The 55,866-nt window shown below is 69.4% G+C and carries 54 protein-coding genes and 1 pseudogene (2 of these 55 running past the window's edge); 27 read left to right on the top strand and 28 right to left on the bottom strand.

The annotated features are described in order from the left end of the window. On the bottom strand, window positions 1-492 hold the start of the coding sequence (locus tag EJC51_RS46020; RefSeq protein WP_126276565.1) for a thiolase family protein. It extends 714 nt beyond the left edge of the window; the window shows 492 of its 1,206 coding nt (coding positions 1-492); it begins with the start codon at window positions 490-492; its stop codon lies off the left edge, out of view. A 71-nt stretch (window positions 493-563) separates the two neighbouring features. Between EJC51_RS46020 and EJC51_RS46015 the strand changes: the two genes are divergently transcribed. Then, window positions 564-1,445: a LysR substrate-binding domain-containing protein gene (locus tag EJC51_RS46015; protein WP_126276564.1), complete on the top strand. Its 882-nt coding sequence runs from the start codon at window positions 564-566 to the stop codon at window positions 1,443-1,445. A 63-nt stretch (window positions 1,446-1,508) separates the two neighbouring features. Here EJC51_RS46015 and EJC51_RS46010 read toward each other — a convergent pair whose 3' ends face one another. Next, window positions 1,509-1,931, bottom strand: a complete 423-nt coding sequence (locus tag EJC51_RS46010; RefSeq protein WP_126276563.1) for a GlcG/HbpS family heme-binding protein — start codon at window positions 1,929-1,931, stop codon at window positions 1,509-1,511. A 128-nt stretch (window positions 1,932-2,059) separates the two neighbouring features. Then, entirely contained in the window at window positions 2,060-2,701 is a 642-nt protein-coding gene (locus EJC51_RS46005) for a TetR/AcrR family transcriptional regulator (RefSeq protein ID WP_126276562.1), read from the bottom strand. A 219-nt stretch (window positions 2,702-2,920) separates the two neighbouring features. On the opposite strand from EJC51_RS46005, the gene EJC51_RS46000 reads away from it, so the two are divergent. The 8 genes from EJC51_RS46000 (at window position 2,921) to EJC51_RS45965 (ending at window position 10,073) form a co-directional block, all read left to right on the top strand. Continuing rightward, window positions 2,921-4,213 (top strand): Rieske 2Fe-2S domain-containing protein, encoded by a 1,293-nt coding sequence (locus EJC51_RS46000; protein WP_126276561.1) that lies wholly within the window; start codon window positions 2,921-2,923, stop codon window positions 4,211-4,213. 9 nt (window positions 4,214-4,222) lie between these two features. After that, the gene (locus EJC51_RS45995; RefSeq protein WP_126276560.1) at window positions 4,223-5,188 is read left to right on the top strand and encodes a PDR/VanB family oxidoreductase; all 966 of its coding nucleotides are present in this window, start codon (window positions 4,223-4,225) and stop codon (window positions 5,186-5,188) included. Next, window positions 5,185-5,589: a nuclear transport factor 2 family protein gene (locus EJC51_RS45990; protein ID WP_126276559.1), complete on the top strand. Its 405-nt coding sequence runs from the start codon at window positions 5,185-5,187 to the stop codon at window positions 5,587-5,589. The genes EJC51_RS45995 and EJC51_RS45990 overlap by 4 nt, the downstream gene beginning before the upstream one ends. Window positions 5,590-5,732: 143 nt before the next feature. Further along, entirely contained in the window at window positions 5,733-7,223 is a 1,491-nt protein-coding gene (locus EJC51_RS45985; RefSeq protein ID WP_126276558.1) for an aldehyde dehydrogenase, read from the top strand. Beyond that, window positions 7,223-7,414 carry a hypothetical protein gene (locus EJC51_RS45980; protein WP_126276557.1) on the top strand — a complete coding sequence of 64 codons (192 nt, stop codon included), beginning with the start codon at window positions 7,223-7,225 and terminating at the stop codon, window positions 7,412-7,414. Before EJC51_RS45985 ends, EJC51_RS45980 begins: the two co-directional genes overlap by 1 nt. 45 nt (window positions 7,415-7,459) lie before the next feature. Beyond that, on the top strand, window positions 7,460-8,056 hold the full coding sequence (locus EJC51_RS45975) for a nuclear transport factor 2 family protein (RefSeq protein WP_126276556.1): 597 nt from the start codon (window positions 7,460-7,462) through the stop codon (window positions 8,054-8,056). Next, complete coding sequence (locus EJC51_RS45970) at window positions 8,056-9,123, top strand: maleylacetate reductase (protein WP_126276555.1); 1,068 nt, start codon at window positions 8,056-8,058, stop codon at window positions 9,121-9,123. Before EJC51_RS45975 ends, EJC51_RS45970 begins: the two co-directional genes overlap by 1 nt. Before the next feature lie 11 nt (window positions 9,124-9,134). Next, on the top strand, window positions 9,135-10,073 hold the full coding sequence (locus tag EJC51_RS45965) for a dioxygenase family protein (protein ID WP_208870794.1): 939 nt from the start codon (window positions 9,135-9,137) through the stop codon (window positions 10,071-10,073). 44 nt (window positions 10,074-10,117) lie between these two features. On the opposite strand, the gene EJC51_RS45960 is transcribed toward EJC51_RS45965, so the two are convergent. Beyond that, window positions 10,118-10,792, bottom strand: a complete 675-nt coding sequence (locus tag EJC51_RS45960) for a TetR/AcrR family transcriptional regulator (protein WP_244363271.1) — start codon at window positions 10,790-10,792, stop codon at window positions 10,118-10,120. Between the two features lie 318 nt (window positions 10,793-11,110). On the opposite strand from EJC51_RS45960, the gene EJC51_RS45955 reads away from it, so the two are divergent. Continuing rightward, window positions 11,111-12,190, top strand: a complete 1,080-nt coding sequence (locus EJC51_RS45955) for a lipocalin family protein (protein WP_126276553.1) — start codon at window positions 11,111-11,113, stop codon at window positions 12,188-12,190. A 130-nt stretch (window positions 12,191-12,320) separates the two neighbouring features. Here EJC51_RS45955 and EJC51_RS45950 read toward each other — a convergent pair whose 3' ends face one another. The 5 genes from EJC51_RS45950 to EJC51_RS45930 all read right to left on the bottom strand — a co-directional run bounded on the left by EJC51_RS45950 (window position 12,321) and on the right by EJC51_RS45930 (window position 17,912). Continuing rightward, a complete protein-coding gene (locus EJC51_RS45950) occupies window positions 12,321-12,869 on the bottom strand; it encodes a VOC family protein (RefSeq protein WP_126276552.1) in 549 nt (182 codons plus the stop codon). Window positions 12,870-12,883: 14 nt separating this feature from the next. Further along, the gene (locus EJC51_RS45945) at window positions 12,884-13,702 is read right to left on the bottom strand and encodes an SDR family NAD(P)-dependent oxidoreductase (RefSeq protein ID WP_126276551.1); all 819 of its coding nucleotides are present in this window, start codon (window positions 13,700-13,702) and stop codon (window positions 12,884-12,886) included. Window positions 13,703-13,733: 31 nt separating this feature from the next. Beyond that, window positions 13,734-15,431, bottom strand: coding sequence for a thiamine pyrophosphate-binding protein (locus EJC51_RS45940; protein WP_126276550.1), 1,698 nt, complete (start codon window positions 15,429-15,431; stop codon window positions 13,734-13,736). A gap of 196 nt (window positions 15,432-15,627) precedes the next feature. Then, window positions 15,628-16,728 (bottom strand): NAD(P)-dependent alcohol dehydrogenase, encoded by a 1,101-nt coding sequence (locus tag EJC51_RS45935; protein ID WP_126276549.1) that lies wholly within the window; start codon window positions 16,726-16,728, stop codon window positions 15,628-15,630. Beyond that, window positions 16,725-17,912 (bottom strand): FAD-dependent monooxygenase, encoded by a 1,188-nt coding sequence (locus tag EJC51_RS45930; protein WP_126276548.1) that lies wholly within the window; start codon window positions 17,910-17,912, stop codon window positions 16,725-16,727. The genes EJC51_RS45935 and EJC51_RS45930 overlap by 4 nt, the downstream gene beginning before the upstream one ends. 147 nt (window positions 17,913-18,059) lie before the next feature. Between EJC51_RS45930 and EJC51_RS45925 the strand changes: the two genes are divergently transcribed. Next, window positions 18,060-18,839, top strand: coding sequence for an IclR family transcriptional regulator (locus EJC51_RS45925; protein WP_126276547.1), 780 nt, complete (start codon window positions 18,060-18,062; stop codon window positions 18,837-18,839). Between the two features lie 28 nt (window positions 18,840-18,867). Here the strand turns inward: EJC51_RS45925 and EJC51_RS45920 are convergent, their stop codons facing one another. Both EJC51_RS45920 and EJC51_RS45915 read right to left on the bottom strand, forming a co-directional pair. Then, window positions 18,868-19,287, bottom strand: coding sequence for a nuclear transport factor 2 family protein (locus tag EJC51_RS45920; RefSeq protein WP_126276546.1), 420 nt, complete (start codon window positions 19,285-19,287; stop codon window positions 18,868-18,870). A gap of 155 nt (window positions 19,288-19,442) precedes the next feature. Beyond that, window positions 19,443-21,152, bottom strand: coding sequence for an MFS transporter (locus EJC51_RS45915; protein WP_126276545.1), 1,710 nt, complete (start codon window positions 21,150-21,152; stop codon window positions 19,443-19,445). Between the two features lie 482 nt (window positions 21,153-21,634). On the opposite strand from EJC51_RS45915, the gene EJC51_RS45910 reads away from it, so the two are divergent. Next, window positions 21,635-22,213, top strand: coding sequence for a TetR/AcrR family transcriptional regulator (locus EJC51_RS45910; RefSeq protein WP_165951056.1), 579 nt, complete (start codon window positions 21,635-21,637; stop codon window positions 22,211-22,213). Window positions 22,214-22,236: 23 nt separating this feature from the next. Here the strand turns inward: EJC51_RS45910 and EJC51_RS45905 are convergent, their stop codons facing one another. The 5 genes from EJC51_RS45905 to EJC51_RS45885 all read right to left on the bottom strand — a co-directional run bounded on the left by EJC51_RS45905 (window position 22,237) and on the right by EJC51_RS45885 (window position 26,793). Then, window positions 22,237-22,668: a cupin domain-containing protein gene (locus tag EJC51_RS45905; RefSeq protein ID WP_126276543.1), complete on the bottom strand. Its 432-nt coding sequence runs from the start codon at window positions 22,666-22,668 to the stop codon at window positions 22,237-22,239. Window positions 22,669-22,773: 105 nt separating this feature from the next. Beyond that, complete coding sequence (locus EJC51_RS45900) at window positions 22,774-23,520, bottom strand: SDR family NAD(P)-dependent oxidoreductase (RefSeq protein ID WP_126276542.1); 747 nt, start codon at window positions 23,518-23,520, stop codon at window positions 22,774-22,776. Window positions 23,521-23,623: 103 nt separating this feature from the next. Continuing rightward, complete coding sequence (locus tag EJC51_RS45895; protein WP_126276541.1) at window positions 23,624-25,948, bottom strand: CoA transferase; 2,325 nt, start codon at window positions 25,946-25,948, stop codon at window positions 23,624-23,626. A 39-nt stretch (window positions 25,949-25,987) separates the two neighbouring features. Further along, window positions 25,988-26,203, bottom strand: coding sequence for a ferredoxin (locus EJC51_RS45890; RefSeq protein WP_126276540.1), 216 nt, complete (start codon window positions 26,201-26,203; stop codon window positions 25,988-25,990). 158 nt (window positions 26,204-26,361) lie between these two features. Continuing rightward, window positions 26,362-26,793: a MarR family winged helix-turn-helix transcriptional regulator gene (locus EJC51_RS45885; protein ID WP_126276539.1), complete on the bottom strand. Its 432-nt coding sequence runs from the start codon at window positions 26,791-26,793 to the stop codon at window positions 26,362-26,364. Between the two features lie 142 nt (window positions 26,794-26,935). Here EJC51_RS45885 and EJC51_RS45880 point away from each other — a divergent pair, with 142 nt between their 5' ends. Both EJC51_RS45880 and EJC51_RS45875 read left to right on the top strand, forming a co-directional pair. Beyond that, the gene (locus EJC51_RS45880) at window positions 26,936-29,203 is read left to right on the top strand and encodes an LLM class flavin-dependent oxidoreductase (protein ID WP_126276538.1); all 2,268 of its coding nucleotides are present in this window, start codon (window positions 26,936-26,938) and stop codon (window positions 29,201-29,203) included. 11 nt (window positions 29,204-29,214) lie between these two features. Then, complete coding sequence (locus tag EJC51_RS45875; RefSeq protein ID WP_126276537.1) at window positions 29,215-30,069, top strand: Cof-type HAD-IIB family hydrolase; 855 nt, start codon at window positions 29,215-29,217, stop codon at window positions 30,067-30,069. Between the two features lie 9 nt (window positions 30,070-30,078). Here the strand turns inward: EJC51_RS45875 and EJC51_RS49330 are convergent, their stop codons facing one another. Continuing rightward, entirely contained in the window at window positions 30,079-30,579 is a 501-nt protein-coding gene (locus EJC51_RS49330; protein ID WP_126276536.1) for an HtaA domain-containing protein, read from the bottom strand. Next, on the bottom strand, window positions 30,497-31,741 hold the full coding sequence (locus EJC51_RS45865; protein ID WP_244363267.1) for an NAD(P)/FAD-dependent oxidoreductase: 1,245 nt from the start codon (window positions 31,739-31,741) through the stop codon (window positions 30,497-30,499). The genes EJC51_RS49330 and EJC51_RS45865 overlap by 83 nt, the downstream gene beginning before the upstream one ends. Window positions 31,742-31,920: 179 nt before the next feature. Between EJC51_RS45865 and EJC51_RS45860 the strand changes: the two genes are divergently transcribed. Then, the gene (locus EJC51_RS45860; protein ID WP_126276534.1) at window positions 31,921-33,195 is read left to right on the top strand and encodes a cytochrome P450; all 1,275 of its coding nucleotides are present in this window, start codon (window positions 31,921-31,923) and stop codon (window positions 33,193-33,195) included. A 189-nt stretch (window positions 33,196-33,384) separates the two neighbouring features. Here the strand turns inward: EJC51_RS45860 and EJC51_RS45855 are convergent, their stop codons facing one another. Further along, entirely contained in the window at window positions 33,385-33,756 is a 372-nt protein-coding gene (locus EJC51_RS45855) for a DoxX family protein (protein WP_126276533.1), read from the bottom strand. Between the two features lie 364 nt (window positions 33,757-34,120). Between EJC51_RS45855 and EJC51_RS45850 the strand changes: the two are divergent. Further along, window positions 34,121-34,348 (top strand): annotated as a pseudogene (locus tag EJC51_RS45850) (transketolase-like TK C-terminal-containing protein); the annotation flags it as partial. 211 nt (window positions 34,349-34,559) lie between these two features. On the opposite strand, the gene EJC51_RS45845 reads toward EJC51_RS45850, so the two are convergent. The 5 genes from EJC51_RS45845 to EJC51_RS45825 all read right to left on the bottom strand — a co-directional run bounded on the left by EJC51_RS45845 (window position 34,560) and on the right by EJC51_RS45825 (window position 39,989). Further along, window positions 34,560-35,465, bottom strand: a complete 906-nt coding sequence (locus EJC51_RS45845) for an SDR family NAD(P)-dependent oxidoreductase (protein WP_126276532.1) — start codon at window positions 35,463-35,465, stop codon at window positions 34,560-34,562. 105 nt (window positions 35,466-35,570) lie between these two features. Continuing rightward, window positions 35,571-36,980, bottom strand: a complete 1,410-nt coding sequence (locus tag EJC51_RS45840) for an aldehyde dehydrogenase family protein (RefSeq protein ID WP_244363265.1) — start codon at window positions 36,978-36,980, stop codon at window positions 35,571-35,573. Window positions 36,981-37,072: 92 nt separating this feature from the next. Continuing rightward, on the bottom strand, window positions 37,073-38,176 hold the full coding sequence (locus EJC51_RS45835) for an NAD(P)-dependent alcohol dehydrogenase (protein ID WP_126276531.1): 1,104 nt from the start codon (window positions 38,174-38,176) through the stop codon (window positions 37,073-37,075). 52 nt (window positions 38,177-38,228) lie between these two features. Then, a complete protein-coding gene (locus EJC51_RS45830; RefSeq protein ID WP_126276530.1) occupies window positions 38,229-39,086 on the bottom strand; it encodes a MaoC/PaaZ C-terminal domain-containing protein in 858 nt (285 codons plus the stop codon). Window positions 39,087-39,089: 3 nt separating this feature from the next. Next, window positions 39,090-39,989 (bottom strand): SDR family NAD(P)-dependent oxidoreductase, encoded by a 900-nt coding sequence (locus EJC51_RS45825; RefSeq protein ID WP_126276529.1) that lies wholly within the window; start codon window positions 39,987-39,989, stop codon window positions 39,090-39,092. A gap of 229 nt (window positions 39,990-40,218) precedes the next feature. Between EJC51_RS45825 and EJC51_RS45820 the strand changes: the two genes are divergently transcribed. Both EJC51_RS45820 and EJC51_RS45815 read left to right on the top strand, forming a co-directional pair. Next, complete coding sequence (locus EJC51_RS45820) at window positions 40,219-40,635, top strand: Zn-ribbon domain-containing OB-fold protein (RefSeq protein WP_126276528.1); 417 nt, start codon at window positions 40,219-40,221, stop codon at window positions 40,633-40,635. After that, a complete protein-coding gene (locus EJC51_RS45815) occupies window positions 40,632-41,774 on the top strand; it encodes a thiolase C-terminal domain-containing protein (RefSeq protein WP_126276527.1) in 1,143 nt (380 codons plus the stop codon). Before EJC51_RS45820 ends, EJC51_RS45815 begins: the two co-directional genes overlap by 4 nt. A 146-nt stretch (window positions 41,775-41,920) precedes the next feature. Here EJC51_RS45815 and EJC51_RS45810 read toward each other — a convergent pair whose 3' ends face one another. After that, window positions 41,921-43,336, bottom strand: a complete 1,416-nt coding sequence (locus EJC51_RS45810; protein ID WP_165951057.1) for a DHA2 family efflux MFS transporter permease subunit — start codon at window positions 43,334-43,336, stop codon at window positions 41,921-41,923. Between the two features lie 258 nt (window positions 43,337-43,594). Between EJC51_RS45810 and EJC51_RS45805 the strand changes: the two genes are divergently transcribed. Further along, window positions 43,595-44,200 (top strand): TetR/AcrR family transcriptional regulator, encoded by a 606-nt coding sequence (locus EJC51_RS45805; RefSeq protein ID WP_126276525.1) that lies wholly within the window; start codon window positions 43,595-43,597, stop codon window positions 44,198-44,200. A 23-nt stretch (window positions 44,201-44,223) separates the two neighbouring features. Here the strand turns inward: EJC51_RS45805 and EJC51_RS45800 are convergent, their stop codons facing one another. Further along, window positions 44,224-44,793, bottom strand: a complete 570-nt coding sequence (locus EJC51_RS45800; RefSeq protein ID WP_126276524.1) for a TetR family transcriptional regulator — start codon at window positions 44,791-44,793, stop codon at window positions 44,224-44,226. A gap of 135 nt (window positions 44,794-44,928) precedes the next feature. Here EJC51_RS45800 and EJC51_RS45795 point away from each other — a divergent pair, with 135 nt between their 5' ends. The 6 genes from EJC51_RS45795 to EJC51_RS45770 all read left to right on the top strand — a co-directional run bounded on the left by EJC51_RS45795 (window position 44,929) and on the right by EJC51_RS45770 (window position 51,733). Next, a complete protein-coding gene (locus tag EJC51_RS45795; protein ID WP_126276523.1) occupies window positions 44,929-46,194 on the top strand; it encodes an MFS transporter in 1,266 nt (421 codons plus the stop codon). A gap of 87 nt (window positions 46,195-46,281) precedes the next feature. Continuing rightward, window positions 46,282-46,674, top strand: a complete 393-nt coding sequence (locus EJC51_RS45790) for a nuclear transport factor 2 family protein (protein WP_126276522.1) — start codon at window positions 46,282-46,284, stop codon at window positions 46,672-46,674. A gap of 49 nt (window positions 46,675-46,723) precedes the next feature. Then, entirely contained in the window at window positions 46,724-47,488 is a 765-nt protein-coding gene (locus EJC51_RS45785; protein ID WP_126276521.1) for an SDR family NAD(P)-dependent oxidoreductase, read from the top strand. A 98-nt stretch (window positions 47,489-47,586) separates the two neighbouring features. Continuing rightward, window positions 47,587-48,684, top strand: a complete 1,098-nt coding sequence (locus EJC51_RS45780; protein WP_126276520.1) for a substrate-binding domain-containing protein — start codon at window positions 47,587-47,589, stop codon at window positions 48,682-48,684. 155 nt (window positions 48,685-48,839) lie between these two features. After that, window positions 48,840-49,859, top strand: a complete 1,020-nt coding sequence (locus EJC51_RS45775) for a hydroxyacid dehydrogenase (protein ID WP_126276519.1) — start codon at window positions 48,840-48,842, stop codon at window positions 49,857-49,859. Continuing rightward, on the top strand, window positions 49,856-51,733 hold the full coding sequence (locus EJC51_RS45770) for a DUF2264 domain-containing protein (RefSeq protein ID WP_126276518.1): 1,878 nt from the start codon (window positions 49,856-49,858) through the stop codon (window positions 51,731-51,733). Before EJC51_RS45775 ends, EJC51_RS45770 begins: the two co-directional genes overlap by 4 nt. A gap of 30 nt (window positions 51,734-51,763) precedes the next feature. On the opposite strand, the gene EJC51_RS45765 is transcribed toward EJC51_RS45770, so the two are convergent. Then, window positions 51,764-52,681 carry a helix-turn-helix transcriptional regulator gene (locus tag EJC51_RS45765; RefSeq protein WP_126276517.1) on the bottom strand — a complete coding sequence of 306 codons (918 nt, stop codon included), beginning with the start codon at window positions 52,679-52,681 and terminating at the stop codon, window positions 51,764-51,766. Between the two features lie 288 nt (window positions 52,682-52,969). On the opposite strand from EJC51_RS45765, the gene EJC51_RS45760 reads away from it, so the two are divergent. Beyond that, complete coding sequence (locus tag EJC51_RS45760) at window positions 52,970-53,824, top strand: oxidoreductase (RefSeq protein ID WP_126276516.1); 855 nt, start codon at window positions 52,970-52,972, stop codon at window positions 53,822-53,824. Window positions 53,825-54,623: 799 nt separating this feature from the next. Next, entirely contained in the window at window positions 54,624-55,427 is an 804-nt protein-coding gene (locus EJC51_RS45755; protein ID WP_126276515.1) for an SDR family NAD(P)-dependent oxidoreductase, read from the top strand. A gap of 332 nt (window positions 55,428-55,759) precedes the next feature. On the opposite strand, the gene EJC51_RS45750 is transcribed toward EJC51_RS45755, so the two are convergent. Further along, window positions 55,760-55,866: the end of a carbohydrate ABC transporter permease gene (locus tag EJC51_RS45750; protein ID WP_166682980.1), read on the bottom strand. The gene runs 805 nt beyond the window's last position; the window shows 107 of its 912 coding nt (coding positions 806-912); its start codon lies beyond the right edge, outside the window; its stop codon occupies window positions 55,760-55,762.

Below are 55,866 nucleotides of genomic sequence, written 5' to 3'. Positions count from 1 at the left end.
CTCGCCGAGGCTGACCGTCCACTCCTTCGGCATCCGCGGGTTGACCAGCCGCCAGCCGAGCGTGGTCGAGACCCCGGTGACATCGCCGACCGGGAACGGCTTCGCCGACTTCGGCAGCACCCACGGCGCACGCGTCATGGACTCCACGCCGCCGGTCAGCACCACCTCGGCGTCGCCGGACTCGATGGTGCGGCTCGCCGTCATCGCCGCGTCGAGGCTGGAGCCGCACAGCCGGTTGACCGTGGTGCCGGGCACGCTCACCGGGAGCCCGGCGAGCAGCGCGGCCATGCGGCCGACGTTGCGGTTCTCCTCGCCGGCGCCGTTGGCGTTGCCCCACACCACGTCGTCGATCGCGGCGGGGTCGAGGCCCGGCACCCGGGCGAGCGTCGAGGTGATCGCGGCGGCGGCGAGGTCGTCGGGGCGCACCCCGGCCAGCGCGCCGTTGAAGCGGCCGAACGGCGTGCGCGTCGCGGCGTAGAGGAAAGCACTCATGCCAACGACGCTAGTCCCAGGTGGCGATATTCTGAAGTACGTATATCCGAGGCGATTGATATGGACAGCATATGGATCTGCGACACCTCAAGTACTTCGTCGCGGTGGCCGAGGAGCGTCACTTCGGCCGTGCCGCCGAGCGACTGCACATGGCCCAGCCGCCGCTCTCGCAGCAGATCCGCCAGCTGGAGACCGAGCTCGGCGTCGAACTGCTGCACCGCACCACCCGCCGCGTCGACCTCACCGAGGCCGGCCAGGCCTACCTGGAGCGGGCACGCGCCATCCTCGCCGACGTCGACGAGGCCGCCCAGCACGCACGCCGGGTCGCCGCCGGGTCAGTGGGCCACCTCGCTATCGGATGCGTGGGCTCGGCGACGTACAGCCTGCTGCCCGCGCTCTCCCGACGGCTCACCGAAGAACTCCCCGGCGTCGACTTCTCCTTCCGCGGCGAAATGCTCGCCCCCGACCAGGTCGAGGCACTGCGCACCGGCGCGATCGACATCGCGCTGCTGCGCCCGCCGGCCGCCGACCTGTCCCTCACCGTGCACACCCTGCGCCGCGACCGGCTCGTGGTCGCCGTACCGGTCGGGCACCGGCTCGCCGGGCGCAAGCGGCTGCGCGTCGCGGACCTCGCCGGCGCCGACCTGATCGTGCACTCCGCCGACCGCCGGTCGGTGATGTACGACGTCGTCCTGGGCCTGCTGCGCGACGCCGGCGTCGAACCCCACATCCGCCACGAGGTCGGCGAGACCTCGACGCTGATCACGCTCGTGGCCGGCGGGCTAGGCGTTGCCGTCGTACCCGAACCGGTGACAGCGCTGGCACTCGACGGCGTCGCCTACCTGCCACTGGTCGGGGCCGACGCACGCGTGGAACTGGCCGTCACCCACCGCGCCGACCGCGCCGAGCCGCACCTGGCGCGCACCGTGGGGATCATCCGGGCGGTGATCTGAGAGCCGGGGACCGCGGTACTCCGGTGACACCCCCGGTTACCCCTGACTCAGCAGGAAAAGGGCCTACGCGACGATCTTCGCGACGGAGTCACGAGCCTGGTTCGCGATCCGATCGTCCGTGGTGTCGTCCGCTCCGCCCACCCCGATGGCGCCGATGACCTCCCCGTCGGCCGTCACGATCGGCACGCCGCCGGCGACCGGCAGAAGGTTGGCGTCGACCAAGTGGGGAGGCGCCACCTGCATCTGCGGGGACGCGGCGAAGGCCGCGAACTTGGCGGTCGGGACACCGCTCACGGCTGAGGTGTACGCCTTGCGCCGCGCGGTCTCCACGCCGAGAAGGCCGACACCGTCGTCGCTGAGCAGAACCTTGGTGACGCCGCTTCGGTTGACCACGACAGCGCACACCTTGTGCCCCTCGGCCCTTCCTGCTTCCAGAGCGGCGAGTGCGGCGCCGTGTGCGATCTCGTAGCTGAGCGGCTCTCGCATGGAGCGGTTCCTTCCCTCGTCGAGCAAACGGTCAACCGGCCGTCTTCCGTGGGTCGGGCCGGTACGCCGCCGCCAGATGTGAACGTGAAGATAGAATCACATTCACATCGGGAGATCTACCGCCGGACTCACCGCGACGACGTGCCCAGCAGGTACAGACAGACGGCGTCGACCAGTTCGTCGGTGAGCTGACGCCACGTCAGCGGCCGCTCGGACTCGAAGCGTTCACCGTGCAGCACACGGTTCATGCAAGCCGCGTACACCAGGCGGAAGGCGACATCCAGGCGCAGCTCGGGCTCCGGCGCGCCGATCATCGGCACGACCGGCTCCAGGAACCTCCGGAAAACCTGGCCGGCATCGATGCTGGCCTCGGACCCCACTTGAGCCACTCCGGGATCCGTCATGCTCGCGGTGATGAAGACACGCATCAGACGCGTGTGCGCCTCGAACGTCTCGGTGAGCCCGGCGACCGCCGAGGCGACCAGGGTGGCCGGATCGGTGCGCAACGGAGCGAAGCGGCGAATGATGTCGGCGCGGAACTCGTCGATCATGGCGTGCTGCAGGCCCGCGACCAGACGGTCCTTGCCTCCGAAACGCCGATAGACACTGCCCACGGAGACGCCCGCCCGATCGGCGACGGCCGCGATGGTGAGCGCTTCGATGCCGCCCTCCTCGAGAAGGGCCGTGCCCGCTTCCAGAATCCGCTGCTGGGTCCGCCGACTGCGCGCCTGCTGTGGCTGCGGCAGATCGAGCGCCGGTTCGGTAGTCACCCGCCCACCGTATACGGAGCCGACATCCGCTCCGGAAACTCCGCACCCCCTGCGGCCAGGACGGCACCGGAACTGCCTCTTGACGCCCCAGAAGGGAAATGCGAATGTGAATCTACTTATCAGTTTGAGGGTCGCACGGGACGACACCCTCGCGGGCCCCCAGGAAAAGCCCTGCACGGGCCACCGCCCATGCCCCCGAGCCGCACGGGAGACAGCACGATGACCACCACTTCAGAGATCGACACCGGCACGGCCTACGGCCGCCCGAAGCCCTCGTACAACGCCCGCCTGCGCGAAGTGGGACCCGGTACGCCCATGGGCGAGGCGCTGCGCCGCTACTGGCACCCCATCGCCAGCTCGGAGACGCTCGTCGCCGGCGCCCTGCCGCAGAAAACCCGCGTACTGGGCGAGGACCTGATCGTCTTCCGGGACGGACAGGGCAACCCCGGCGTCGTGATCGAGCGCTGCACCCACCGTGGCGCCAGCCTCTTCTACGGCCGGGTCGAGGACGACGGCATCCGCTGCTGCTACCACGGCTGGAAGTTCGACGTCCAGGGCCACTGCATCGAGCAGGCCTGCGAACCGGCTCTCGGGCGCCGACGCGACGCCGCCCGGCAGCCCTGGTATCCCGTCGCGGAGCGCTACGGCCTGGTCTTCGTGTACATGGGCCCGCCCGAGCTCAAGCCCGAACTCCCCCGCTACGACGCGCTGGAGGATCCCGCGGAGGACGAGAGGTACTTCGCCAGCTGGCCGGTCCCCCACGCCGCGGTCCTCGGCATGCCGGCGGACTTCAGCTGGCTCAACATCTACGAGAACTCCGCCGACCCGACGCACGTCACCTGGCTGCACTCCACGCACAGCGGCTACCAGATGCTGGGCACCGGCACCTTCGGCTACCCCGAGAACTTCTTCGACCCGGCCACCATCGCCGACCGCCTGACGTACGAGCGCACTGACCACGGCGTGAAGTACACCCAGCGGTTCGAGATGGAGGGTGAGGACGGCGAGGTCACCGAGTACGGCTTCGCGGTCGAGCAGCATCTGCCCAACGTCTTCGGCCTGCCGGACTTCGTGAAGGTCACCCCCGACGCGCGGCCGGACCAGTTGCTGTGGGTCGTGCCCTCCGACGACACCAGCCACCGCCTCTTCTTCTCGATCCGCACGAACGACCCCGAGCGCATGGTCCGCTTCGTCATCGGCATCACGCAGAACGGCAAGCAGAACCACGAGCTCACCGACGAGGAGCGTCAGAAGTTCCCCGGTGACACGGAGGCCCAGGGCTCGCAGGGAGCGATCACCCTGGACTCCGAGGAGACCCTCGCCACCGGAGACCGCGGCGTCGTCATGCTGCGTCGCATGCTTCTGACGATGGCCGACGACGTCGAGGCCGGGCGGGACCCGATCAACATCATCCGTGACGCGTCGGAGGTCCACCACACCCAGTCCGGCCTGTTCACCATCGGCAAACGCCCGGCGGACGGCGCCGGCACCAACGCCACGGCCGGAATCTGAGCGAGCGCCATGAGCAACGAGTGGCTCGACACCATCGTGATCGCCCGTCGCGACGCGACGGCGCGGATCGTGGTGCTCGACCTGATCAGCCCCGACGGGGCCGAGCTCCCGGAGTTCGCCGCCGGCGCCCATGTCGACGTACTCCTGGACGGTGACGGCGCCGCCGGACTGGTCCGCCAGTATTCGCTGTGCGGGCCGCCGCACGACCGCACCCGGTACCAGCTGGCCGTGCTGGCCGAGACGGCGTCGCGCGGCGGCTCACTCGGGATGCACCGGCTCCGCGCGGGTGACGGGCTGCGGATCTCGCGTCCGCGCAACAGGTTCGGAGTCTCGGACCGGGCCCGTCGCCATCTGTTGGTGGCGGGCGGTATCGGTGTCACTCCCCTGCTGGCCATGGCGCACGCGCTCCAGGTCACGGGCGCCGAGTACGAGTTGCACTACTGCGCCCGCAGCCGCGCGGACGCGGCGTTCCTCGACGAGTTGGAGCGCAACCCCCACGTACGGCTGCACTTCGACGACGGCCCGGACGACCAGCGGTTCAGGGTAAGCGACCTCGGCCCGGCCTCCCCCGACACGGCGGTCTACGTGTGCGGGCCCGGAGGCTTCATGGACTTCGTGATCTCCTCCGCTCAAGGAGCGGGATGGCCCGCCGAAGCGATCCACAAGGAGCGCTTCGCGCCCGTGCAGGACGCCGCCGCGCACACGGAGGGCGGCGCGTTCACGGTGCGGCTCGCCAAGTCCGGTGGCGAGTACGAGATCAAGGAGGGCGAGAGCGTCCTCGACGTCCTGCTCGCCAAGGGCATCGATGCCCCCTACTCCTGCCAGCAGGGGATCTGCGGCGAGTGCATCGTGCGCGTCCTCGCGGGAGAGCCCGACCACCGCGACGACATCCTGACCGACCGTGAACGCGCCGACGGCCTGTTCACCACGTGCTCGTCACGAGCACACTCACCGATTCTGGAGCTGGACCTATGACGACCGTATCCACCGCAACCACCACGGCAGTTCAGGCGATCGAGCAGGCGGAGGCCGCCTGGCTCGTGGCACTCACCGAAGGCGAGAAGGCCATGACCGCCCTCATGCTCGACGACAGCCGGGCGGTCCACGGCCCCGTGGGGAAGATCGACGATGGCAGGACCTTCGCCCACTTCACCTGGACTCGCCGCCGCCACGTCTTCGCCAAGGCCGAGGAGCTCAGCATCACCGTGCGCGGCAATACCGCGATCACGACGTGTCTGCAGGAGATGCACATCGTCTTCGACGAGAACCTCCCGCCGTTTCCGGTGCAGGAGGCCGTGACACGTGTGTGGGAGGAGACCGCCGAGGGCTGGCGCCTGGCACACATGCACCAGGCCAAGCGCATGCCGCCGGTCTGACACCTCGGACGGAAGGCGGCCCTGTCCTCACGCCGCTGTTCGATGAACGGACAAGAGGGTTCAGGACAGGCCGTCGGCCGAAGAGAGTTCGACATGCAGGGTTCGTGCGGCAGTGAGCCGCTGTCGTGGAGATGAGGCAACACATGTCAGCCACTGAGATCGAGGCACTCACATCCGGCGCGGTCCGGACCAGCGACCTCCTCATCGCGGGCGAGCGCGTCGCGGCCAGGGACGGCCGCTACTACGAGACGACCGAGGCCCTGACCGGCGAACCGATCGCGCGGGTCGCCGCGGCCTCCGTCGAGGACGTCAACCTCGCGGTGGACGCCGCGGCCGGCGCCCTTGCTGAGTGGTCGGGTCTTCCGCCCGCCGCACGGCGGTCGGTCCTGGAGCGGGCGGCCGCCCTGCTCGGCGAGCGCACCGAGGACATCGTCGCCACCATGAGCCGCGAGATGGGCGCGACCCTGCCCTGGTGCGGCTTCAACGTGCACGTCGCCAAGGGCATGCTCGTCGAGGCGGCGGCCCAGGCCTACGCGGCCGTCGGCGAGGTGATCCCGTCGGACGTGCCCGGTCTCACCGCCCTCGGAGTACGTCAGCCGGTCGGTGTCGTCGTCGGCATCGCACCGTGGAACGCCCCGCTGATCCTCGGCGTGCGCGCCATCGTGTGGCCGCTGGTGTGGGGCAACACCGTGGTGCTGAAGTCCTCCGAACAGACGCCGCTCACGCAGGCCGCCATCGTCCAGGTACTGCACGACGCCGGCGTACCCGCCGGGGCGGTCAACCTCATCAGCAACGCGCCCCAGGACGGTCCGGCCGTCGTCGAGGCGCTGATCGCCCACCCCGCCGTGACCCGCGTGAACTTCACCGGATCCAGCAGGGTCGGCCGCGTCATCGGCGAACTCGGCGGTCGCCACCTGACCCGAGTGGTCCTCGAACTCGGCGGCAAGGCGCCCTTCCTGGTGCTTCCCGACGCGGACCTGGAGGAAGCCGCCGCCGCGGCCAGCTTCGGCGCCTTCATGAACCAGGGCGAGATCTGCATGTCCACCGAGCGGGTCATCGTCGACCGGACCGTGGCCGACGAGCTGTCCACCCGGCTGGCCGAGCGTGCCGCCAAGCTGGTCGTCGGCCCCCCGAGCGACCCCGGCTCACAGATCGGCCCGTTGGTCCACACCGCGGCCCGGGACCACGTCATCGCGCTGATCGAGGACGCCCGTGACAAGGGTGCGCAGATCCTGACCGGTGGCACGGCAGACGGCCTGTTCGTGAAGCCCACCGTGCTGCGCGGTGTCACGTCGGACATGCGCATCTACCGCGAGGAGTCCTTCGGCCCGGTCGTCTCCATCATCGAGGTGGACTCCACCGACGAAGCCGTCACGGTCGCCAACGACACCGAGTACGGCCTCTCCGCCGCCGTCTTCGGCAAGGACGCAGCCGCTGCGCTCGACGTGGCCCGCCGGATCAAGTCCGGTATCTGCCACATCAACGGCGCCACCGTGCACGACGAGCCCCAGATGCCCTTCGGTGGCGTCGGCGCCAGCGGCTGGGGTCGCTTCGGCTCCCGGGCCGCGCTGGAGGAGTTCACGGAGCTGCGCTGGATCACCATCCAGTCCGGATCCCGCCACTACCCCATCTGATGATACGACAAGGCCACGGGGCGCACGTCACTCGGCGTGCGCCCCGCCCGCGGCCACTGCTCTCCCGGCTGTGGTTCCTTGCCGCGGCGTTCAGCCCGGCGCTGGGAGCGGCATGGCTGGCGGACGCCCGGGAGACGGAAGCCTCCCAACAGCTCGACCGGGAACTGGAGGAGTTCTTCCGGTCTCTCTGACGAGACCCCTGTACTGGGATCTCCGCCCCCTCCAAGGAGTCAGCAATGTCGCAGAGCGACAAGGATCGCCACGAGATCCGGCAGCTCGTCGAGAACTGGGCGCTGTGGCGCGACGCCGGGGACTGGGACCGCTTCGCCACGGTCTGGCATCCGCGCGACGGCTGGATGAGCGCCACCTGGTTCCAGGGCAGCGCCACCGACTTCATCAAAGCCAGCCGTGAGGGCTTCGAGAACGGAGTCAGCATCCTCCACTTCCTGGGCGGCCACACCGCGGACATCAGCGGCGACCGAGCCATCGCTCAAACCAAGATGACCATCAACCAGCGCGCGAGCATCGACGACGTGGAGGTCGACGTCGTCTGCACCGGCCGCTTCTACGACTTCCTCTCCCGCCATAAGGGGCACTGGACCCTCGTGCGCAGGCAGCCGATCTACGAGAAGGACCGGCTCGACGTCGTCGGCCCCGCTGCCTCACTGACGCTGGACCCCGACCTCCTGAACCGGTTCCCGACCGGTTACCGGCACCTGGCCTACCTGCAGACGAAGGCGGGTTTCACGGTGAAGGACGGTCTCCCCGGCCTCACCGGCACAGCAGTCGAGCAGCTCTATTCGGAAGGCAAGCAGTGGCTGACGGAAGCCTGATGCGGTTCACCCACGAGACTCTTCCCCAGCGGGTGGTGTTCGCGGCGGGGGGATCACCTGCCGCCGTGGCGACGGAGGTCGGGGCACTCGGCGGTACCAAGGTCATGCTGATCGCGTCGGACCGCGAGAAGGAACTGGCCGACCCGATCGCCAAGGAGATCCCCGCCGTACTGCGTCACGAGGAGGTCGTGATGCACGTACCGGTCGAGGTCGCGGAGCGAGCCCGTCGGGCCGCGACCGACGCGGGCGCGGACATCCTGGTCAGCGTCGGGGGCGGTTCGACCACGGGCCTGGCCAAGGCGGTGGCGATGACCACCGGGCTGCCGATCGTCGCGGTACCCACCACCTACGCGGGCTCCGAGGCGACCAACGTGTGGGGCCTGACCGAAGGCGAGACCAAGACCACAGGTGTGGACGACAAGGTGCTGCCCGCCTCGGTGGTGTACGACGCCGCCCTGCTGACCACACTGCCCGGCGGGATGACCGTGGCCAGCGGTCTCAACGCGATGGCCCACTGCGTGGACTCGATGTGGGGGCCGCGCGCCGACCCGATCGACCGGGCGCTGGCACAGGAGGGCATCCACGCCCTGGCGGCCGGCCTGCCCACGGTCGCGGTGGACTCGACGAGCGTCCAGGGCATCGAGCAGACGTTGTACGGCGCCTACCTCGCCGCCGTCGCGTTCGCCTCGGCCGGCTCCGGGATGCACCACAAGATCTGCCACGTCCTCGGCGGCATGTTCAACCTCCCCCACGCCCAGACCCACGCGGTCGTGCTGCCCTACGTGCTGGCCTTCAACGCCCCGCACGCCCCGGAGGCGGAGGCTCGGATCGCCCAGGCCCTGGGCACTGACTGCGGCACCCGCACGGCGAGCGCCGGGCTCGCCGCCCTGCGCAAGGTGCTGGGCGCGCCGCGGGCACTGCGCGACTACGGCATGCCCGAGGACGGCATCGCCAAGGCGCTGGGGCCGATCATGAAGGCGGTCCCTGCCAACAACCCCACACCCGTCACTGAAGAGAATCTGACCGCGCTGCTGAAGGCGGCGTGGGCCGGCGAACCGATCAGCTGAAAGAGGCCGCCATGGCTACCTACGTCAACCCCGACTCGGCCCGGACCGACGACGCCGGCACGATCCACCGCGAGGTGTCGCCGGAGCAACAGGCAGTCGAGCAGCGGCTGGTGGACAATGTCATCGCCTCCTTCGACGCCTGCGACAACGCGCGGCTCAAGGAACTCATGGTCGGTCTGGTCAAGCACCTGCACTCCTTCATCCGTGAGGTCCGGCTGACCGAGGAGGAGTGGGGGACGGCGATCGACTTCCTCACCAGGACCGGCCACATCACCGACGACGTCCGACAGGAGTTCATCCTGCTGTCCGACACCCTCGGCGCCAGCATGCAGACGATCAACGTCAACAACCAGGCCTACAAGGGCGCCACGGAAGCGACCGTCTTCGGACCGTTCTTCGTCGAGGACGCCCCACGGATCGACCTCGACGAGGACATGGCCTTCGGCGCTCCCGGCGAGCCTTGCTGGGTCGAAGGCACCGTCACCGACACCGACGGCCGCCCGCTCGCCGGCGCGCGAATCGAGGTCTGGGAGGCCGACGAGGACGGGCTCTACGACGTCCAGTACGACGCCGGCAAGCGCGCTGGCCGGGCGCACCTGTTCTCCGCGGCCGACGGCGGCTACCGCTTCTGGGGCCTCACCCCGACCCCGTACCCGATCCCCGATGACGGACCGGTCGGCAAGATGCTCGACGCGGTCGGCCGCTCACCGCTGCGCGCCGCCCATCTGCACTTCATGGTGTCCCACGAGGGGGCGCGCACGCTGGTGACGCACATCTTCCCCGAGGGCGATCCGATCGGCCGCAAGGACACCGTCTTCGGCGTGAAGGACTCACTGATCAAAAGGTTCGAGCAGCAGCCCGCCGGCACACCCACACCCGACGGCCGCGACATCGACGGCACATGGAGCAGGGTCCGCTTCGACATCGTCCTCGCCCCTACGGGCGTATGACAGGAACTGCCTCTCCGACCGGGGAGGCAGTTCCTGGCGCCGTTTCACACTGACGACCGGCGCTTCGCGTCGCCCGGGGCCAGCAGGCCGTCCACCACCAGTCCGGCCAGGGCCTCCGCCCTGGCGAGACGTTCCGCCAGCGACAGGTGCTCGGGGCGGCCCAGGCGCCGGGCGAAAGGCTCCTGCACCAGTCCGGCCACGGGAGCGATGATGGCGAAGAACAGGACGTCCATCGGGACCCGTGCCATGCGCCCGGACGCCATCAGCCTCTCGATGCTGGGCACGACGAGGGCCAGCGTCGGTTCGATGTATCGCTGGTAAAGGTAGTCCAGCCGCTCGGTGTCCCGCGCGGATTCATCCGCCATCAGCAAGGCCAGGTGCGGTTCGCCGATGTTGACGCGGTAGAACTCCCTGACGAACTGCCGGACCACGTCCTCGTCGCCGCTCCCGGGCGCGGCGGGTGCCATGCGCGTGAGCTGTGACCCGAGCGCGGCGTCCACCACGGCACGCCAGAAGGCGGCCTTGGACCCGTAGCGGTCGTTGATGAAGGTGTGACTGACCCCGAGACGACGCGCGAGCTCCCGCGCCGACGCCCGGTCGTAGCCCAGCTCCGAGAACGCTTCCAGGCCCCGCAGCAGGACGTCCCGCTCCCCGGGTATCGCGGCGGAATCCCCGCTGGGGCGCCCCGGGCGTCGAGTGGTGCTCGACCTGCCTCCCACGCTTCCTCCTCAGTCGGCCGTACGGGCGCGCGGCCGGTCTGACCAGCGTAGCCGCCCGGATCGGCACCTCTGAGCACGGTTGACACTTGCGCTACAGCAGATAAACTGACAGCTGTCGGATATCGCTGGAGCCGTCCATACGGCACACCCCTGGACAGTCGCCCGCACCATCGGGCGGCCACCCACCGACCACCCCCTCCCCCCCTCCGCACGACAGGTTTCCTCCCACGTCTGATCACATTCATCGATAGTACGAAACAGTTTCGTTCACAAAGAGGTTCTGTGCATCCGAGCGGAACCTGCGCGCAAGGAGCCATCATGCGTAAGACCACCGCCGGCGCGGCCGCCATCGCCTCCGCGCTCATCGCCTCACTCACCGTCGCCTCAGGAGGACCGGCCACTGCGACGACCGCAGCCGACTCGGCCGCGGCGCACCACACCGCCTCTACGAAGGGGCTGACCCAGACCAGCCTCCCGGTCCTCATCGACCCCGCCGCAGACCTCAGCTACCACCCCGACCAGTCCAACGAGTCCTGGTACGTGACAGCGCACGTGACCGCCGGAGGCCACCGGTACGGGTTCCTGGCCCACTACCTGAACTCCAGCTTCGGCGAGCAGGGAGGCGCCATCTCCAGGGTGTCGATCGTCAACGAGGACACCGGCTGGTACACGAAGTCGGAGATCCCCCTGCCTGCGGGGACGGGCCTTTCCGACAAGCAGGGCGTGGACATCCGCACCGACAACATCACCTGGACCGGCGACGCCAAGGAGATGAGGCTGCGCGCCAAGGTCCCCGAGGGGACCATCGACGTCACGCTGCGCCCCCACGGAAGCACCCTCTACAACATGGGAACGGGATACTTCCCCATGTTCGGCGACGCGAAGTACTCGAACTACGAGTACGCCCTGCCCACCGTGGACACCTCCGGGACCCTGACCCTGGGCGGCCACACGGAGAAGGTCCGCGGGCAGTCCTGGGTGGACCGCCAGTGGGGGCCGCTCCCCGACCTCGCCACGGGTCGCGCCTCCTGGTCCTGGATGAACCTCAACCTGTCCAACGGCGACAAGGTCAGCATCTGGAACCAGCAGTACGACGGCAAGAAGAACAACTTCGCGACCATCCTGAAGCCCGACGGCACCCAGACCCTCACCGAGGCGACCCTCACGCCCGACCAGTCCACCCTCTGGACCAGCCCGACCACCGGCAAGAGCTACCCCACCCGCTGGAAGGTCACCATCCCCGGCGAGGACGCCAAGCTGAACGTCACCGTCTACGCCAAGGACCAGGAACTGACGGTCCCCTCACCTAGCTACGAAGGCAGCGCCGCCGTCACCGGCACCTACGACCACCGCCCGGTCACCGGCAACACCTATATCGAACTCACCAACGGACAGTAGCCCTCCAGGGCCACTCAACCACGGCGAACGCTGTGGACGACCCCGGTCGTCCACAGCGTTCGCCTCGGCTTCGCGGAAAGGCGCATCGCGTCGCGAACACAAGACCGGTGGCGGGCACGGCTTCATGCGGTCAGGCCGGGAGCAACTCCGTGAAGTCGCGCACAGGGCGCGAGCCGTCCCAGTCGACCGATGCCCGCCAGACAGCTGTGAACATCTGCCGCGTGATCTCGTTGTCCTGGACCAGCTCGATCATCCCCGGGGCGTCGCCGCCGCCGTCCAGGAAGAAGACATCGCCCCCCGGGGCCAGATCGTGGAACCGCACCACTGCCCCGCTCGCCTCGCGGCGTTCGACCTCTGCCTTGACGTTCGGCACGATTTTGGCGACGTGGTGGAAGCCGTAGCCATGGCGTTCGTAGGTGTCCTTGTAGATGGAAGGCTCGTCGTCGAGGGTCTGGACGAGCTCGATCATCATGTGCCCCGAGAAAGCGAGCGCGAGGGTGAACTCGGCCTTCCCGGGCTCACCACGGTAGGTGGACCCCGCGCCGCCGATCCTCTGGTTTACGAACCAGGGGCCGACGCCGAGTCGGTCGGTCCACCAGCGCATTGCGGCGGTGAGGTCGGGGACCGCGTACGCGAACTGGACGACGGCGTCGGTCGGCTGCCCGAAGGGAAACTCCACGGCGGTCGTCCTCTCTAGGCCTGCGGGCGGATGAAGCTGGTAAGGCCGCCGTCCACCACGAGGGTCGTACCGGTGATGTAAGCGGCTTCGGACGAGGCCAGGAAGAGCACGGCCTCGGCGAGTTCCTCCGGTTCCCCTTCCCGGAGCATGGGAGTGCTGAGCCTGATCCGCTCTCGGAAGGCGTCCGCTCCCCCGGGCGCCAGGCCCGTCGTACGGGAGGCGATGTCGGTGTTCATGCCGGCCGGAATGACGATGTTGACGCGGATACCGTCGGCGACGACCTCGGCGGCGAGAATGCGCGTCAGGTGCTCCAGCGCGGCCTTGCTGGCTCCGTAGGCGGCGGTTCCCGCGCTGGCCCTTCGGCCGGCCGCCGAGCCGCAGAAAACGACGGCCCCGCCTGGTGCGAGCAGGGGCCTGAGGCCCTGCATGAGGAAGAACGAGCCCTTGACATTGGTGTCGAACACCCTGTCCCAGGTGGCTTCGTCCATGTCGTCGAGGCGCTTCATGCCGGCGTGCCCCGCGTTGATGTAGGCGGCGTCCACGTGGTCGACCTCCGCGGCGACCTCACTCAGCGCGGCCTTGATGCCGGCCACCGAGGAGAGGTCGGCCGCGACAGTGATCGTGCCGTCACCGATGAGGTCGCTCGCGACCTTCAGCTGGTCCGGGTCCCGCGCGATGATGACCAGGCGCGCGCCCTCACGCGCGAAGGCCTGTGCGGCCGCCAGGCCCAGCCCTCTGCTGCCGCCGGTGACGAGGCAGGTCTTCCCGAGGAAGCGCTGCCGCCGGTCCCCGACGGCCGGGTCGGGACGTCCCGCGTCGCTCGTGTCGTTCATGACGCTCCTTCTGGTCGCTCCGAAAGGTGGCTCAAGCCTCGATCTCGACGCCGCCGAACGGAGCTCCGCCGTTCAGGACGCGCTCCTCCGGAGGGATGGGTGCAAGACTCACGCGTACGTCGATGCAGGTCGGTCGGCGGGCCGCGAGGGCCGCCTCGATCGCGGGTCCCAGCTGGTCCAGCTCGGTGACGTCGACGCCGTCCGCGCCGAGGGCTCGCGCCACGCCGCTGTAGGAGCCGTTCTCCAGGCGGTTGTTGGTGACGCGGTCCTGTCCGAAGATGAACTGCTGGGTGTGCAGGGTGGCGCCCCAGGCCCGGTTGTTCAGCACGATCACGACCACCGGGAGTCCCGCCCGGACCAGGGAGTCGAACTCGGCGAGGCTGTAGCCGACCGCGCCGTCGCCGGTGACGAGGATCGTCGCCTTGTCGGGATGCGCGTACTGCGCTCCCAGCGCCACACCGAAGTTGCTCCCCATCGCACTGAGGTAGCCATGTCCGAGGTAGTGGGCCAGCGGCGCCAGCGCGATCGTCTCGGAGAGCCACAGCTCGGTCAGGGCGCCGTCGACGACGACGGTGGCCTGCTCGGGGACGCTCTCGGCGATCGTACGGACCGCGAGGTACGGGTGGATCGCGGCGTCCTCGTGCTGCACGGTCTCGTCGGCGAGCGCGGACCGCCGGGTGGCGGAGATGTCCCGCAGGGCCGTGAGCCAGTCCTCGCGTCCCGAAGGCACGCCACTGTCGCCCAGCCGCTCGTTCAGCAGGCCGATCGTGCCGACCGGGTCGGCCTGGACGCCGAGTTCGACATCCTGCAGACGGCCCAGCTCACGGCCGTCGGGGTCGATCTGGAAGATCCGCGCGCTCTTCGGGAGCAGTCGTCCGGTGCCGAACTGGGTGGCCATTCCGAAGCGCAGCCCGAGCATCAGGACCAGGTCGGGACGCTCGTCCTCGGGGGCGGTGGCCAGTGTCTGGAGGAGGCCGACGTGCTGTGCGGAGCCGGCGATCGCCCCGAGGCCTTCCCAGTCGGAGAAGAGGGGCACTCCGGTACGGGCGGCGAACTCGTGCAGGTGCGTCCGTGCCTCGGTGGTGACGAAGGACTTGCCGACCAGCGCGACCGGGCGCCGGGCGGTACTGAGCGCCTCGATGATGCGGTCGACGGCACCGGCGGGGGAGACACCGGTGCCGTCGACCTCGACGCGGTGGTCGTCGACATTGTCGACGTCCACCGACTGGCGCAGGACGTCCCAGGGAATGTCCAGGAGCACCGGGCCCTTGGGTTCCGACTGCGCGATGCGGATCGCCTGGGCGACCAGACGCGGGATCAGCTCGGCTCGAGTGACGCGGTGCGCGAACTTGGTCACCGGGGCCGCCATGGCGACCTGGTCGAACCCGGCCTGCTGGTCATTGGCCTGGTCCATCTCCAGCGGGACCGAGCCCGCGATGTAGAGGACGGGGGTCCGGTCCAGGTAGGCGTTGGCGACCGAGGTCAGGACGTTGGTGAAGCCGCCCCCTGCCGTGACGACGGCGACGCCCAGTTCCCCGGTGACCCGTGCGTATCCCTCGGCCGCGTGACCGGCGTTCATCTCGTGCCGTACGTCGACGACCCGCAGCTTGGCGTCCAGGGCGTCCTGGAGGATGCCGTCGATGTGCGCTCCGGGCAGGCCGAAGGCCACGTCGACCCCGGCTCGCCACAGCGTTCTGACGACGAGCCCACTACCGGTTGCGGTTGCCATGCGATGGTCCGCCTCTCTGGACGTACTCGGGGTTTCGACAAGGGGCGCTGAGGCCGGGCCGCGTCTCCAGCCGCCCGTGCCGCAGTCTGGGTGGCGTGGTGGGGGACGACAATGGCTGTGTTCGTTGGACGGCCAATGTCTTGATCGGCATCGCCCGGTCGTGACCCCGCCGACCGGGCTGTTCGCGGAAGCGATGTCAGGTTTCCGGCATCCTGAGTACGGCCTTGATCACCCGCCCGGAGCCGGTCTCCGTCCACGCTCGGGCGAAGTCGCTGAACGGGAACTCCTCGATCATCCGGTCGAAGGGGAACCGACCAGCCCGCCAGTACTCGACGAGCTGGGGGATCAGCACGTGGGGGTTGGCCGAGCCCCCGATGATCCCTTGGAGCTTGCGGCCCCCGGCGAGGAGAAAGCCGGTGTCCGGGACCCATTCACTCGCGGGTGCCACCACGTAGCCGAGGGTGCCTTCGACAGCGAGGCAGCTCGTCGCGGTCGCGTAGACGGACGGTGCGTCCGCGGTGACGTACGCGAAATCGAAGCCGTCGGGGTCGATGTCTCGCAGCGACTGTTCGGCTCCGGCGCCGCCCAGCACGGTGTCGGTGGCGCCCAGCTCCCGGGCGAGGTCGAGCCGGGGCCGGTTGATGTCGACGGCGACGATGTGCCGGGCACCTGCGAGACGGGCCGCCATGATGGCCGCGAGTCCCACGCCTCCGGTGCCGAACACCGCGATCGACTGTCCGGGGCGGAGCCGGAACGACTCCAGGACCGAGCCCGCCCCCGTGATGACACCGCAGCCGAGCGGTCCCATCAGGTGCAGCGGGGCGTCCTTCGGAAGGAGGACCGCGCTGCGTGCGGGCGCCAGTGCGTACGTCGCGAAGGAGGACTGCCCGAAGAACATCGCCGCGATCCGGTCACTGTCCTGGGCGATCGGCGAGCTGCCGTCGAGTCGTGCGCCGCCGAAGGCCACCCGCATCGCCTCCCGGCAGTAGGTGGGCCGCGCGTCGAGACAGCGGGGACACACACCGCAGGAGTTGCCTGAGAGCACCACGTGGTCACCGGGCGCGAGGCGGGTCACCCCGGCACCGACCGCCTCCACCACGCCAGCACCCTCGTGCCCGAGGACGATGGGGCGCGGAACGGGGACCCCACGTCCGTTGTGCGCATTGATGTCGGTGTGGCAGATGCCGGTCGCCACGATGCGGACCAGGACCTCGTCCGGCCTCGGTTCATCCAGGTCGACCTGCTCAAGGCCGGGGACGGTCCGGCTCTCGCGTGACACCGCCGCAGTGATCTTCATGAGACGGCGACCTCCGGGTCGTACTCGTAGATCCAGCCGTTCTCTTTGAGCGGGTCGGCCTGCGAGTACTGAAGGTCGCGGGCCTGCTGCTCGGGGCCGTCCGGCAGGTGGTTGATGTGTGACCTTCCGTGCGAGACCTCCTGGAGGCGGGCCGTGCGGCGGCGACGCAGTTCCTCGTAGCGGGCCAGCGCCGCGATCGGGTTGTCCCGGTCTGCCGCGAGGCACAGGGACAGGACGGCGCCGTCCTCGATCGCTTGGGCCGCGCCCTGAGCGAAGAACGGGAACATCGGGTGGGCCGCGTCGCCCAGCAGAGTCGCGTTGCCGCGGTTCCACCGGTCGAGGGGCTCACGGTCGAGCAGTGCCCAGCGCCCCGGCGTCTCGGCCGACTTGATCAGCTCCACCAGGCGGGGATCCCAGCCGGCGAACTCGTCGAGCAGTTCCTGGACCGTCGCGGTGGCCGTCCAGGACTCCACGCTGTCGGCGCCGGCCGGCGCGAAGGCGACGAGGTTGACGTAGTCCTCTCCGGAGACCGGGTAGTGCACGAGGTGGTGGTCGGGGCCGATCCAGAGGGTCTGGGCTCGCCGCTTGGCGAAGTCGGGTGCCTTGTGCGCCGGTACAAGGGCCCGGAAGGCGCAGATGCCCGACTCCCGCGCCTGAGTCGGGCCGACGATGGCGCCGCGCACGCGGGAGTGGACCCCGTCGGCGCCGATGAGGATGTCCGGGCGGACCGTCTCGCCGTCCTCGAACCGCAGAACAGCCTGGTCGCCTTCGAACTCGACGGAGACGCAGCGCCTGCCGAGGTGGATGGAGCGCTCGGGGACGGCCGACTTCAGAGCGTCCAGCAGGTCGGCGCGGTGGGCGGAGTACGTGTGCTCGCCGTACAGGCGTATGCAGCCCTCCTCCAGGTTCTCCGCGGACAGAACGGTGCCGTTCTGCCAGCGCCGGAACTCCCAGCCGATCTCCATCCGGACCGCGCGCTTGATGAACCGGTCCAGGACGCCGAGACGTCGCAGCAGGCGGGCGGCGTTGGGCGCGATCACCAGGCCGGCGCCGACCTCGGTCAGGGCGGACGCCTGCTCGTAGACGTCACTGTCGAAGCCCTGGTCGCGCAGGAACGCCGCGGCGGCGAGGCCTCCGATGCCACCACCGAGAATCGCGATCTTGGGGTCGTTGTCGGTACTCATGGTCGTTCACTCCCGTGGGCCTCTGGCGAGGTGGTAGCTGTCTGCCGGTAAGAGTGCGACCATCTGCACATTGTTAGAACACCTTCATCCATCCAACGAACATCAGAGGTAGCGTGACTGCGGTCACGAACGATGAAGGAGAGGCCCATGCCGCGCGCGAACGAGCCCGGCCGGACCGTCAGCTCTCGGCTGTGGGACCTGCTGTTCGCCTTCGACCCCGACCACACCGAGCTGAGCCTCGCCGACCTGGTCAGGCGCACCGGCATGCCGCACGCCACCGCGCGGCGCCTCACGCTCGAACTCGTGGAGGCCGGTGCGTTGGAGCGCACCAGCGACAACCGGTTCGCGATCGGCCTGCGGCTGTGGCGTCTCGGCACGCTCGCACCTCGCGCCGAGACGCTCCGCAGCGCCGCCCAGCCCTTCGTGGAGGACCTGTACACGGCTCTGCGCCAGCATGTGCAGCTGGCCGTCCTCCAGGGCGACCAGGCCGTGATCATCGAACGCCTCTCGGCGGTCAACGCCGTCGGGCTCACCTCGCAGGTCGGCGGCCATCTGCCACTGCACTGCTCGGGTGTCGGCAAGGTGCTGCTGAGCCACAGCAGTCCGGAGTTCGTCGACGAGGTGCTGGCGGGCAGGCTGCGGCGCTTCACTCCCAAGACGATCGTGGACCCGGCCGAACTCCGTCGTGAACTGGCGTCCTGTCGTTCGACCGGAACGGTTGTCGTCAAGGAGGAGCTCAGCGAAGGCGCCGAGTCGGTCGCGACACGCATTGTCGACGGCCGCGGCAAGGTCGTCGCGGCACTGTCCGTCGTGGTGGCCGCAGGCTCGATCAAACTGCAGGCGGCCGTTCCCTCGCTGGTCGCGAGCGGACTGGGACTGTCCCGGAGTCTCGGCTGGCGGCCGGGCATTCCCATTCGGACGTCGTGACCTCGCGCGCGGCAGGGAAACCGGGGCGTCATACCGCAGGTTGCCGCCGGGAGAGCTGCATGTGGCCGAGCCGCCATCCCTCGTCGGTCGCGAACCACACCCGGGTGGCCACCGCCTGCACCAGGAACGGCGGCAGGTCGGGCACGCGCCGGATGCTCATCTTCTGATAGCACGTCACGATGGCCCGTCCCCCTCGCTCCCGGCATGTCACCTCGCTGGTCTCGGCCTCGAGGGTGGCTCCCATCGACGCGTTGTAAGCGAGGAAGCGCTCGCGGTCGTGGACGTTGCCGACCGGCCCGTGCACGATCACGCAGTCGGGGAGCATGAGCGCACGCTGCTCCTCGTCCCCTTTCGTGATCGCGACGAGCCACGCCGCCTCTGCCTGGGAGACCGTGTCCGGCCCGCGGACGTCGTCCTTGCTGCCCGGCGCTGACTGTGTGGTGGTCATGGTCCGACTCCTGTCCGAGTGGGTCGTGTGATCGTTGTGCGTGGTACGCGGTGGCCCGCCGCGGTGGCTCCTCCCGGGGAGGAGTCGCGGCGGGCGCCCCGGTGTTCGCGGTCGGCCTGTCGCCTTGGTCCGGCACCGGCCGGTTCGTCGAGAGGTCAGTCGTCGAGGGTGTGCGGATCGTCGTCGAGATGCGTCTCTCCCGGACCACCGCGCCCGCCCGCGAGGGTGAGTGCCGCGGCCACGAGGGCGGCCACACCGCCGAGCACGTACGCGTGGGAGTAACTGTTGCTGAGGGCCTGGAACGCTACGTCCTTGAGCGGGTTGAAGGGGATGACCTGACCGTCCGGCGAGGTGATGGTGGCCGGCACCGAGTTGGCGCCGAGCGGTCCCGAGGCAACGGCATGCACCGCGGCCTCCAGCTGCGGTCTCTGGTCCGCGGGAGCGTGGGCCGGAGCGGCCTGGAAAGCCGCGTACGCCTTACTCAGACCGGGATTGCCGGCCACCTCACGGGCCATCTCATTGGCGGCCTGGCCCAGCGCGACAGCGCCCGCGATCGCGGGGCCGAAGGCGAACCCGAGGTCCCGGAAGGTACTCGTGGCACCGCTCGCCATCCCGGCGAGGTGGTTGGGCAGCGCATTGACCGCGACCGCGCTCATGGCGGCGAAGGCGAGTCCCGAGCCGGTGCCCGCGAGGATCAGCGGCCCGACGATGGAGCCCAGCGCCCGGTCGCTCGCCGGAACGCCGGCGAACCACAGCCCGCCGACCCCGATGAGGACCAGGCCGGCGAAGAGAACCCACCGGGGGTTGTAGCGCTCCAGCAGCTTCGACGTGAGAGGCAACAGGACGAAGCCGATGCCGCCGAAGAAGAGGTAGGCGATGGAGCTCTTCAGTGGGCTGAATCCCTGGACGGTGGTCAGGCGGATGCTGGTGGAGTACATGATCGCGAGAAAGCCGAACATGCCGACCAGGGTGACCACCGAGTTGACGGCGAACGCCCGGTTCTTGAACGCGCTCAGGAGGAGGAGCGGCTGGGCGACGCGACCCTCCACGAAGACGAACAGCACGAGGAAGACGCCCGCGGCGATGAACGCGATGACGATCTGCGGGCTACCCCAGCCGCTCTCGGGGCCCTGGATCACGGCGTAGAGCAGAGCGAACAGGCCGAGCGCGGCGGTGATCTGCCCGGGCCAGTCCAGGGAGCGGCCCTCAGGCGCGGCGGAGTTCTGGGCGAGGGCCAGCGACAGCAGCGCGCTGACCGCGGCGATGACCAGGACACCGACGTAGGCCCAGCGCCAGTTCCCGTTCCCGTCCCAGCCGGTGTGGATCTTGGCGGCGACGCCGGCCAGCAGCGGACCGAGGAAGCCACCGATCGAGAGCGCGGCGGCCCAGACCGCCACGCCCCGCGCGCGGGTGGCGGTGGTGTGCGTGCCGGCCGCCACCATGGCGAGGCTCGTCGGGAAGATGGCCGCGGCCCCGATGCCGCTGAGGAGTTGACCAATGATCAGCAACGTCACCCGGGTGTCCGTCGACGCCCCCTCACCCGGCACCAGGACCGCGACCGCCGAGCCCACGACGATGAGCGCAGCGCCCCCGACGAGCAGACGCTTGCGGCCGAAGAGGTCACCGAACACGCCGAAGCCCAGTTCCAGCGCGGCGACGGGGATGAAGAAGGCGTCGACGATCCACGTCAGCTGCGCCGAGGACGGCGCGAGATCCTGCTGGATCAGCCCAGTGATGAGCGAGGGCACGGAAAGGGCCATCTGCGACAGGCACACGGCGAGCACCACCGCGGCCAGCGTGCCCGGCCTCAGGGTGTATCTGCCACTCTCCCCGCTTGCCTCGGCGGGTGAATCGATCTGGACCATGGACGACTCCTTGCGCGCGGCGCGCGCTGCTGTCGGAACCGGCGTTCACCGCCGGACCTTGCTGGGGGTGCTTGTGTACGGCCATGCGGAGACACCGCTGCCGAACCGCCCCGGGGGCCTGCGCGGACCGCCTCCGCGTGGCTCTGCGACCAACCCTGATTCAGGTCGCCCGGCCTGGTGACCGACCTGCCGAGCAGCGACAAGGTAGGAAGTGACCGCCGCCACGCTCAATGGACATGTTCATTGGACGAACAAGCCATTAGCAGTTCGCGCTGTCGACCCGGGAGCCGCAAAACACGCTCTAGAAGCTCGCTCTAGAGTCTAGACTGGACCGAAACGCCCCCATCAGCAGTTGTGTCTACGAGAAGAGTGCGAAGCGGATGACTTCCGACGTCAGCCACGCCGAGGAACCAGCCATCGGACCACGAGGTCGACGGGGCCGCTCGACCCACTGGCCCCGGTCTGCGACAACACAGCGCGCGGTGCTGGACGCAGCGCGGACACTGTTCTCCGAGCGCGGCTACGAGAACACCAGCATCAATGACATCGTTCAGACGTCGGGCGTGAGCGTCGGCAGTATCTACCACCAGTTCGGCGGCAAACTGGAGGTGTTCACCGCTCTGGCGAACGAGCTGTCGGGCATCCACGCCGCCGCCTCGGCCCGCGCCGCGAAACGGGCCGCCGGGGCCGAATCGGCCAGCCCAGCCACCATCTATCTCGCGGGGGCGCATGCCTACCTCATGAGCACATGGAAAGAACGCAGCATCACCCGCATCATCATCGGCGATGACGGGCCGGCGGGATTCTCTCCCATGCGGCGGGAGGCGCTGGAGCGGTTCAAACACGGCACGGAAGGTCTCACCATCGGCACCCCGCCTCTACCGGACTCGACCGCGTTCGCGGTGACCGGGCTGCTCCACGCGGCGGCTCTGCAGATCGTGCAGGTCGAGAACCGCCGGACCGCCAAGCGGGTCGCGGACTACTTCATCGATCTGCTCATGTGCCTGTTCGACCCGGCCTCGGCCCTGCAGGAGCACCCTCCGAAGCAGAGTTGGCACTGAACCACCGGCCATTGGCCGTCCGGTCACTGGAAGCCGCACCCGGGATTGGGGGCGTCGACTGTGAGCGGGGTGCCGACCGGATCGACGTACAGCGCGTCGAGGACCACCGGGGCACTGCCCAGGTTCCGGCCGATGTGGACGTGGGCCGGTCCGGCCGGTTCGGTGATGGCGTCACCCGAGGAGTACACGCCGTCGGTCGCGCAGTCCGCGTCCGAGTGGATCAGCGTGCCCTCCAGCACGAGCCCGTACACCGTCCCGAGGTGGTAGTGCCATCCGGTCGTACCGCCGGGGCTGATCGTGATCCGCTTCAGTGTGTACGTCATGCCGTCAACCGTCCGCTCGTAGAGGGTGGTTGACGAGACTCCCGAACTCGGCGTGGCATGGGCCACCCCCGGTACCAGGACGAGGGGCAGGGCCGACATGCCTATGAGGGCTGCGCGGCGGGTCGTGCGCATGTGTGCTGCGGTCCTTCCGTAACGCGCGGAGTCGAGTGCGGGGCAGCGGCCGGGGGACGCAGCACTCCCTCGCTCCCGGGCCGCGGCGGGATGCCGTACGTCGTCTCAGCGGCGTGTGCTGCCGCCGTCCGCGACGATGATCTGCCCCGTGATGAACGCGGCATCGTCGGAGGCGAGGAACGCCACGACACCCGAGACGTCGTCCGGCATCTGCACCCGCTTGATGTTCTGCACCTGCACGGCCTGTTCGAAGAAGGCCTCGCTGGTGTTCTCCAGGGCCGCGGCGGTCCGGACCAGACCCGCCGCGACGCCGTTGACGGTGACGTCGTGAGCGGCGAGGTTGGCGGCCAGGACGGAGGTGAGGCCGTTCAGCGCGCCCTTGGCGGAGACGTAGGAGACGAACGGAGGCGGCGCGGTCCAGTAGCTCGACGACGTGATGTTGATGATCCGTCCCGACCCGGACTCCTTCAGGTCCGGAATGAACGCCTTGGAGGCCAGGAAGGGACCGTCCACGTTGACGGCGAAGGTGCGCCGCCACTCTTCGTACGTCACATGGTCTGCGTCGGCCAGCAGAACCACCGCCGCATTGTTCACCAGGATGTCGGCGGAGCCCAGTTCGCTGCGGACCCTCGCGGCAAACCGGTTGATCGCGTCCTCGTCCGAGACGTCGACCTTGTCACTGAAGAACCGACGACCTGTCTCCGCGACCAGTTTCCGCGTCTCGTCCGCCGGGTTGACGTCCGCGATCGCGATGTCCGCTCCCTCCGCCGCGAGCCTCCGGGCGATCTCCTGCCCGATACCCGTGCTGCCTCCGGTCACAACGGCGGTCCTGCCCGCCAGTCGTCCAGCCATGACCCATGTCTCCTTGCCGCGAGGTCGTCCCCCTTAGATCTTGTGCTTCGAGGCTGCGGACGACTTCGGCTTGTTCGTTCAATGAACACCCACCCATTCCGTCTCACCGGTAGGGAGGCAGGTAGGTGATGTCGATCGGGGAACCGTCGATGACGACGCCAGAACGGATCAGGGTCTCCGTCTCCTCGGCGGTCGCACCGCTCTCCGCCAGCAGTTCGACGGAGTGTTCGCCGAGGCCGGGCGCCATGAAGTACGTGTCCACGGTGGTGCGGGCGAAGTCCGCGAGCCGGTCGTTGGTGATGAAGCGGCGCCCGTCCAGGGCGGTGAACGTGCCGAGGAGGTGTCGGGCGTGCAGCCCGCGGTCTGTCGCGACTTCCGACGCGCGTCGCGCCGGCGCGGCCGGAACGCCTGCGGCGGTGAGCTTCGCGACCGCGCTCTCGCGGGTGCATGACGCGAGCGCCCGGGATATCTCCGTCACCGGGTCCGATCGCAGTGCCGTGTCGTCCAGGTCGATTCCGGCCGCGCGCCACTTCTCGGGCTCCAGCACCGCTGTCTGCAGGCGCACATAGCCGTCCCTCACGGGATAGAAGCGGTCCGTGGGCCCCGGTCCGGCGAAGTCCCGCCCGCCCCACCGGCCCGCCGGGCGATCCGTGTACTCGACGAGATCCGCCGACTGCAGGAACACGGACGTCGTCGCGAGCGAGGTCGACAGGTGCTGTCCCTCCCCGGTCATCGTCCGGTGGTAGATACCGAGCACCGAGGCGAGAGTCCCGCACACACCGGTCGTCATGTCGTTCGGGGGGACGGAGTAGGGGACGGGCTCGTCGTCGCCGCCCTGGGCGAGCATCATCCCGGCCGCCGCCTGGATGACGACGTCGTAGCCGGGCTTGCGGGCCAACGGTCCCCGCTCGCCGTAGGCCGTCACCGAGACCGTGACGATGTCCTTCCTGTCCTCGGTGAGGTCCTCATGGCTCATGCCGAGTCGCTTGGTGACACCGAGTCGGAAGTTGTCGACGACCACGTCGCAGGAGGTGAGCAGCCGGCCCAGCGCCTGCTTTCCGTCCTGGCCGGACAGGTCGATCGCGATCGACCGGTAACCACGGTTGAGGCTGAAGCCCTGCATGCGCCAGGGATCACCGACCAGCGGTTCGACCTTGATGACGTCGACACCCAGCTCGGCCAGCAGACGGCCGACGTAGGGCCCTGCGACGTAGGAGCCGGAGACGGCGGCTCGGTAGCCGGCCAGCGGACCCTGACCGCCGTCGACCGCGGGCCGGGCCGTGGCGGGACTGCCCGGGGTGACATGCCACTGCGCGTCGGCGACGGTGACCGCGCCGGACGTGGCCGAGACGGCAGCGGGCACCGTCACCGAGTCCACGACGGCGCCCGTCATGTGGATCCCGCCCAGCACGGGATCGAAGAGGCTGATCCGCTGGTCCATGAGCTTCATCTGCTCGGACCGGAACCATTCCTCGCGGTGGGCGAGCTGGACGCAGGGAACGTCGCCGCGTTCGAGCAGTTCGACCCACTCCGCCGCCGGACGGGTCATGAACCGCTCCTGGAACGCCTTCATCACCCAACGGCTGTTGTCGATGTGCCACAGGCGCTCGATCCTCCCGCCGATGCGCGGATCGTCCAGGAGCTCACGCAGACCGACGATGTCGATCACAAGGTTGCTGAACTTCGGGCCGAGCCCGCCGACGAAGACCCATTCCCCGTCGGCCGCCTGGTACCGCGTGTACATCGGGTTGAGGCCCTCGGGGCCGATACCCCGGTCGGGGTCGGGTTCGTCATCGGGCCGTGTGATGACGGGGTCACCGAAGACGGCCGCCGCGTTGAACCCGCTCACGGTCAGAAGCTGCCCGAGGCCGGTGTAGCGGTACTCCACCAGGGCGGCCACGACGCACGTCGCCGTCCACACGCCGTGTGCCTGCACGAGGTAGGGATAGACGGCGTCGACCGGACTGCCCGGATATGAAGCCTGGTACGCCGACAGTCCGAATATCGCACTGAGCAGCTCCGCCGACTCGCCTTCCCCGGACCATGGCGCTCCGTCAGGCAAGTAGGGGGGCGTGCGGACGACAAGCCGCCGCGTGCCCAGGCTGTCGGCGTCGACACCGAACGCCGTGAGCCTGTCCAGCGTGTCTACCACAACCACGTCGGCGGAATCCGCGAGCCGCCCGATCTCGGCGCGGTCGGCCGCGGCAGAGGCGTCCGCGTGGACAAGGGTTTTCGATCGATTCCGAACCAGCCAACCGGGGAGCGCATCGGTTGGCTCCCGGCGGGGGTCCCTCGCCACGACCTTGAGGACTTCGGCGCCGTAGTCACCGAGGATCGCTGCTGCCAGCGAACCGGCTCCCCCCTCCGCCAGGTCGAGAACTCGCACGTCGCCCAGCATTCCCCGGGTGACTTCGTCGCTTGCGGCCATCTGCTTCTCTCCCTTGAGAAGTGCGGTCCGTCGCAGGACTCACGCCTGCTCTGCCAACGTCAGCGCACGGGCCGGGCATCCACGCACCGCCTCGCGCAACCGCTCGAGATCGCTCTGCGGCACCTGATCACGCGCCAGTTCCAGCGTCCCGTCGTCGCCGACTTCGAAGTAGTCGTCGGCGATCGACTCACAGATTCCGATACCGGTACACCGGTCGCGATCGACAACGATCCTTGCACTGCTGTCAGCCGTCATACCAGAGGAGCGTACTAGAAGGCCGCTCTAATGTGAACCGCGCGTTCCGGCGTCGGTGAGGTCACGCGAGGGGGCACGCGCAACGCCTGACGACGCGCGCGAGCCGGTTGCGGGCATGCGTGATCGCCACGCGTCGAACCGATGGCGGGCCTGTCGTCTCAGTCCGCGCAGGCGTCCGTCCTCGCACCCTTCACGCGGTCGAGCAGGAGGCGCAGGGTGGCCAGTTCCTGTTCGTCGAGGCCGCCGAACAGCTCCACCTCGGCAGCCTGTACGGCACTGTCGACCTGGGCGACCAGGGCCGTCCCGCGATCGGAGATCTCCACGACGTGCCGGCGCCGGTCCGAGGGATCGCGGCGACGGGCGACCAGCCCGTCACCCTCGAGGACGTTGAGCAGCGTGACCAACACGCTGGGATCGACCCGCAGTTCCTCGATCAGTGCCTGCTGACTCAACCGCTCGCGATCGGCCAGCAGGCCCAGCACATGCGCGTGACTGAGCTTGAGGCCCTGCTCGGCGAGGACCTGCCGGATCGCCGTCTCGACGACCTTGCCGGAGTGAGCCAGAGCGAAGCTGATGCGGTCGATGATCACTTCACAATTCTATCAATCGGCGACAACGATGGGAATGAATAGATCGTTGGTGATGTTCAATGATCTGCTAGCGTCCACGAAAGACGGGGCCCCGCGAGGGCCGGAGCCGTCTGTGCGACGCGTTCGAGACGGGAGTCACGCGATGACCGACTACGGCCACGACCTGCGCTTCGGGTCGTTCCTCACCCCCCAGAACAGGGATCCGCAGGCCGTAGTGGACCTGGCGGTCCTGTCGGAGCGGGCCGGTCTGGACCTGGTGACCTTCCAGGACCACCCCTACCAGCCGGCCTTCCTCGACGCCTGGACGCTGATGAGCTGGGTCGCCGCCCGCACCGATCGCATCCACCTGGCGGGCAATGTCACCAACCTGCCGCTGCGGCCCCCCGCGGTCCTGGCCCGCTCCGTGGCCAGTCTCGACCTGCTGTCGGGTGGCCGGGTCGATCTCGGGCTGGGTGCGGGCGCCTTCTGGGACGCCATCGAGGCGATGGGCGGGCGCCGGCTGTCGCCGGGCGAGAGTGTCCAGGCGCTGAGTGAGGCCATCGACGTCCTGCGCGGCGTCTGGGCGGCCGACGAGCGTGGCGCACTGCGTGTCGACGGCACCTACTACCAGGTCAAGGGCGCCAAGCGGGGTCCCGCACCGGCGCACGACGTGCCGATCTGGCTGGGCGCCTACAAACCCCGGATGCTGCGGCTGATCGGCGAGAAGGCCGACGGCTGGCTGCCCAGCCTCGGGTACGTGACCTCCCCGACGGTGCCAGAGGCCAACGCGATCATCGACGAGGCCGCCGAGCGGCACGGACGCGACCCGCGCGAGATCCGCCGGCTGCTCAACGTCTCGGGCACGTTCGGCACGTCCGCCCAGCAGTTCCAGGGGCCTCCCGAGCAGTGGGTGGAGCAGCTTCTGCCGCTCGTGCTGGAGGACGGTTTCAGCACGTTCGTCTTCGGCTCCGACGACCCGGTGTCGCTGGAGACCTTCGCCCAGGAGGTGGCGCCGGCGCTGCGCGAACAGGTCGCCGCCGAGCGCGGATCCGCGGGCATCCGCACCGGCCGGGTCCGCCCGGAGTCCGCCCTGGCCAAGCGGCGCGACGGCATCGACTACGACGGCGTTCCCGCGAGCCTCGCCGAGCGGGCCGTCGAGCCCGGTGACCGCGACTACTCCAAGGTGCGCGCCACGTACCTCTGGCCCGGCTCCCCCGGACTCGTGCTGCGCCCCACCACGGCCCAGGAGGTCTCCGACGCGCTGCGCTACGCCCGCGCGCAGGACCTGCCGATGGCGATACGCAGTGGCGGCCACGGCATCAGCAGCCGTTCCACCAACGACGGTGGCACCGTCATCGACCTCGGCGCCCTGAACAGCGTCGAGATCCTCGACCGCGAGCGGCGCCTGGTGCGGATCGGTCCCGGCGCCCGCTGGGGGGACGTCGCGGCCGCACTCGCCCCGCACGGACTCGCGATCGGCTCCGGCGACAGCGGCGACGTGGGCGTGGGCGGCCTCGCGACCACCGGCGGACAGGGCCTGCTCGGCCGTTCGTACGGTCTGACGATCGACCATGTCAGGGGCGCGGAGGTGGTGCTCGCGGACGGCTCCGTCGTGCGCGCGGACGCCGAGCACCACCCCGACCTGTTCTGGGCCCTGCGCGGTGCCGGCGCCAACATGGGCATCGTCACCTCGTTCGACATCGAAGCCACCGAACTCGGCGAGGTCGTCTTCGCCCAGATCCTGCACGACGCCACCGACACCGCCGACTTCCTCGGGAGCTGGGGGGAGTTGGTGGAGGCGTCCCCGCGTGAGCTGACCCCGTTCCTCCAGGTGGTGCAGCAGGGCGGGCGGCGGGTCGCGCAGACGTACGCCGTCTGGGCCGGCGACGACACGGAACGGGCGGCACGGGATCTGGAACGCTTTCTGCCCATCGCCCCGGTCCTCCAGCAGACCGCGCGGCTCCTGCCGTACGCCGCGGTCGTGGCGCCGGTGAACACCCCGCACGACGGGGCCCAGTCCCTGTTCCGCAGCCGGAGCGGGCTGGTGGATCACCTCGACGCCGAAACCGCGGCTGTCCTGACGGGCCTGCTGGAGCGGGGGGACGCCGGTTACCTCCAGATCCGCTCGGTGGGCGGAGCGGTCAACGACATGCCGGCCGACGCCACCGCGTACGCCCATCGCACCCAGAACTTCTCTCTCACCGCCGTCATCCGGCGCCGCCATGAGGAGCAGGCCGACCAGGAGTGGCGGAAGCTGCCGGTGTCCGGCCTGTATCTGAGCTTCGAGACGCATGATCACGCGGCGGCGCTGACCAAGGCGTTCCCGCCGGCCACCCTGGAACGGCTGCGGAAGACCAAGGCCGCCTACGACCCGGAGAACGTCTTCCGGAGCAACTTCGCCATCACGCCCGCCGTCCCGGTCGAGAGCTGAGGGCGCCCGCCATGGCAACGACGCCCGGCGATCTCGTCCCGCCACCCGTGAAGCTCGTGGCGACCGATCTGGACGGGACCCTGCTGCGCGGTGACGGCACCCTGTCCCTCCGCACTCGTGCCGCACTGGCGGCCGCCGAACACGCCGGCATCGGCATCGTGCTCGTCACCGGCCGCCCGCCACGGGCCGTACCCGGCCTGCTGGCGACCATCGGGCGGTACTGCGTGATCGCCGCCAACGGAGCCGCCGTGTACGCCCCGGACGGATCCGCGCTGCGGACCTGGCCGATCCAGGCCGACGAGGCGGCCGCGTTGGTGGCGCGAGTGCGGGCGGCGGTGCCCGGCGTGTCCTTCGCCTTCGAGTACGACCACTACTTCGCGCACGAACCGGCCTATCCGAGCTGGTCGTACGCGGAGGACACCGTCGACCTGATCGGTTCCGCCGAGGAACTCCTGCTCCGGCCCCCGGGCCACCCGGTGGCGAAGATCCTCGCCCATCACCGGACGCTGCCCCTCGACGTCTTCCACGACCGGGCGCGGCACGCCGCGCACGGGCATGCGGAGACCACCCACTCCACTGGTCTGTCCCTGGTGGAGTTCAGCGCGCCCGGCGTCACCAAGGCCAGCACCCTGACCTCGTGGGCCGACGGGCTCGGCATCGGCAGGGCTGACATCGCCGCCTTCGGGGACATGCCCAACGACCTGCCCATGCTCACCGCGGTCGGCAACTCCTACGCCATGGCCAACGCCCACCCGGCCGTGCTGGCGGCCGCCCGCCACCGCACCGCGTCGAACGACGAGGACGGCGTGGCGAGGCAACTCGAACAGTTCGTCGCCGCGCTTCACCGGCCAGAGACAGTGGCTTGAGACGTGACGTCATTCGACGCGCACGGGCGCCAACGGTTCGCCCGTGCGGTACTGGTGGTCGAACAACGGGGTGCCGTCGCGCGTCAGGACAGCGTCGTGCGCTCCGAGAACGGCGGCCGGTGGGCCGGGCAGAGAAGCGATCCGGATACGCGAGCCTGCCGACTGCGAGACGTCCGCGACCGAGATGAACCAACCGGTGGTGCCGGACATGTGCAACCAGGGGTCAGCCACGACGAGATCGAGCAGCCCGGCGTGCGCACGGAAACTCGCGCACCGACGAACTTCAGTACGTCCGCCTCCACCGTCGCGAACGGGAAACGGAAGCCGTCGGCGGTCTCCTCCGCGGGCGGTGTGAGCTCTATCGCACCGAAGGAACGGACGTAGGCGGTGAACGACTCTTTCAATGTCCAGATCAGAGCGGAGGCCGTCATGGGGTGGACGCGCTTCCGATCCGCCCGGGGGGGTCAGGCGGAAACCGCGTGAGAGCTTCCTCCCACTGCAGCCTCTCACCGATCATCCGCCGGTACTTCATGATCCTGCGGGGCTCGTTGAGAGCCGCCGCGCCGACGAGCCGGCCCGCGTGACGGTACAGGGCGACCCATCTGTCGGCCTTCGGGTCGCCCGACACGAACTCGACGTGGTCGGCGTCGGCGGTTCCGACGAACTGGAGCCGCTGCCCGTACCAGTCGCTCCAGAAGTACGGCACGGTCGAGTACGGCACTTCCGTCTCGGGCCACAGGGCGTTGCGCGCGGCATGACCACCCATCCCGGCCGCGTTCGTCCAGTTCTCCAACCGCATCACGGAATCCATGATCGCGTTCGGCCAGTGGACCACGTCACCGGCCGCGTAGACATCCGGCACCGACGTGCGCAGCATCGCGTCGCACTGGATTCCGCCGTCACGAGGATGCAGCTCGACACCGCTGCCCTCCAGCCACTTGGTGGCCGGAGCGACGCCGACGCCGACGACGACCACGTCGGCAGGAAGGACCTCCCCGCCGGCGAGGCGGACCCCGCGCACGGCGTCCTGTCCCACGAAACCCTCGACCCGGGCGGACAGGACGAGCCGCACACCGTTGCGCTCGTGGAGCGCGGAGGCCGCGCTGCCGACGGTCTCGCCGAGCGCACGTACCAGCGGCGCCTCAGCCGCTTCGAGAAGGACGACATCCGCGCCCAGGTGCTTCGCCGAGGACGCGGTCTCCGCGCCGATGAAGCCCGCTCCGATGACGACCACACGACAACCGGCGGAGATCTCCTTCCGCACACGCTGCGCGTCGTCCAGCGTGCGCAGCTCGTGCACACCGCTCAGTGGCGCGAGTTGGGGAAGTCTCCTCGGCGTGGCGCCCGTGGCGATGAGCAGCTTGCCGTACGGGATCTCGGCACCGTCGACGGTGACCGTCCGATCGTCGGCGTTCAGCGCTGTCGCCGTGCTCGACAGCCTCAGGTCGACATCGAGGACCTCGCGCAGCTCGGTCTCCGTCGAAAGGAAATCGGGCGCCGCACCCGCCAGCAGGTAGTCCTTCGACAGTGGTGGACGGTCGTACGGCAGATGCGGCTCCGCGCCGATGAGGACGATCCGCCCCTGGTAACCCTCGGCGCGGGCGGCCTCGACGGCGCGGAGCCCCGCAAGCGACGCACCGACGACCACGAACGCGCCCCTGCCGCCGCTCACTCTTGCCTCATACATGTTGCATACGCATTCACGCTGGAGGAGCATACTAGAAGCGCACTCTAGCTACAACCCCTTGACCTTGCACTAATACGCGAACTCAATGAGTTGACCGGCTACTTACCGGCACCTACATTAGAGCGTGCTTCTAATTTGTGGAGGTCGACTCCAAAGGAGGAGATATGGCAGTTCGGCATCATGAGCCGCAGGAGCTGTACACGACGGAACACCCCTTCGACACCGACGTGGACATCTCGAGCGATGCCTTCTGGATGCAGCCGTGGCGCGTACGGGACGAGTCCTTCGCCTGGCTGCGGGCGAACGCTCCCGTCAGCTGGCACCCGCCCATGGACGCGCACGGCTACCCGAACCGGGAAGCCGGTTTCTGGGCCGTCGTGAAGGCGGACGACATCCGGTACGTCAGCGAGCACACGGAGATCTTCAGTTCGGCGTTCGCCGTCGACGTACGCCCCATGACTCAGGCCGAGCCGAGCATGCTGACTTCGGACCCGCCGGAGCACGGCCGGTACCGAAAGATGATCAGTTCCGCGTTCACGCCCAAGGCCGTCAACCGGCTCGTGGAGAAGATCAACCAGCGGGCCGAGGAGATCGTGGACCGGGTGGTCGGCGCCGGCGACATCAACTTCGTCGACGAAGTGTCGTCCCGGCTACCCATGCTGACCATCGCGGACATGTTCGGCATCCCGGATCATTTCCTCAAGGAGTTCGTCGAAGCCGGGGACCGTTTCGCCAATGCGCCCGACCCGACCGTTCGGCCCGAAGGGATGAGCATCCCCGAGTTCATCCAACAGCAGTTCGACATCCTCCTGCCTATCGGCGTAGAGGTGGTCAACTACCGCCGTGAGCATCCCGCGGACGACCTGGCGACAGCTCTCGGTCAGACGAGAATCGACGGCCGGGCCCTGACCGACATGGAGATCGGCGGAGTGACGCTACTGCTCAGCGCCGCGGGGAACGACACGACCAAGCAGACGACGTCGTGGGCCACTCACCAGCTCTGGACACATCCCGAGCAGAAGGCTTGGCTCGCCGAGGACTACGACAACCGCATCGCGGGAGCCATCGAGGAGTTCATCCGGCACACCTCCCCGGTCACCTTGTTCGCACGCACGGTCCTCGAAGACACAGTTCTGGGAGGCAAGTCCCTCGCGAAGCACGACAAGGTGGTCATGTATTACTGCTCGGGCAACCGCGACGAGACGGCCTTCCTCGATCCCTGGAGGTTCGACCTGACGCGTGGCCGGACCGCGCACGTGGGATTCGGCGGCGGCGGCATCCATTACTGCCTCGGCAACGGGGTCGCCAAGGCGCAGCTTCGCGCCCTGTTCCGGCAGTTCCTCACCAAGCTGCCGGACATGGAGGTCGGGGAGCCCGAGTTCTTCACCCCGAACGAGCGCTTCAACGCGATGCGTCGGCTCCCCGTGCACATCCCCTGAGCCGACCGCCGGGACACCGTGACTGACGTAGGGCCACCACCCGCTCGGGTGGTGGCCCTACGTCAGTCACGGTGTCCCGGCGGCGGCGTCGCCGCCACCAGAGGGTGCATCCGGAGGGGCGATCTCTCGATCTTCCGGCAGGGTTTGCCAGGTGGAGAACGAGCTGTGGTGCCGCAGATCCGGCCCTGGTCAGGAGGCGAGGATGAGAGTGACGGCGACAGCGATCGCGATGATGGTGAGGATGGCGGGTGCCATCGCGTTACCGCGGGTCTCGGGGTTGGCGTAGTCGCCGGACTTGGCGTGAAAGCCGATGGCTCCGACGAGCAAGACTGCGAATCCCAGGGCGGCAGCAACGCCGATGGGCTGCCAGAAGAGACCGGCGAGGAGCCCTGCGGTTGCGGCCAGCTCGGCCAGCCCGATGAACCGGACCAGGGGGGCGCTGAGGCCTCCCGCAGACTGCAACTGGGCTGGGATGTTGCCCTTGAGCAAGGCTTTTGGCAGTCCGGCGGCCAGCCCGACAACGGCGAGCAGCACGCTCAGCACGGCGGCGAAGACAAACACGGGTCATGCCTTTCTGAAGGGTGATCGGACCGCCCGAGCTGTGAGGGACCGGCGTCCGTGGAGGCGGATGTTCCGGCGGGTTTCGCTGCTCACGCATGAGCGTTGCTGGAGCGCGGTCGCATCGATGAAGAGCGCTACGGTGCGGCGACCTGGCAGCGGGCCGGCCGCCGCGGTGCGGCGAGGTGACGGGCAGACCCTGAGGCGGGATGGCTCGTCGGGGCTTGGGGGCTGGCCGCGCCGCTCGGGGAAGCGGAACACGGTCAATGAGGTGAGCGGCTGTTCGATGAGATTCCTGAGCACCAGTGCGTCTGAAACCTCGATGAGGCGTCCGCCTTCGATCCTGCCGAGTTCCATCGCCTACAGGCCGAGCATGCGGTTCGAGGAGCAGGACCGGGGATACCAGGACAGCCTTCTGCCGCCGTCCGTCAGGGAACGTGTCGCGGTGGAGACCGGGATCGGACTGGCCTGGCACCGTTACGTCGGGCACTCGGGCAACATCGTCTCACTGGAGCACTTCGGTGCTTCGGTCGACGGCGAGGTCCTTTCCCACGAGTTCAGCTTCACTGCCGAGTACGTCGCATCCGCCGCCTGACCTGATCAAGTCGGCCGAGACGCAGCTTCAGCGCCTCGTCCCCTCGAACGAAAGGGCCAAGTCCGACCACGCCCAACGGTGGCCCTACCGCCGTCGTGGGCTCTCCTTCGAGGGGTGTGCGGGCAGAAGCCGTGCGTGACGGAATCCTGCCCGCTGCACTCCCACCGCTCGACGTTTCCCCAGGTCGAGCCACGATGCACTTGCCGGAGTATTAGTCGGTGAACCACGGCGCGACCAACGGCGCCTTGGCCGGGCCCCGGAAGTGCGTCTCGACCTGCTTCGCGAGCGTGTCCATGTCCCAGAGTTCGTGCGTTGCCACCGAACGGATCGGTTCGGGGATGTTGTACAGCTCCACCTCGGTACCGCGGGCGCCGATGACCCGGCCGTTGAGCCAGGCAGACCGTTCACTGGCCAGGTAGGTAGCGATCGGGCCCAGGTACTCAGGGCCGTGCATGACGTCCTTGGCGTCGTCGTGGAGCCGCTCCGTGGGGACCGTCGCGACCAGCCGGGACGCGGCGCCCGGAGAGATCGCGTTCGTGGTCACTCCGTAACGGCTCAGCGCGTTCGCGCAGGAGTAGGTCAGACCGACGATGCCCATCTTGGCCGAGGCGTAGTTCGGCTGACCGGCTGAGCCGTGCAGGCCGGCGATGGAGGTGAAGTTGATGATCCGGTTGTGGGCGTTCTCGTCACGCTGCTTGCGCCAGTACTGGGCGGCCGGCTTGATCGTGTTGTAGTGCCCCTTGAGGTGCACCGCGATGACCGCGTCCCAGTCCTTCTCCTCCAGATTGAAGATCATCTTGTCGCGGAGGATGCCCGCGACGTTCACGAGGATGTCCAGGCGACCGAACTCCTCTATCGCGCGGTTGACCATCGCCGCTGTGGCCTCATGATCGCTGATGTCGGTGTAGTCGGCGATGGCGGTACCACCGGACTCGGTGATCTCGCGGACCAGCAGGTCGGCGGGCCCGGTGTCGTTGCCCTCGCCCGCGCCGGACCCGCCGAGGTCGTTGACCAGCACCGCCGCGCCCTCGGCGGCGTACATCGTGGCAATGGCGGCTCCGATACCGCGACCACCCCCGGTCACAACGGCCACTCGGTCCTTGAGCCAATCACCCATGGTTGTTTCTCCCTTAGTAGTCGGCTCCGGGAATCCGTTCCACGGAGCTCGTCGTCCGGCACCCCGCACACCTCGCGCGGGGTTCGACACGTCGCTCCCCCGGTTTCAGGGGTTCGCGATCTCGGTGACGTGGAGTTCGGTGTACGCGGCCAGCCCCCAGGGACCGTTCTCCACACCGATCCCGCTCCACTTCACTCCGCCGAAGGGCGCTTCCGGGGGCGGGACCTGACCGGCCGTGTTGATACGGACCCGCCCGGTGTCGAGCCGGCGGGCCACCGCTCGTGCACGGTCAAGATCCTTGGTCCAGACGGAACCGCCGAGCCCGTACGGGGACCGGTTCGCCCTGCGGATCACCTCGTCCAGGTCGGTGTATGGGATGACCGGAAGTGCCGGGCCGAACTGCTCCTCGTCGACGAGCCGGGTGCCGTCCTCGACGCCACCGACGACGGTCGGCTCGAAGAAGTACCCGTCGCCCGGCAGCCGCCGTCCGCCGGCGGCGATCGTGGCGCCGGCGGCACGGGCGTCGTCGACGAGTTCCTCGATGTGGTCGCGCTGGAACGGCGTGGTGAGCGGACCGAGTTCGACGCCGGGTTCCATACCGTTCCCGACCCGTGCGGCGCGCGCTCGGTCGGCCAGGGCGTCGAGCACCTTGCCGTAGAGGCCGCCGGGCACGTAGACCCGCTTGGTCGCTTCGCAGATCTGTCCCGTGTTGGCGAAGGCTGAGAAGAACAGCGGCTCCACGATCGCGTCGATGTCGACGTCGTCGAGCAGGATCGCCGCGTCGTTGCCGCCGAGTTCGAGGGTGATGAGCTTGAGATCCTGGGCGGCTGCCGCCGCGACGAGCTTCCCGGTCGGCACCGAGCCGGTGAAACTGATCTTGCGCGGGGTCGGGTGTGCCACGAGGTCGCGGCCGAGCGGCTCCAGGCCGCTGAGCACGTTCAGCACGCCGGGCGGCAGGGTGTCGGCCAGGATCCGGCCGAGGGCAAGGGTCGTCAGGGGCGTGAAGGGGGACGGCTTGAGGACCACGGTGTTGCCGGCCGCCAGGGCGGGCGCGATCTTCCACATCGCGAGCAGGATCGGCGCGTTCCACGGCGTCATGGCGCCGACCACACCGACGGGCCGCCGCGAGATCTCCAGGGTGCGGTCCGGGTAGGTCACGACGCTCTCGTCGGGCATCTCCAGGTCGGCGTAGTAGTCCAGCCAGTCGGCGGAGTACGTGATCTCACCGATCGACGCGAACAGCGGACGCCCCTGCTCCCCGGTGAACAGCGGGCCGAGTTCCTGGGCGGACTTGCGGACCACGGTCGCCGCCCGGTGCAGAGCCTCGCGCCGCGCGGCCGCGTCCTGCCGCCACGTGCCGAACGCCCGCTGCGCGGCGTTCATGGCCGCGTCCAGCTGAGCCGGGGAACACTGCGGTGCGCGTCCTACGGGCGCACCCGTGGCCGGGTTGATGATCTCGAACGATTCGTCTCCGCCGACGGCCTCGCCGTCGATGGTCATGAGCGATTGGCGCATGGCGCACCCGCTTTCCAGGTTGGTTGTGGACGAACGGCGCGGGGCCGATGCCGGTCGCATACCGCCGGCACGACCGGCTGCGCGGTGTGCGGCTACGGAATGAGCACCGGCTTGACCACCCGGCCGGAGGCGGCCGCGTCGACAGCGGTGTTGATCTCATGCAGGGGGAAGCGCTCGACGAGCTTGTCGAAGGGGAACAGTCCGGACTGCCACCACTCGATCATCTGCGGGATGAAGACACCGGGGACGGCATCGCCTTCGAGGACTCCGGTCAGCCGACGTCCGAATACGATCTGCTGGGCGGGGATTCGCAGTTCCTCCCCCGGGGCGGCCAGAGCGCAGGTGCCGCCCTGTGCCAGCGCGTCGAGCGCCGTGGCGACCACCGCCGACCTGCCGGTGGTGTCGAAGGCGAAATCAGCACCGCCGGTGATGCTCTGGAGCTGCACGGACAGTTCGGGTGATGCTCCGTCGACCGCGTGCGTGGCACCGAGCGTGAGCGCCAGCTCGCGGCGCTCGGGCACGACGTCGACGGCAACAATGGCTCCCGCGCCGGAGATTCGAGCGGCCATCACCGCGGCAAGACCGACCGCGCCCACCCCGAAGACCACGAGGGACTGACCGGGGCGGAGCCCCAGCACGTTGACGACAGCGCCGGCACCGGTCTGCAGGCCACAACCGAGCGGGCCCAGGATCTCCAGGGGCAGGTCGGGGCTGACCTTCACCACGTTGTGGGCCGTCGCGATCGAGTAGTTCGCGAAGCTCGACTGCCCGAACCAGGTGTTGTTGACGGCCGTGCCCGTGGCATCGGTCAGTGTGGCGTGCGTTCTGGATTCGGCCGTCCCGGAATTCAGGTCGAACCAGGTCGCGCAGAAGTACGGCCGTCCTGTGCGGCACCTGGCACAGTGCCCGCAGCTGTCGTAGCTCAGGACGACGGAGTCGCCGGCTACTACGTCGTCGACCTCCGCTCCTGTGGCCACGACGGTTCCGGAGCCCTCATGGCCGAGTACGACGGGGTGCAGCTCCCGTCCGGCCGGGCCGCGCAGGGCCAGATCGGTGTGGCAGACACCGACGCCGGCGATCCGCACCAGGACGTCACGCGGGCCGAGCGGGCCGAGCTTCAGCGCTTCCAGCGCAAACGGTTCATCGACGCCCCGTATCACCGCGGCGTCGACCACGGAAGGCAGGGACCCAGCCATGGCGGCTCCTCCATTCAGCTGAGATCAATGGTGTTGTTCGGATTCCGGGCGGTCAGCCGATGACGAAACAGCCGTCGGACAGGATCCGCTCGCCTCGTTGGTTGTCCACGACGAACCGGTGCTCGGGACCTCGGCCCGACACCGAGACGACGAGGTCGTCACCGGGGTACGTCGGGGCCGAGAACCGGCCCCGGAGGCTGTGGAAGGCGGCCGGGTCGCCGTCGGCGAACTCGTTCAGTAGCAGCCGTCCGACAACGCCGTAGACACACATGCCGTGCAGAATCGGCCTGGGGAAGCCCGCCCCGCGAGCGTAGGCGGGGTCCGAGTGCAGCGGGTTGGCATCGCCGGTGAGCCGGTAGAGCAGCGCCTGGTCGAGGCGTGTAGTGGTCTTCAGGGTGCGGTCCAGCTCGGCCTCGGGCACCGGGGTTCCGGCGCCTGGTCCCCGCTCGCCGCCCCAGCCGCCGTAGCCGCGGAAGAACAGGGTCTGGCGGCAGGTGACGTAGCGCTCACCGGAGACCGCGTCGGAGGTGACCGACTCGGTCTCTATCACGGCGGCTTTGCCCTTGTCCCACACCGCGGTGACCCGCCCGGACGTGACCGCCTCGGCCGACGCCGGCAGTTCCTGGTGCTGCTCCACCTCCTGAGCCCCGTGCAGCATGCGCGACAGGTCCACGTCGTCGAGTTCCCTCAGCAGGCCGCCGACTCCGACCCTGCCGCCGTCGATCACCCCGAAGGTGGGCAGTACGCGCTGGGTGATCCCGGCGCTGTTCTCGGTGGTGAACTGCAGCTCCTGCTCGGGGTCGGCGCCGCTCGCACCTACGGCCAGTGCGTACAGCCGGGTGTCCCGGCTGGTCCAGCTCGTCTCGACGACACCCAGCCGCCGCCCGATGAGTTCGTCGTTGATCGGCACGGGTCAGCCCCCCACGGTCTGCTGCGGTATGCCAGGGATGAAGCCCGGATCGTAGTGGTCGGGCCAGCCGCGCAGCGCCTGCGCCACCGAGTCGACGGTCCAGTCCTCGTCGGCGACGGCGGACTCGGCCGGCGTCCAGCCCGTGTAGCGGTGGATCTCGCGCCCGAACACGCCGTACACCTGCGCGTTGGAGGTGCACTCCGGGCTGAGCAGCCAGGCGACGAGGGGGGAGACATGGCCCGGCGCGAGTGCGTCCTCCAGCTCCGCGACATGGTCGCCGTTGCCGAGGCCGGCCATGGTCAGCCGGGTCATGGCGACGGGCGAGATGGCGTTGACCCGGACGCCGTACCGTTCGAGTTCGCGGGACATGGAGACGGTCATCAGCGCGATGGCCGCCTTGGCGGCTCCGTAGTTGACCTGTCCCACGTTGCTGTGGAGGCCGGAGATGGCGGTCGTGGTGACCACGGAGGCGTCGACCTTCTGACCGGCCTTCTGTAGGCCACGCCAGTACGCGGCGGCGTGCCGCAGGATGTAGAAGGTGCCGTACTGGTGGACCTTGATGATGTCGTCCCACTCGGCCTCGGACATGTTGACCAGCATGCGGTCGCGCAGGAATCCCGCGTTGCACACGATCCCGTCGAGTCGGCCGAAGGCGGAGGTCGCGGTCTCGATGATCTGTGCCGCCGAGTCCCAGGTCGTCACCGAGTGAGAGTCGGCGACCGCCTTGCCGCCGAGCGCGTGGATCTCGTCCACGACGTCGTGCGCGGGTCCCTTGCCGTCCTCGTCAAGGTCGTTGACGACCACCGAGGCTCCGGCGCGGGCGAGCAGGAGCGCGTGCTCCCGGCCGAGCCCGCGCCCGGAGCCGGTCACGACGACGACCCGGCCTTCCAAACTGCTGGACATAGGTTCCCTCTCACTCCAGGTCGGGCTGGACGGGTACTTGACGGCGCCACTACCGCCGATGCCCAAGAACAGTCGCCTGCGGCGACGTCATACGGCGGGCGCCTCGATCATGCCGCCCTTGCAGAATTGAATACTAGAATGCAACTCTAGTCAACCACAGTCGCCGCATGGCAATATCAGAGCGAGGTTCTAAAAGTGGGCCGACTGTCGACGTGATCCGGAGGGCTCCATGCCCAAGACCAAATTCCTGCCGAAACCCACTCCCGAGACACGGCCGTTCTGGGACGCCGCCGCTCAGGGCGAACTCCACATCCAGCGCTGTGTCACCACCGGCAGGTTCTTCTTCCATCCCCGGCCCTGTTCCCCCTACGTCTTCGACGGCGCGGTGGAATGGGTCAAGGTGTCCGGTGACGCCACACTCCACTCGTACAACATCAACCACCGTCCGGCCTGGGGCTTCGAGGACGAGGCGCCGTACGCGATCGCCGTCGTCGAGCTCGCCGAGGGGCCGCGGATGATGACGAACATCGTCGGCATCGAGAACACTCCCGAGAACCTGGTCCTGGACATGCCGCTGGAGGTCAGGTTCCAGGAACGCGACGGGGTGGTCGTGCCCGTGTTCGCGCCGGCGGAGGTGACCGCGTGAAGCCCGGTTCGATCGCGATCGTGGGAGCCGCCGAGACCGACCGCCTCGGCGTCCTGCCCGACCACTCCGCCCTCAGCCTCAACATCGAGGCGGCCCGCAACGCCCTGCACGACGCCGGCATGACACCGGCCGACATCGACGGCATCGCGAGCACCGGGTTCGCGACCGGTGAAGTCGCCGAGGCCCTCGGAATCCGTACGCGATGGGTCGACTCCACCAGCGTCGGCGGATGCTCCTACTTCCTGCATGTGCGCCACGCGGCCGCCGCGATCACCGCAGGCATGGCCTCGGCCGTCCTCATCACGCACGGCGAGTCCGGCCGCTCCCGGGTGGGCGAACCCGGGCTGAACTTCTCGCCCAGCAGCGGAATGGGCCAGTTCGAGATGCCCTACGGGACCGCGGGCTTCGTCACCATGTTCACGGTGCCCGCGTTGCGGTTCATGAAGGAGTTCGGCGTCACCCACGAGCAACTGGCCGGCGTTGCGGTCGCGCAGCGCAAGTGGGCCCATCCCAACGAACGGGCGTTCCGCCGCGACCTCATCACCGTCGAGGACGTCCTCGCGTCGAAGACGATCGCGTACCCCTTCCACCAGGCCGAGTGCTGCGTGGTGACCGACGGCGGCGGCGCCCTCATCGTGACCTCCGCCGAGCGGGCCGCCGACCTGCCCTCACGGCCGGTGTACATCCTCGGCACCGGCGAGAGCACGACGCACTCGATGGTGTCTCAGATGGAGGACTTCACCACGTCACGGGCCTTCCGCGACTCCAGCGCCGACGCGTTCCGCGAGGCGGGCGTCGGTCCGGCCGACATCGACCACCTCATGGTCTACGACGCGTTCGCCCACGTCCCCCTGTACGGGCTGCAGGACCTCGGCTTCGTCAAGCCCGGCGAGGCGGCGGCGTTCGTCGCGGAGGGCAACACCGAACCGGGTGGCGTCCTGCCCATGAACACCAACGGCGGCGGTCTCTCGTACACGCACACCGGCATGTACGGCATGTTCGCCATACAGGAGGCGGTACGGCAGGTGCGGGGCACCGCCGCCGTGCCCGTTCCGGACGTCGAGCTGAGCTTCGCCCAGGGGGTCGGCGGCATGTTCTCCACCGCGGCCTCGCTGGTACTGGCGGCCGAACGTCCCTGACAGCACCTGTGGAAGACCACAAACGACGCGGTGCCGGTCGATATGACCGGCACCGCGTTTGTGTCGTTTGTGTTGTGTCGTGTCGTGCCCTTGCGTGCCAGTCGCCAGATGAAGCGGCCGCCCGCCCAGGGCCGTCCCAGTCGGTCTCAGCTCCGTGAAGGAGTCTCGGCCGCAGCCTCGTCGGCACGGAGTCGGCTGAGTACGGCGTACCTGCGTTTCCCGGGAAGGAAAAACGCCACCAGCAATCCGACGACAGCGACCCAGAACGCCGTCAGGAAAAGGTTGTTGAAGGCTTCCTGGGCGGCGCCGGCCGGCACGCCTTCCCCGGTCGCGTTGCCCACCTGGGCCACCAGCAACGCACCGAACACCGCCGCGCCCGCCGCCGCCGAGAACTGTCCGGTGAGATTGGTGATGGCGCTGCCCTGCGCGACGTACCGCTGGGGAAGGCTGTTCATCGAAGCGACGGTGACCGGCATGTTGGCGAGTCCGATGCCGCAGCCCTGGAGTACGAGGGCGACCGCGATCTCCCACGAGGGGGTGTCGGTACGCAGGGTCGCCAACATCCACATGCTGACCACGATGGCGACGAGCCCGCAGATCACCGGCGTCCGGGCGCCCACCCGGTCGGTCAGCCGGCCGCCGAGCGGGCCGGTGAGGGCGACACCGATGGCGGCCGGCGCGAGGAGCAGTCCCACGTACTGCGCGTCGAAGCCGCGCACCGTCTGCAGTTCCACGGCCAGGAAGTTCACACGCGCATACTGCGCCACGTTGATGAACGCGGTCAGCGCGACCGTGAGATTGAAAGTCCAGTTCCCGAACATCCGGAAATCGATGATCGGATCGCTGACCTTGAGCGATCGCACGACAAGCCAGAGGGACAGCCCGACCACGGCTGCGGCCATGGCCCAGAGAACCGGGGAGGTGCCGCCCAGTGAAGGGGCCTGGCGGACCGCGATCACGGCGAGAACCGTGACCGCGGAGGCCACGGCCCAGCCGAGCGCGTCGAACCGGCGGCGTTGCCGGTAGCCGGACGACGGCAGCAGCGCGAGCGCGAAGACCAGCGCCACGGCGGCCAGCACCACGAAGACCACGAATATCGACCGCCAGCCGACAGACGTGACCATCCAGCCACCCACAACCGGTCCCGCGGCCGGTGCGCCGGCGGTGCCGATGCCCCACAGGCCCATCGCCGTGCCCCGTCTCTCCGGCGGGAAGGCCTCCAGGACGATCGTCATGCCGACGGGAATCAGCGCGCCACCGCCCGTCCCCTGCACGAAACGGCCGCCGACCAGCAGCGGCATGTCCGGCGCCCAGGCGCACAGCATCGAGCCGATGCCGAAGACGACGACGCAGGCCGAGTAGACGGTCTTCCGGCCGAAGCGGTCGGCCAACCACCCCGTGGCCGGCAGCCCGAAGACGACGCCGACGAGGAACGCCGTGGCGACCCAGTCGACGTCGATGCTCCCGCCCAGGTCTGCCTCGATGTCCGGCAACGCCACGCTGATCACGGTGATGTTGAGGATCGCGCAGTAGCCGCCGACCAGGACGACCCACAGGGCCACCCAAGCGGATCTGGGGGTGCTGGCTGGACTCGGTTCCGACACAGGACATCCCCATCGTCGAAGCGCATGTTGGCAATTGGCCAGACCGCGAGGGCCTGCTCCAACACTAGAACACAATACTAGAATGCAACTCTGAAAATCGACAGCCTTGCCGTGGGCCGGGGGTAAGGCCCGGGGCGGCGCGGCTAGACTCCCGGTCAGGGCGGAGAGCCTGCCTTCGGTCGTCGTCGGATGCACAGTCAGGGCAGAGGAAGCACCATGAGCGACAACGCCGCCCCCCGGCGCCGGGGTCCTTACGCCACCACGCCGGCCCGGCGGGTGCAGATCGTCCGCGCCGCGCTCGCGAGCTTCGCCGAGCACGGATTCGAGCGGGCCTCACTCCGTGACATCGCCGCACGTGCGGGCATGACACATGCCGCGCTGCTGCGCCACTTCTCCGGCAAAGAGGAACTTCTCCTCACCGCCCTCGCCCAGCGGGAGAAGCGCGACGAGGAACAGGCCGACCGGATCCTCGCGGCGGGGTCGTCAGGCGCCTCCGTACTCGGGCAGATCCTCGCCGACGAGTTCGCTGACCCCGACTACCTGCGCCACTGGCTCGCTCTTTCCATCGCGGCGACGAATCCCGCCCATCCGGCGCACGAGTACTTCGCCCGCCGCGGCGAGCGGTTGCGCAGGCGGTTGCACAACGCTTCCACACCCGCCGCGCCCAGCGGTGCAACTCTGACCGATGACGACAGGGCAGTCATGGTGCTCGCCATGATGGACGGACTGAGGATTCAGACCCTTCTCGATCCCTCGCGCAATCCGCTGCGCCTGATGGAGCCCTTTATGCGGATGGTCATCACTCCGGCCGGCAGCGAATAGCCGGGGATCCGGTCACCTGAACATCAGGCACCGCCGCGCGGACCCGCCGAAGGAAGCGCGACCACAGCGCGAGCGATCTCCTGTCGGAGCCGGTCCATACCGAAGTCGGCGCCGAGCACCATGCGCCGCAGCTGGGGCATGGCGACGCTCCAGCTCGCCAGGGCGAGGGTGAAGAACACGCGTGTACGGGCGTCGGCGTCCGGTTCACCGGCCTGCGCGGCGGTCACCTTGTCGCTGTAGTGGGCGGTGCGCTCCTTCTCGGCGGGAACCGGCCCGTCGCCGATCTCCAAGGCCTCCCACATCACCAGACGAAGGGCCTCGGGGTGGGTTCGGTGGTACTCGAAGAGCCGCTCCGAGTAGCCGGCCAGATCCTCCGACGGCGGGACGGCCTCGGCCAGTTCGGCGAGGCGACGCTCCAGAACGACGGCGAAGAGTCTGCTCTTGTCTCCGAAGTAGTCGTAGATGGCGCGCTTGTTGGCCCTGGCCGCGGCGGCGATGCGGTCGACGCGGGCGCCCGCGACCCCATGCGCCGCGAACTCGGCGGTCGCCGCCGTGATGATGCGCTCTTTGGTCGCCGCGGAGTCATATGCCATACGGCCATGGTAACGAACTGGTTCGTTTGACCCTTCGCGAGATGGCATGCAACGCTGACATCAGGTGACCGAACCAACTAGCTCGTTCTATTCTGCGGCACGACGAAACGCCGCAGAAAGGAGTACGCGGCCTCCATGCCCCAGACCACACCGCCGGCAGCTCCCGCACCGCCACCCCTCGGCCGCGGGCTCCCCTTTGTCATGGCGCTGGCCTGCGGTGTCACCGTGGCCAACGCCTACTTCCCGCAAGCCGTCACACCCCTCATCGCCCGGAGTCTCGACGTCTCCGACGGCACGGCCACGACTCTCGCGACGCTGACCCAGCTCGGCTACGCCGTCGGGATCTTCCTACTCGTCCCACTCGGGGACCGTCTCCCCCGCCGGCCACTGATCACCGTGCTGCTCGCGGTGACCAGCGTGGCACTATCAACCGCGGGGCTGGCCCCTGGGATCGGCCTGCTTCTCGCCGCGGGCGCCCTGGTCGGCCTGGCCACCGTGGTGCCGCAGATCCTCCTTCCCATGGCGGCCGGGCTCGTAGCACCCGAACGGCGCGGCAGCGTGATCGGCACCCTCCAGGCCGGGCTGATCGGAGGCATCCTGCTGGCCCGCGCCTTCGGCGGTGTTCTCGGCGAGCACCTGGGCTGGCGGGCCCCGTATCTGGTCGCCGCCGTGCTCACCGCGCTGCTCGCCGTGGTGCTCGGCGCCCTCCTGCCCCCGACCGTCCCGGCCGTCCGCGACGGCTACCCGGGCCTCCTCACCGACACCCTGCGCATGCTGCGTACGGAGAAGGAGCTGCGCCGGTCCGTGCTCTTCCAGGTCACCGTGTTCGGAGGGTTCAGCGCCGCCTGGACCGCGGTCGCGCTGCTGGTCACCGGACCGCGCTACGGCATGGGCACTCAGGCCGTGGGCGTGCTCGCCCTGGTCGGCGCGGGCAGCATGTTCCTCGCTCCCTCCACCGGGAAGTGGGTGGATCGGTACGGCCCCGACCGCGTCAACCTCTGGTGTGTGGCAGCCGGGCTCACCGCGGCGGGCGTGCTGGCGGCCGGCGCACTCGGCGGTGTCGCCGGGATCGTGGCTCTGGCCGCCGGGCTGCTGCTGATCGACGTGGCGGTGCAGTGCGGACAGGTCGCCAACCAGGCCCGCATCTTCGCCCTGCGCCCGGAGGTTCACAGCCGGCTCAACACGGGCTATATGACCTGCTCGTTCCTCGGCGCGAGCGCCGGGTCGTGGCTCGGTATCCGCGCCTACACACACTTCGGCTGGTGGGCGGTCTGCGCACTCATCGCACTCGCCGTGGCGTCGGCATTGGTGACGTACGTGGTCGGGGGCGGCGGGCGCCGTATCGCCCGGACCGGTGCGAAGGAAGCGACCGAGTCCGAGGCGGCGATCCGCTCCCGGTGACCTCACTGACCTGGGTCTCGGTGACCGACCTCAATCCGTACGGCTTCCCCGTCCACCACCGCATCCCCCTCGAACGAAGGACCCGTCTTGTCCGTCCCCGCCATGCCCCCGGCCGTTCTGCAGTTCTTCCAGGCCTCCCAGAACGGTGACGCCGACGCCTGGAGCGGCGCCTTCGCCGAGGGCGCGCGCTTCCACGACCCGGTCGGCACGCCGCCCCTCAAGGGCCGCGCCGCCATCCACGACCTCGTCGTCTCCGTCCTCACGAGCTTCAGCCCCTTCCTCGGGCTGACCCCGACCGAGGCGCACACCGCCGGAAACAGCGTGGCCGTCACCTGGCACAGTGCCGCCATCACCCGGGACCTCAGGCGGGTCAACTGGTCGGGCATCAGCGTCTTCGAACTCGACGACACCGGCCGCATCCGCGAGGCCAGGGCCTACTTCGACCGTGCCGCCTTCCAGGCTCAGGTCGACGGCGGCTGACCTTCGCACGACCGGAAACCCCTCCCCAACCGCCATCAGAGGACCCCCGATGAACGACATCTCCCCCACCCCGCTCGCCGACCGCACCGCGCTGATCACCGGAGGCTCCGGCGGCATCGGAACAGCCGTCGCCCTGCGTCTCGCGGACGCCGGAGCCCGTATCGCTCTCGTCCACAGCAGCCACGGCGAGGATGCCGAGAACACCGCCACGCGGATCAACACGCTCCACGGCTCCGGCCGGGCGGTCACGCTGCAGGCGGACCTGTCCGAGGCGACGGCCGCCGCCGAACTGGTCGACCGGACCTCCCGCGCGCTCGGCGCCGTCGACCTCCTCATCGCCGGAGCGGGGATCGGAGAGCAGCTGGCCTGGGCCGACATCGACGTCGACACCTGGGACACCACCATGGCCGTGAACGTGCGCGCGCCCTTTCTCATGGCTCAGGCCGCCCTTCCCGGCATGATCGAGCGCGGCTGGGGACGGGTCCTGTTCGTCTCGTCGATCGCGGCCCTCAACGGCGGCATCATCGGCCCGCACTACGCTGCCAGCAAGGCAGCCCTGCACGGGCTGACCCATTCCCTGGCGGTCGGTGTCGCCGCCGCCGGTGTGACCGTAAACGCCCTTGCCCCCGCACTCATCGGAGGCACCCGGATCCTGCCCGCCGACGCCGGCGAGGGCGGGAAACTGCCCGCGCCCATCCCGGTCGGACGCCTCGGCACGCCGGACGAGGTCGCCGCCATGGCCGCCTCGATGGTCACCAACGGCTACCTGACCAACAAGGTGATCACGCTCGACGGCGGCCTGTACCCCCGCTGAGCCCAGGGCCACCTTCGCTGACCGTTGTCGCCACACTTCGAACGATCGTATGCTGACCACTCAGATCGCTCAAATGAACATCCAGGGTGGGAACCAACATGCGTGAGCCGGTCGATGTCAGGCGCCAGCGGATTCTCGCCGCAGTGCAGGAGCGCGGGCTCGCGCGCGTCCGGGATCTCGCCGCCGAGCTGCAGGTGTCGGGGGTGACGATCCGCCGGGACATCGAGGAACTGGCCCAGGAGGGCAAGCTGCGGCGCGGGCACGGGGTGGTGAGTTCACCACTGTCGGCGCAGGAGGCGCAGCATGAGGCGCGGGAGGGCGGCATCAGGGACGGTGACACTGTTGCCGTGGTGGTGCCGGAGCGGCACTCCTACCTGAACGAGGCCCTGCACAGGGCCCGCGCCGTGTTCGACGCCGCAGGCGTCCGCGTCGCCCTGCACATCGCTCCGCCGGGTCCGGGCGCCGAACGCCCCCAGGTGGAACGGGCGCTGGCCGACGGCGCTTGCGGTGTGCTGCTCGCGCCGCGGTGGCGCAGCCCGGACTCCGAAGAGGCCGACTACGGCTGGCTGGCCACGCTGGAGGTGCCGGCTGCTCTGATGGAGCGCCGACCGCCCAGAGGCAGTGCGCTGCATGCCTTGGACTCGGTCTGCTCAGACCACTGGTACGGCGCCCAGCTCGCCGTCGAGCACCTCGTACGGCTCGGCCATCGGCGACTGGTGTTCGCGACCCGCGACGACAGCCCGACCGCGCGCACCCTTCGCTCCGCGCTGTCGGAGATCGCCGAGGCACATCCGCTGGTGGAGAAGTGGGCCTGGACGCTCAGCTCCTCCCGCGCCGGCACCGACCGGGAGCCCGCCGACGTGGCGGACCTGACGACAGTGCTGCGCGAGGTGGGGGCGACGGGCGCCGTCCTGCACGGCGACGTGGAGGCCCTGATGCTGGTGCAGCAGCTCGCCGAGAACGGGGTGCGGGTGCCGGAGAACTGCTCCGTCGTCGCCTACGACGACGTGGTCGCCGGCCTCGGCACCCCGCCCCTGACGGCCGTCTCGCCGCCCAAGGGCGTGGTCGGCCAGCTCGCCGCCCAGCTGTTGCTGCGCCGCATCGAGGATGCGGGCGAGGCGGATGCGCAGCCGGTGCAGCGCGTCGAGCTGCTGCCGAGGCTGATCGTGCGAGGGTCTACACGCTCCACCCCATGAGCATTTGAACGTTTGAATTACTTCTGATCGACATCTTGACTGTTTGAACCCAGGGCATCAGGATTCCCAACAATCGAACAAGCGCAGCGACTCATCGGCAATCCGGCCGTCAACCAGCCGCTTCCACCGCTTCGTTGAGGAGTTCCCGCACTCTGATGACCGACTCCAAGCGCCGCCCCAGGGCTGCCCTGGCCATGTCCCGGGACGCGGCCACCGTCGTGTTCGCCCCCGAAGCTCTCGCCCGACTCGACGCCGTCTGCGATCTCGCCCCGCTCCCCGTCCTGGACGACCTCGACACACCCAGGGCCCGTGAGATCCTCGCCGAAGTCGACCTGCTGGTCACCAGTTGGCGCTGCCCGCCGCTGGACGCGAACGTCCTCGCGGCCGCGCCGCGTCTGCGCGCGGTGGTACACGCCGCGGGCAGCGTGCGCGGGCACATCACCGAGGCATGCTGGGAGCGCGGCATCGAGGTGTCCTCGGCCGCGGTTCCCAACGCCCTGCCGGTCGCCGAGTACACCCTCGCCATGATCCTGCTCACCGGCAAACAGGCTCTCGAACGCGCCCAGATCCTCCGCGCCACCCGAAGCCTCGAACGCCTGGTGCGGATTCCGCGCACCATCGGCAACCACCACCGCACCGTCGGCATCCTGTCCGCGTCGCTCATCGGCCGCCGGGTCATCGAACTGCTGCGTGAGCACGACGTGGAGGTCCTCCTCCACGACCCGTTCGTCACCGACACCGAGGCGGCCCAACTCGGCGCCACACGAGTCGAGTTGACGGAGTTGTTCACCCGCAGCGACACCGTGAGCGTGCACGCGCCGTTGCTGCCCGCCACCCGCGGCCTGGTCAGCCGCTCCCTGATCGAGTCGATGCGTCCGGGCGCCGTGCTGATCAACACTGCGCGGGGCGCGGTCATCGACCAGGACGCGCTCACCGACGCCGCCCGAGCCGGCCGCATCCGGGCCGTCCTCGACGTCACCGACCCCGAAGTCCTGCCCCCCGAGCACCCGTTGTGGGACTGCGACAACGTTCTCATCACCCCCCACCTCGCCGGCTCACAGGGCAACGAATGGGGCCGCCTGGCCGAACATGCCGTCGCCGAGGTCGCCCGCTGGGCCTCCGGCGGCGGCTTCCTGCATCCCGTACGACGCGAGAGGCTGGCGTACTCGGCATGACCGTCCCCTTCCAACTCCCCCCGGAAGACAGGGAGCCGAGTCCGCACACCGGCTGGACCCGGGCCCACTGGGAGGCGGTCGCCGACGGTCTGCTGGCCTCCGCCTGGCGCTGGAGCACGTCGGGCGGCGCCCTGCTGGACCTGCCCGGCCGCCCTTCCGCAGCGGGCGTGCGCTCCGACGGCCTGGAGGGCTACGCCCGGACGTTCCTCGCCGCCGCGTTCCGTGTGGCGGGCGCCGGCGGCGATGACCCGCACGGCTGGCTGGGGCGTTACGCGAGCGGTCTCGCCGCAGGCACCCGCACCCCCGGCCGTGACGACTCCGAGTCCTGGCCGCTGATCCTCGACCACCTGGTCGCGGGTCAGCCCATGGTCGAGTCGGCATCCGTGGCGCTCGGCCTGCGGCTGACCGCACCGTGGCTTTGGAAGAACCTCGACGCCGACGTGCAGGACCGCACGGAGGAATGGCTGCGCGGCGCACTGCGGCACACGCCCGCACCGAACAACTGGTACCTCTTCCCCTACGCCGTCGCCGGGTTCCTGGAGTCGGTGGGCCGCGGCGACGCCGAGACAGCTGCCGCACGGCAGCGCGCACGGGAACTGCTGGAGGGCTGGTACGTAGGCGACGGCTGGTACAGCGACGGCGACGGACGCGCCTTCGACCACTACAACGGCTGGGCCCTGCACCTGTATCCGGTCCTCGACGCCCACCTCGCGGCGGCGGACGCGGAGCCGTACGGCACCCGGCTGCGCGAGCACCTTGAAGGCTTCGGCCTGATGTTCGCCGCGGACGGTGCGCCCTTGTACTACGGCCGCTCACTGACGTACCGCTTCGCCGCCTCGGCGGCCGTCGGCCTGGGCGCCGTAACCGGCCACACCCCGCTGACCCCGGGGACCTCTCGCCGCCTGATCAGCGGCAGCCTGCGCCACTTCCTGAACCGCGGCGCCCTCACCGAGGACGGCCTGCTCAGCCCCGGCTGGTACGGCCCGCACGAGGCGACCCTGCAGACCTACTCCGGCCCGTCCTCGCCGTACTGGGCCTCGAAGGCGTTCGTCGCCCTCCTCGCCCCGCCGGACCATCCGCTGTGGACCGACCCCGAGGAGCCCGCCCCGGCCGAGAAGGCCGACCGTGTCCTGGCCCTGCCCGAACCCGGGCTGCTGATCCAGTCGACGCGTGCCGACGGGATCGTACGACTGCACAACCACGGCAGTGACCACGTACGTCCCCACGACGGCGAAGCTGCAGCCGACGATCCGCTGTACGGGCGGCAGGCGTACTCCACACACACCGGACCGACCGCGAGCGGGAACGCCGCGGACAACCACCTGTCCATCGAGGTCGGCGGACGGGGCAGCGTACGGCGTCGTATCCATCCGCTGGGGGCGGACGGCGGCGATGGCTGGGGCTGGGCCGCCTCCTGGCACCGGCCGGTCTTCACCGCGGGTCCGCCGATGGTCCCGGGACTGCGGGTGGAGAGCGTCACGTTCGCCAGGGGCCCATACGAGCTGCGCGTCCACCGAGTGGTTGGTGCGCCGGCCGACTCCCGTGTCATTCAAACGGGTTGGGCCACCGACCCCGACGGTTCCGTCGTGTCGGCGCTGCACGGTCTGCACGGCTGGGACGACGCCTCCGAGTCGCTCCGCGCCCCGCAGGGCACGGCCTACGCCCGGTGGGCCCGGATACCCCGGCTCACCGGGCCGGCCGGGGGCACCACCGTGCACGTCAGCCTGGCCACCCTGACCGCCGAGCCGGTCCCGCTGGAGGAGGCGGTCACCGAACTCTTCGTCGATCACGGCCGAGTGCAGGTGGTCTGGGCGCTGGACGGGGCCCGATCGGTGATCGGGTTCGGACCGGTGACGGTGTCCTTGCTGGATTGATGGCCGACCGGGCGCGACGCCGCGGTGGACCTACGCGGGGCGGGCGTCTTGTTCATCCGCCCCGTCCCGTTGCGGCTGGGCAGTGTGCTCGCCCGCGGCGGTGGGACGGGGCATGGACTGGGCGTACCAGCTGGCGAGGATGCGCAGTTTTTCGAGGTCGTCGTCGGTCTTGCCGGCGTAGACGAAGAGGATCTGGTCGGGGTCGCCCGGCAGGGAGAGGGCTTCGTAGGTGATGTCGAGGCGGCCGACGACGGGATGGTTGAACCGTTTGCTGCCCCAGGTGCGTTCGACCACGGTCCGCTCGGCCCACCAGGTGCGGAACTCGGGGGATGCGGCGCGCAGTTCGGCGACGAATTCGGCGATCTGCGGGTCGTGGGGGTTGCGGCCGGCCTCAGCGCGCAGCACGCCGACGACCTCGGAGGTGACCTGTGCCCAGTCGAGATACAGGGAGCGGGCGGCGGGGTCGAGGAGCATCCAGCGCAGCAGGTTGCGCTCGTCGGGCGGGCGGTGGTTGAACGGGGTGAACAAGGCGTCGAGGAGGTCGTTGGAGGCCAGGACCTCGTTGCGGCGGCCGAGGACGAAGGCGGGCTGGTCGTGCAGCCCGTTGAGCATGCGCAGCAGAGCGGGCCGCACCTGCTGGGGCGGCGCTGGCTCGGCGCTGCGGCGGGGCTGGGGGCGCAGCAGGTCGCGCAGGTACTGGGTCTCGGCCTGGGTCAGTCGCAGGGCCTCGGCGATGGACAGGATGACGCCTTCGGAGGCGCTGGTGAGCCGTCCCTGCTCCAGGCGGGTGTAGTAGTCCACACTGACCCCGGCGAGCTGCGCAACCTCTTCGCGGCGCAGGCCTGGTACCCGCCGCCCCGGGTAGTTCGTCAGGCCGACCTGGGAGGGGCGGACCGCGTCGCGCCGGGCGCGCAGGAATTTCTTGATCTCCTCGGCATTGTTCGCCATGCCTGCCAGTGTTCCCCGGGTCGCGGCGGGGATCCACTGGCATGAGGGGGAAGGTCTTTCCCCGGCAGCAATGGCCCCCGTCCACGGCTTGGTCTGCCGCGTCACGGCGTGCATCAATGGTTGGGCGGCCATAGCAGCGACCTTGAAGAGGTCCGCGGCCCGCCTGCCGTGTGCGTGACACAGGCCCGGGCGGGCGTCGCTTTCCCCCCTGTACACAGCACCCCCGTCACCGTCACCCGTGGTGATCGCCGTGGGAGGGGTGCGCCCTTTCTGAGGAAGATCCGCATCGTGTCTGTTCAGCAGAACGTCTGGTTCATCACTGGCTGCTCGACCGGCTTCGGCCGTGCCCTGGCCCAGGAGGTCCTCGCCGCCGGCCACAAGGCGGTCGTCACCGCCCGCAACGTCGCCCAGGTCCAGGATCTCGTCGAGGGCAACGACCAGGCACTCGCCCTGCCCCTCGACGTCACCGACGTCACGCAGGTCAGGGAGGCCGTCGAGGCTGCGGAGAAGCACTTCGGCGGCATCGATGTACTGGTCAACAACGCCGGCATCGGCTACTTCGCCGCCGTGGAGGAGGCAACCGACGACGAGATCCGCCGAATCTTCGACATCAACGTCTTCGGCCTGTCCGACGTCATCCGCGCCGTCCTGCCCGGTATGCGCGCACGCTGCTCGGGAACGATCGTGAACTTCTCCTCCATCGGAGGGCTCCGCGCCTTCCCGGCCGTCGGCTACTACGCCGCCACCAAGTTCGCCGTCGAGGGCCTGACCGACGCCCTGCGCCAGGAGGTCGCCCCGCTCGGCATCACCACACTGCTCGTGGAGCCCGGCCCCTTCCGTACCGACTGGGCCGGCCGGTCCGCCAACGAGACGCTGCCCGAGCGGGAGATCGCGGACTACGCCGACACGGTCGGCGCGCAGCGCGCCGCGTTCCGCGCGGACACCGGCAAGGAGCCCGGCGACCCCCACGCCGCCGCCCGGGCGATCATCACCGCCCTCGCCGCCGACTCCCACCCCCAGCGCCTGCTGCTGGGCACTCCGGCGTACGGCATGGCGATCGAGCAGCTGGAGTCGATGCTCGCCGAGATCCGCGCGAACGAGGCACTGACGAAGTCGGCCGACTTCGACGCCTCCGCCGCCTGACTTCGAGCCGGGCTGGCCGGCCAGTGACGAGTCCGTAAGGCCTGTCACCGGCCGGCCTCACCCACGGCCGGGAACGCTGATACCACCTCAAACGGTTCTTCCCACGACCTGACCTACCGGCCCGACACGATCACAGACGCCGAAGTGGACGTCAACGCGCATGCACCGTCCGACACCTGCGCACAGCGAGGAGGGAGCCACCATGGCAGACAGCCACGAACCCCACCTCCAGGGCCGCGTCAGCGTCATCACTGGCGCCTCCTCCGTATCGGCCCGACCACCGTCCGCGCCGCCGACGTCACCCACCGAGACGACATCGAGGGTCTGACGGGGTTCACCGCCGACGAGTATGGCCCTGTCGACCGCCTGGTCGACAACGCAGGCCTGATGCTGTTTCTCCAAGTGGTCCGACCGTGCCGTCGACGACCGGGACAAGATGATCGACACCTACCTCCGCGGCTGCCTGCACGCCATCAGCGCCGCCGTCCTACCCGGAATGATCGCCCGCCGGTCAGCACATCCTCAACGTCGGCTCGGTGGCCGGCATCCGCGTCGGGGACGCCGGCGGCGTTACAGCACCACCAAGTTCTTCATCCGCGGCATCACCGACAGCGTCCGCCAGGAAGTCGGCATCACCCACGGCATCCAGGGGCACCGAGGGCAAGCAGATCGCCCAGGACCTCAACGAGGGCGCGATCCACCCCACCCGCCAGGACTGGTAACCCCACCCCCAGCCCCGTGCTCGGCGATGGGCAGCACCGGACGCCCACCAGCACACGGAAAAGGAGCAGCACCTCTCATGAGTAACACCGACTCCCACCGCCCACTCGCCCTGGTGACCGGGGCCTCCGCGGGCATCGGCTACGAACTCGCGAAGCTGTTCGCCATCAACGGCTTCGACCTGATCGCCACCGGCCGCAGCGAGCACACCGACCAGGCAGCGGCCGACCTCGCGCGGCACGGCGTCCACGTCACACCCGTGCGCGCCGACCTCTCCCAGAGCGAGGGTGTCGAGACGGTGTGGCGGGCGGTGCAGGAGACCGGCCGGCCGCTCGACGCGGCGGTCCTCAACGCCGGCCGCAGCATCGGGGGCGCCTTCCTCGACACCGACCTGGACGACGAACTGTCCCTGATCCAGCTGAACGTGGCCTCCGTCGTGCACCTGGCCAAGCACGTCGCCCGGCACATGGCCGGCAACGGCCGCGGCCGCATCCTGATCACGTCGTCGCTGTCGGCGACCCTGCCCACCCCATACGAGACCGTGTACGGGCCCTCCCGCGCCTTCACCCGTATGTTCGCCCTCGGGCTGCGCGAGGAACTCAAGGAACACGGTGTCACCGTCACCTGTCTCATGCCCGGCGCCACCGACAGTGACTTCCACGCCCGCGCCGGCATGAACAACACCGCCTTCGGCCCCGGCATGAAGAAGAACAGCCGCAAGGAAGTGGCACGCCAAGGCTTCCTCGCCCTGATGAACGGACGTGCCGAGGTCGTCGGCGGCGACGCCGCCACCAAGCGCACCGCCATCGAACACCGCTTCCTGCCCGAGACCTACAAGGCCGCCCGTCACGCCACCAAGGCCAAGCCGCGCCCTGAGCACTAGGCAACCATCGAGCTCGTAGCCCGGAGAATCACGAGCCGAGTGCGGCCCCTCACGTCTCAGAGCCCGGGTCGGCTCGCAGTCGGGTTCGCGAAACGCTTCCTGGTCCCCGCCCCGTTCCCCCCCGCTTGCGCCACCGGCTCGCGGGGGCCGTCGGCGCGCTGAGCGAGAACCGGGCCACGGAAACGGACCAGCGGCGCGAACGCGACAACGTCAGCCCTCTGCCGGCCCGAACTGGCAGGGGCTGAACCCTCCACAGACCGAAGGCACGGGCCTAGGCAGCCATGTCCTCGGCGCCCGGGGCCGGAAGCTGCCGGCTGCTGCGCGCGGCCGGACTACTTGAGGGCGCCGGCGCCGAGGCCGTTCACGATGTTCCGCTGCGCGAGCAGGTAGAACACGATCACGGGCACCACCGAGATCACGGTCGCGGCCAGCAGGACCT

It is taken from the genome of Streptomyces aquilus (genome assembly GCF_003955715.1).
Lineage (GTDB): Bacteria > Actinomycetota > Actinomycetes > Streptomycetales > Streptomycetaceae > Streptomyces > Streptomyces aquilus.
The sequence above is the reverse complement of the archived record's forward strand: the minus strand, read 5'-3'. Positions and strand labels throughout refer to the sequence as shown.

Excerpts from the sequence above, each read along its gene's own strand:
- EJC51_RS45905 (WP_126276543.1), bottom strand. The coding sequence starts at position 22,668 with ATGCGCACGACCCGCCGCGCAGCCCTCATAGGCATGTCGGCCCTGCCC.
- EJC51_RS45970 (WP_126276555.1), top strand. The coding sequence starts at position 8,056 with ATGCGGTTCACCCACGAGACTCTTCCCCAGCGGGTGGTGTTCGCGGCG.
- EJC51_RS45795 (WP_126276523.1), top strand. The coding sequence starts at position 44,929 with ATGCCCCAGACCACACCGCCGGCAGCTCCCGCACCGCCACCCCTCGGC.
- EJC51_RS46015 (WP_126276564.1), top strand. The coding sequence starts at position 564 with ATGGATCTGCGACACCTCAAGTACTTCGTCGCGGTGGCCGAGGAGCGT.
- EJC51_RS45840 (WP_244363265.1), bottom strand. The coding sequence starts at position 36,980 with ATGCGCCAATCGCTCATGACCATCGACGGCGAGGCCGTCGGCGGAGAC.
- EJC51_RS45875 (WP_126276537.1), top strand. The coding sequence starts at position 29,215 with ATGGCAACGACGCCCGGCGATCTCGTCCCGCCACCCGTGAAGCTCGTG.
- EJC51_RS45985 (WP_126276558.1), top strand. The coding sequence starts at position 5,733 with ATGTCAGCCACTGAGATCGAGGCACTCACATCCGGCGCGGTCCGGACC.
- EJC51_RS45880 (WP_126276538.1), top strand. The coding sequence starts at position 26,936 with ATGACCGACTACGGCCACGACCTGCGCTTCGGGTCGTTCCTCACCCCC.
- EJC51_RS45860 (WP_126276534.1), top strand. The coding sequence starts at position 31,921 with ATGGCAGTTCGGCATCATGAGCCGCAGGAGCTGTACACGACGGAACAC.
- EJC51_RS45780 (WP_126276520.1), top strand. The coding sequence starts at position 47,587 with ATGCGTGAGCCGGTCGATGTCAGGCGCCAGCGGATTCTCGCCGCAGTG.
- EJC51_RS45800 (WP_126276524.1), bottom strand. The coding sequence starts at position 44,793 with ATGGCATATGACTCCGCGGCGACCAAAGAGCGCATCATCACGGCGGCG.
- EJC51_RS45980 (WP_126276557.1), top strand. The coding sequence starts at position 7,223 with ATGATACGACAAGGCCACGGGGCGCACGTCACTCGGCGTGCGCCCCGC.
- EJC51_RS45965 (WP_208870794.1), top strand. The coding sequence starts at position 9,135 with ATGGCTACCTACGTCAACCCCGACTCGGCCCGGACCGACGACGCCGGC.
- EJC51_RS45900 (WP_126276542.1), bottom strand. The coding sequence starts at position 23,520 with ATGGCTGGACGACTGGCGGGCAGGACCGCCGTTGTGACCGGAGGCAGC.
- EJC51_RS45785 (WP_126276521.1), top strand. The coding sequence starts at position 46,724 with ATGAACGACATCTCCCCCACCCCGCTCGCCGACCGCACCGCGCTGATC.
- EJC51_RS45945 (WP_126276551.1), bottom strand. The coding sequence starts at position 13,702 with ATGAACGACACGAGCGACGCGGGACGTCCCGACCCGGCCGTCGGGGAC.
- EJC51_RS46000 (WP_126276561.1), top strand. The coding sequence starts at position 2,921 with ATGACCACCACTTCAGAGATCGACACCGGCACGGCCTACGGCCGCCCG.
- EJC51_RS45975 (WP_126276556.1), top strand. The coding sequence starts at position 7,460 with ATGTCGCAGAGCGACAAGGATCGCCACGAGATCCGGCAGCTCGTCGAG.
- EJC51_RS45940 (WP_126276550.1), bottom strand. The coding sequence starts at position 15,431 with ATGGCAACCGCAACCGGTAGTGGGCTCGTCGTCAGAACGCTGTGGCGA.
- EJC51_RS45835 (WP_126276531.1), bottom strand. The coding sequence starts at position 38,176 with ATGGCTGGGTCCCTGCCTTCCGTGGTCGACGCCGCGGTGATACGGGGC.
- EJC51_RS45955 (WP_126276553.1), top strand. The coding sequence starts at position 11,111 with ATGCGTAAGACCACCGCCGGCGCGGCCGCCATCGCCTCCGCGCTCATC.
- EJC51_RS45845 (WP_126276532.1), bottom strand. The coding sequence starts at position 35,465 with ATGGGTGATTGGCTCAAGGACCGAGTGGCCGTTGTGACCGGGGGTGGT.
- EJC51_RS45825 (WP_126276529.1), bottom strand. The coding sequence starts at position 39,989 with ATGTCCAGCAGTTTGGAAGGCCGGGTCGTCGTCGTGACCGGCTCCGGG.
- EJC51_RS45995 (WP_126276560.1), top strand. The coding sequence starts at position 4,223 with ATGAGCAACGAGTGGCTCGACACCATCGTGATCGCCCGTCGCGACGCG.
- EJC51_RS45805 (WP_126276525.1), top strand. The coding sequence starts at position 43,595 with ATGAGCGACAACGCCGCCCCCCGGCGCCGGGGTCCTTACGCCACCACG.
- EJC51_RS45755 (WP_126276515.1), top strand. The coding sequence starts at position 54,624 with ATGAGTAACACCGACTCCCACCGCCCACTCGCCCTGGTGACCGGGGCC.
- EJC51_RS45765 (WP_126276517.1), bottom strand. The coding sequence starts at position 52,681 with ATGGCGAACAATGCCGAGGAGATCAAGAAATTCCTGCGCGCCCGGCGC.
- EJC51_RS45820 (WP_126276528.1), top strand. The coding sequence starts at position 40,219 with ATGCCCAAGACCAAATTCCTGCCGAAACCCACTCCCGAGACACGGCCG.
- EJC51_RS45775 (WP_126276519.1), top strand. The coding sequence starts at position 48,840 with ATGACCGACTCCAAGCGCCGCCCCAGGGCTGCCCTGGCCATGTCCCGG.
- EJC51_RS45935 (WP_126276549.1), bottom strand. The coding sequence starts at position 16,728 with ATGAAGATCACTGCGGCGGTGTCACGCGAGAGCCGGACCGTCCCCGGC.
- EJC51_RS45920 (WP_126276546.1), bottom strand. The coding sequence starts at position 19,287 with ATGACCACCACACAGTCAGCGCCGGGCAGCAAGGACGACGTCCGCGGG.
- EJC51_RS45890 (WP_126276540.1), bottom strand. The coding sequence starts at position 26,203 with ATGACGGCTGACAGCAGTGCAAGGATCGTTGTCGATCGCGACCGGTGT.
- EJC51_RS45770 (WP_126276518.1), top strand. The coding sequence starts at position 49,856 with ATGACCGTCCCCTTCCAACTCCCCCCGGAAGACAGGGAGCCGAGTCCG.
- EJC51_RS45925 (WP_126276547.1), top strand. The coding sequence starts at position 18,060 with ATGCCGCGCGCGAACGAGCCCGGCCGGACCGTCAGCTCTCGGCTGTGG.
- EJC51_RS45930 (WP_126276548.1), bottom strand. The coding sequence starts at position 17,912 with ATGAGTACCGACAACGACCCCAAGATCGCGATTCTCGGTGGTGGCATC.
- EJC51_RS45990 (WP_126276559.1), top strand. The coding sequence starts at position 5,185 with ATGACGACCGTATCCACCGCAACCACCACGGCAGTTCAGGCGATCGAG.
- EJC51_RS45915 (WP_126276545.1), bottom strand. The coding sequence starts at position 21,152 with ATGGTCCAGATCGATTCACCCGCCGAGGCAAGCGGGGAGAGTGGCAGA.
- EJC51_RS45895 (WP_126276541.1), bottom strand. The coding sequence starts at position 25,948 with ATGGCCGCAAGCGACGAAGTCACCCGGGGAATGCTGGGCGACGTGCGA.
- EJC51_RS46010 (WP_126276563.1), bottom strand. The coding sequence starts at position 1,931 with ATGCGAGAGCCGCTCAGCTACGAGATCGCACACGGCGCCGCACTCGCC.